Source organism: Arthrobacter sp. ISL-48, from assembly GCF_018613805.1.
Classification (GTDB): domain Bacteria; phylum Actinomycetota; class Actinomycetes; order Actinomycetales; family Micrococcaceae; genus Arthrobacter.
This window is the reverse complement of the sequence record NZ_JAGGPL010000016.1, coordinates 1-56565: the sequence shown is the minus strand read 5'-3', so window position 1 is coordinate 56565 and position 56565 is coordinate 1. Positions and strand designations below refer to the sequence as shown.

Annotated in this window: 54 protein-coding genes and 3 pseudogenes (1 of these 57 only partly in view); 31 read left to right on the top strand and 26 right to left on the bottom strand. The window is 63.4% G+C overall.

Annotation, left to right across the window (positions count from 1 at the left end; all coding sequences use genetic code 11):
* The 3 genes from J7E83_RS14830 to J7E83_RS14820 form a co-directional block, all read right to left on the bottom strand.
* Window positions 1-523, bottom strand: partial view of a carbohydrate ABC transporter permease gene (locus J7E83_RS14830; RefSeq protein ID WP_214963504.1) — the 5' portion only. The gene continues 428 nt to the left of window position 1, outside the view; only the first 523 of its 951 coding nucleotides appear in the window; it begins with the start codon at window positions 521-523; its stop codon lies off the left edge, out of view.
* A gap of 11 nt (window positions 524-534) precedes the next feature.
* Window positions 535-1437: a carbohydrate ABC transporter permease gene (locus tag J7E83_RS14825; RefSeq protein ID WP_214963502.1), complete on the bottom strand. Its 903-nt coding sequence runs from the start codon at window positions 1435-1437 to the stop codon at window positions 535-537.
* Between the two features lie 105 nt (window positions 1438-1542).
* Entirely contained in the window at window positions 1543-2874 is a 1332-nt protein-coding gene (locus tag J7E83_RS14820; RefSeq protein ID WP_214963500.1) for a sugar ABC transporter substrate-binding protein, read from the bottom strand.
* A gap of 310 nt (window positions 2875-3184) precedes the next feature.
* Here J7E83_RS14820 and J7E83_RS14815 point away from each other — a divergent pair, with 310 nt between their 5' ends.
* Window positions 3185-4642, top strand: coding sequence for a glycoside hydrolase family 43 protein (locus J7E83_RS14815; RefSeq protein ID WP_214963498.1), 1458 nt, complete (start codon window positions 3185-3187; stop codon window positions 4640-4642).
* 388 nt (window positions 4643-5030) lie between these two features.
* Here the strand turns inward: J7E83_RS14815 and J7E83_RS14810 are convergent, their stop codons facing one another.
* From J7E83_RS14810 to J7E83_RS14795, 4 genes are all read right to left on the bottom strand, one after another.
* Window positions 5031-5513, bottom strand: a complete 483-nt coding sequence (locus J7E83_RS14810; RefSeq protein ID WP_214963495.1) for a hypothetical protein — start codon at window positions 5511-5513, stop codon at window positions 5031-5033.
* Window positions 5510-7981, bottom strand: coding sequence for a molybdopterin oxidoreductase family protein (locus J7E83_RS14805; RefSeq protein WP_214963490.1), 2472 nt, complete (start codon window positions 7979-7981; stop codon window positions 5510-5512). The genes J7E83_RS14810 and J7E83_RS14805 overlap by 4 nt, the downstream gene beginning before the upstream one ends.
* Before the next feature lie 119 nt (window positions 7982-8100).
* On the bottom strand, window positions 8101-8565 hold the full coding sequence (locus tag J7E83_RS14800; RefSeq protein WP_214963488.1) for a phage tail protein: 465 nt from the start codon (window positions 8563-8565) through the stop codon (window positions 8101-8103).
* A gap of 675 nt (window positions 8566-9240) precedes the next feature.
* A complete protein-coding gene (locus J7E83_RS14795; RefSeq protein ID WP_214963486.1) occupies window positions 9241-10230 on the bottom strand; it encodes a DMT family transporter in 990 nt (329 codons plus the stop codon).
* Between the two features lie 75 nt (window positions 10231-10305).
* On the opposite strand from J7E83_RS14795, the gene J7E83_RS14790 reads away from it, so the two are divergent.
* The 6 genes from J7E83_RS14790 (at window position 10306) to J7E83_RS14765 (ending at window position 15660) form a co-directional block, all read left to right on the top strand.
* Window positions 10306-10629 (top strand): helix-turn-helix transcriptional regulator, encoded by a 324-nt coding sequence (locus J7E83_RS14790; protein ID WP_214963485.1) that lies wholly within the window; start codon window positions 10306-10308, stop codon window positions 10627-10629.
* Window positions 10630-10776: 147 nt separating this feature from the next.
* Window positions 10777-11496 carry a haloacid dehalogenase type II gene (locus J7E83_RS14785; protein WP_214963482.1) on the top strand — a complete coding sequence of 240 codons (720 nt, stop codon included), beginning with the start codon at window positions 10777-10779 and terminating at the stop codon, window positions 11494-11496.
* 61 nt (window positions 11497-11557) lie between these two features.
* Window positions 11558-12067, top strand: a complete 510-nt coding sequence (locus J7E83_RS14780) for an isoprenylcysteine carboxylmethyltransferase family protein (RefSeq protein ID WP_214963479.1) — start codon at window positions 11558-11560, stop codon at window positions 12065-12067.
* A gap of 177 nt (window positions 12068-12244) precedes the next feature.
* Window positions 12245-13057: an MBL fold metallo-hydrolase gene (locus J7E83_RS14775; RefSeq protein WP_214963477.1), complete on the top strand. Its 813-nt coding sequence runs from the start codon at window positions 12245-12247 to the stop codon at window positions 13055-13057.
* A 619-nt stretch (window positions 13058-13676) separates the two neighbouring features.
* On the top strand, window positions 13677-15116 hold the full coding sequence (rox, locus tag J7E83_RS14770) for a rifampin monooxygenase (RefSeq protein ID WP_214963544.1): 1440 nt from the start codon (window positions 13677-13679) through the stop codon (window positions 15114-15116).
* A gap of 238 nt (window positions 15117-15354) precedes the next feature.
* Window positions 15355-15660 carry a hypothetical protein gene (locus tag J7E83_RS14765; RefSeq protein WP_214963475.1) on the top strand — a complete coding sequence of 102 codons (306 nt, stop codon included), beginning with the start codon at window positions 15355-15357 and terminating at the stop codon, window positions 15658-15660.
* A 27-nt stretch (window positions 15661-15687) separates the two neighbouring features.
* Here J7E83_RS14765 and J7E83_RS14760 read toward each other — a convergent pair whose 3' ends face one another.
* The 3 genes from J7E83_RS14760 to J7E83_RS14750 form a co-directional block, all read right to left on the bottom strand.
* Entirely contained in the window at window positions 15688-16065 is a 378-nt protein-coding gene (locus tag J7E83_RS14760) for a VOC family protein (protein WP_214963472.1), read from the bottom strand.
* Window positions 16066-16297: 232 nt separating this feature from the next.
* Window positions 16298-16960 (bottom strand): phosphotransferase, encoded by a 663-nt coding sequence (locus J7E83_RS14755; protein WP_214963469.1) that lies wholly within the window; start codon window positions 16958-16960, stop codon window positions 16298-16300.
* Between the two features lie 194 nt (window positions 16961-17154).
* A complete protein-coding gene (locus J7E83_RS14750) occupies window positions 17155-18084 on the bottom strand; it encodes an AEC family transporter (RefSeq protein WP_214963466.1) in 930 nt (309 codons plus the stop codon).
* A gap of 48 nt (window positions 18085-18132) precedes the next feature.
* Here J7E83_RS14750 and J7E83_RS14745 point away from each other — a divergent pair, with 48 nt between their 5' ends.
* Complete coding sequence (locus J7E83_RS14745; RefSeq protein WP_251043905.1) at window positions 18133-18636, top strand: CGNR zinc finger domain-containing protein; 504 nt, start codon at window positions 18133-18135, stop codon at window positions 18634-18636.
* A 65-nt stretch (window positions 18637-18701) separates the two neighbouring features.
* Here J7E83_RS14745 and J7E83_RS14740 read toward each other — a convergent pair whose 3' ends face one another.
* On the bottom strand, window positions 18702-19334 hold the full coding sequence (locus J7E83_RS14740; protein WP_214963460.1) for an isochorismatase family protein: 633 nt from the start codon (window positions 19332-19334) through the stop codon (window positions 18702-18704).
* Window positions 19335-19460: 126 nt separating this feature from the next.
* Here J7E83_RS14740 and J7E83_RS14735 point away from each other — a divergent pair, with 126 nt between their 5' ends.
* The 4 genes from J7E83_RS14735 to J7E83_RS14725 all read left to right on the top strand — a co-directional run bounded on the left by J7E83_RS14735 (window position 19461) and on the right by J7E83_RS14725 (window position 22056).
* Window positions 19461-20291 (top strand): GlxA family transcriptional regulator, encoded by an 831-nt coding sequence (locus tag J7E83_RS14735; RefSeq protein ID WP_251043904.1) that lies wholly within the window; start codon window positions 19461-19463, stop codon window positions 20289-20291.
* Window position 20292: 1 nt separating this feature from the next.
* Window positions 20293-20517, top strand: coding sequence for a hypothetical protein (locus J7E83_RS21220; RefSeq protein ID WP_251043909.1), 225 nt, complete (start codon window positions 20293-20295; stop codon window positions 20515-20517).
* Window positions 20514-21380, top strand: a complete 867-nt coding sequence (locus tag J7E83_RS14730) for an HNH endonuclease (protein ID WP_214963457.1) — start codon at window positions 20514-20516, stop codon at window positions 21378-21380. Before J7E83_RS21220 ends, J7E83_RS14730 begins: the two co-directional genes overlap by 4 nt.
* A gap of 196 nt (window positions 21381-21576) precedes the next feature.
* Entirely contained in the window at window positions 21577-22056 is a 480-nt protein-coding gene (locus tag J7E83_RS14725; protein WP_214963454.1) for a DUF2809 domain-containing protein, read from the top strand.
* Window positions 22057-22146: 90 nt separating this feature from the next.
* On the opposite strand, the gene J7E83_RS14720 is transcribed toward J7E83_RS14725, so the two are convergent.
* Both J7E83_RS14720 and J7E83_RS14715 read right to left on the bottom strand, forming a co-directional pair.
* Complete coding sequence (locus J7E83_RS14720; RefSeq protein WP_214963451.1) at window positions 22147-22590, bottom strand: carbohydrate ABC transporter permease; 444 nt, start codon at window positions 22588-22590, stop codon at window positions 22147-22149.
* Between the two features lie 236 nt (window positions 22591-22826).
* The gene (locus J7E83_RS14715; RefSeq protein ID WP_214963449.1) at window positions 22827-24098 is read right to left on the bottom strand and encodes an extracellular solute-binding protein; all 1272 of its coding nucleotides are present in this window, start codon (window positions 24096-24098) and stop codon (window positions 22827-22829) included.
* A 295-nt stretch (window positions 24099-24393) separates the two neighbouring features.
* On the opposite strand from J7E83_RS14715, the gene J7E83_RS14710 reads away from it, so the two are divergent.
* Complete coding sequence (locus J7E83_RS14710) at window positions 24394-25395, top strand: LacI family DNA-binding transcriptional regulator (protein WP_214963446.1); 1002 nt, start codon at window positions 24394-24396, stop codon at window positions 25393-25395.
* A gap of 83 nt (window positions 25396-25478) precedes the next feature.
* On the opposite strand, the gene J7E83_RS14705 is transcribed toward J7E83_RS14710, so the two are convergent.
* The gene (locus J7E83_RS14705; RefSeq protein ID WP_214963443.1) at window positions 25479-26480 is read right to left on the bottom strand and encodes a LacI family DNA-binding transcriptional regulator; all 1002 of its coding nucleotides are present in this window, start codon (window positions 26478-26480) and stop codon (window positions 25479-25481) included.
* Window positions 26481-26565: 85 nt separating this feature from the next.
* Here J7E83_RS14705 and J7E83_RS14700 point away from each other — a divergent pair, with 85 nt between their 5' ends.
* The 4 genes from J7E83_RS14700 (at window position 26566) to J7E83_RS14685 (ending at window position 28934) form a co-directional block, all read left to right on the top strand.
* Window positions 26566-26925 (top strand): FCD domain-containing protein, encoded by a 360-nt coding sequence (locus J7E83_RS14700; protein ID WP_214963541.1) that lies wholly within the window; start codon window positions 26566-26568, stop codon window positions 26923-26925.
* 177 nt (window positions 26926-27102) lie between these two features.
* The gene (locus J7E83_RS14695) at window positions 27103-27567 is read left to right on the top strand and encodes a pyridoxamine 5'-phosphate oxidase family protein (RefSeq protein WP_214963440.1); all 465 of its coding nucleotides are present in this window, start codon (window positions 27103-27105) and stop codon (window positions 27565-27567) included.
* A gap of 82 nt (window positions 27568-27649) precedes the next feature.
* Complete coding sequence (locus tag J7E83_RS14690; protein ID WP_214963437.1) at window positions 27650-28132, top strand: pyridoxamine 5'-phosphate oxidase family protein; 483 nt, start codon at window positions 27650-27652, stop codon at window positions 28130-28132.
* 268 nt (window positions 28133-28400) lie between these two features.
* Window positions 28401-28934, top strand: a complete 534-nt coding sequence (locus J7E83_RS14685) for a putative glycolipid-binding domain-containing protein (RefSeq protein ID WP_214963435.1) — start codon at window positions 28401-28403, stop codon at window positions 28932-28934.
* A gap of 66 nt (window positions 28935-29000) precedes the next feature.
* On the opposite strand, the gene J7E83_RS14680 is transcribed toward J7E83_RS14685, so the two are convergent.
* Window positions 29001-29300, bottom strand: a complete 300-nt coding sequence (locus tag J7E83_RS14680) for a hypothetical protein (RefSeq protein WP_251043900.1) — start codon at window positions 29298-29300, stop codon at window positions 29001-29003.
* 331 nt (window positions 29301-29631) lie between these two features.
* On the opposite strand from J7E83_RS14680, the pseudogene J7E83_RS14675 reads away from it, so the two are divergent.
* Window positions 29632-29964 (top strand): annotated as a pseudogene (locus tag J7E83_RS14675) (adenylate kinase family protein); the annotation flags it as partial.
* 68 nt (window positions 29965-30032) lie between these two features.
* Here the strand turns inward: J7E83_RS14675 and J7E83_RS14670 are convergent.
* Complete coding sequence (locus J7E83_RS14670; RefSeq protein ID WP_214963432.1) at window positions 30033-30965, bottom strand: LysR family transcriptional regulator; 933 nt, start codon at window positions 30963-30965, stop codon at window positions 30033-30035.
* A gap of 158 nt (window positions 30966-31123) precedes the next feature.
* Between J7E83_RS14670 and J7E83_RS14665 the strand changes: the two genes are divergently transcribed.
* The 3 genes and pseudogenes from J7E83_RS14665 to J7E83_RS14655 all read left to right on the top strand — a co-directional run.
* Complete coding sequence (locus tag J7E83_RS14665; RefSeq protein WP_214963429.1) at window positions 31124-32428, top strand: SRPBCC family protein; 1305 nt, start codon at window positions 31124-31126, stop codon at window positions 32426-32428.
* Window positions 32425-33840 (top strand): ferredoxin reductase, encoded by a 1416-nt coding sequence (locus tag J7E83_RS14660; RefSeq protein WP_214963426.1) that lies wholly within the window; start codon window positions 32425-32427, stop codon window positions 33838-33840. Before J7E83_RS14665 ends, J7E83_RS14660 begins: the two co-directional genes overlap by 4 nt.
* Window positions 33841-33936: 96 nt before the next feature.
* Window positions 33937-34109, top strand: a pseudogene (locus J7E83_RS14655) (formaldehyde dehydrogenase, glutathione-independent); the annotation flags it as partial.
* Window positions 34110-34294: 185 nt separating this feature from the next.
* Here the strand turns inward: J7E83_RS14655 and J7E83_RS14650 are convergent.
* The 9 genes and pseudogenes from J7E83_RS14650 to J7E83_RS14610 form a co-directional block, all read right to left on the bottom strand.
* Window positions 34295-34516: a hypothetical protein gene (locus J7E83_RS14650; RefSeq protein WP_396020559.1), complete on the bottom strand. Its 222-nt coding sequence runs from the start codon at window positions 34514-34516 to the stop codon at window positions 34295-34297.
* Between the two features lie 12 nt (window positions 34517-34528).
* Window positions 34529-34627: pseudogene (locus tag J7E83_RS21215) on the bottom strand (pyridoxal 5'-phosphate synthase lyase subunit PdxS); the annotation flags it as partial.
* Window positions 34628-34694: 67 nt separating this feature from the next.
* On the bottom strand, window positions 34695-36068 hold the full coding sequence (locus tag J7E83_RS14640; protein ID WP_214963417.1) for an L-serine ammonia-lyase: 1374 nt from the start codon (window positions 36066-36068) through the stop codon (window positions 34695-34697).
* Window positions 36068-36706: a sarcosine oxidase subunit gamma gene (locus J7E83_RS14635; protein WP_214963414.1), complete on the bottom strand. Its 639-nt coding sequence runs from the start codon at window positions 36704-36706 to the stop codon at window positions 36068-36070. The genes J7E83_RS14640 and J7E83_RS14635 overlap by 1 nt, the downstream gene beginning before the upstream one ends.
* Entirely contained in the window at window positions 36699-39641 is a 2943-nt protein-coding gene (locus J7E83_RS14630) for a sarcosine oxidase subunit alpha family protein (RefSeq protein WP_214963411.1), read from the bottom strand. Before J7E83_RS14630 ends, J7E83_RS14635 begins: the two co-directional genes overlap by 8 nt.
* Complete coding sequence (locus tag J7E83_RS14625; protein ID WP_214963408.1) at window positions 39638-40057, bottom strand: sarcosine oxidase subunit delta; 420 nt, start codon at window positions 40055-40057, stop codon at window positions 39638-39640. The genes J7E83_RS14630 and J7E83_RS14625 overlap by 4 nt, the downstream gene beginning before the upstream one ends.
* Window positions 40058-40071: 14 nt before the next feature.
* Entirely contained in the window at window positions 40072-41292 is a 1221-nt protein-coding gene (locus tag J7E83_RS14620; RefSeq protein ID WP_396020557.1) for a sarcosine oxidase subunit beta family protein, read from the bottom strand.
* Window positions 41289-42587: a serine hydroxymethyltransferase gene (glyA, locus tag J7E83_RS14615; RefSeq protein WP_214963405.1), complete on the bottom strand. Its 1299-nt coding sequence runs from the start codon at window positions 42585-42587 to the stop codon at window positions 41289-41291. The genes J7E83_RS14620 and glyA overlap by 4 nt, the downstream gene beginning before the upstream one ends.
* 166 nt (window positions 42588-42753) lie before the next feature.
* Window positions 42754-43431, bottom strand: a complete 678-nt coding sequence (locus tag J7E83_RS14610) for a GntR family transcriptional regulator (protein WP_214963402.1) — start codon at window positions 43429-43431, stop codon at window positions 42754-42756.
* Between the two features lie 137 nt (window positions 43432-43568).
* Between J7E83_RS14610 and purU the strand changes: the two genes are divergently transcribed.
* The 4 genes from purU to J7E83_RS14590 all read left to right on the top strand — a co-directional run bounded on the left by purU (window position 43569) and on the right by J7E83_RS14590 (window position 48653).
* The gene (gene purU / locus J7E83_RS14605; RefSeq protein WP_214963400.1) at window positions 43569-44483 is read left to right on the top strand and encodes a formyltetrahydrofolate deformylase; all 915 of its coding nucleotides are present in this window, start codon (window positions 43569-43571) and stop codon (window positions 44481-44483) included.
* Window positions 44484-44537: 54 nt separating this feature from the next.
* Window positions 44538-47030, top strand: a complete 2493-nt coding sequence (locus tag J7E83_RS14600) for an FAD-dependent oxidoreductase (RefSeq protein WP_214963397.1) — start codon at window positions 44538-44540, stop codon at window positions 47028-47030.
* A 127-nt stretch (window positions 47031-47157) separates the two neighbouring features.
* Window positions 47158-47784, top strand: a complete 627-nt coding sequence (locus tag J7E83_RS14595) for a cyclodeaminase/cyclohydrolase family protein (protein ID WP_214963394.1) — start codon at window positions 47158-47160, stop codon at window positions 47782-47784.
* Window positions 47781-48653: a bifunctional 5,10-methylenetetrahydrofolate dehydrogenase/5,10-methenyltetrahydrofolate cyclohydrolase gene (locus J7E83_RS14590; protein WP_214963378.1), complete on the top strand. Its 873-nt coding sequence runs from the start codon at window positions 47781-47783 to the stop codon at window positions 48651-48653. Before J7E83_RS14595 ends, J7E83_RS14590 begins: the two co-directional genes overlap by 4 nt.
* A 126-nt stretch (window positions 48654-48779) precedes the next feature.
* On the opposite strand, the gene J7E83_RS14585 is transcribed toward J7E83_RS14590, so the two are convergent.
* The gene (locus tag J7E83_RS14585) at window positions 48780-49475 is read right to left on the bottom strand and encodes a GntR family transcriptional regulator (RefSeq protein ID WP_214963375.1); all 696 of its coding nucleotides are present in this window, start codon (window positions 49473-49475) and stop codon (window positions 48780-48782) included.
* A gap of 178 nt (window positions 49476-49653) precedes the next feature.
* Between J7E83_RS14585 and J7E83_RS14580 the strand changes: the two genes are divergently transcribed.
* From J7E83_RS14580 to J7E83_RS21210, 6 genes are all read left to right on the top strand, one after another.
* Window positions 49654-50526, top strand: coding sequence for a methylenetetrahydrofolate reductase (locus tag J7E83_RS14580; protein WP_214963371.1), 873 nt, complete (start codon window positions 49654-49656; stop codon window positions 50524-50526).
* A 12-nt stretch (window positions 50527-50538) separates the two neighbouring features.
* Complete coding sequence (locus J7E83_RS14575; protein WP_214963367.1) at window positions 50539-52866, top strand: FdhF/YdeP family oxidoreductase; 2328 nt, start codon at window positions 50539-50541, stop codon at window positions 52864-52866.
* The gene (folE, locus tag J7E83_RS14570) at window positions 52863-53465 is read left to right on the top strand and encodes a GTP cyclohydrolase I FolE (protein ID WP_214963365.1); all 603 of its coding nucleotides are present in this window, start codon (window positions 52863-52865) and stop codon (window positions 53463-53465) included. Before J7E83_RS14575 ends, folE begins: the two co-directional genes overlap by 4 nt.
* Window positions 53466-53766: 301 nt before the next feature.
* The gene (fdhA, locus tag J7E83_RS14565) at window positions 53767-54984 is read left to right on the top strand and encodes a formaldehyde dehydrogenase, glutathione-independent (RefSeq protein ID WP_214963361.1); all 1218 of its coding nucleotides are present in this window, start codon (window positions 53767-53769) and stop codon (window positions 54982-54984) included.
* Between the two features lie 154 nt (window positions 54985-55138).
* Entirely contained in the window at window positions 55139-56401 is a 1263-nt protein-coding gene (locus J7E83_RS14560; protein ID WP_214963533.1) for a molybdopterin molybdotransferase MoeA, read from the top strand.
* Window positions 56402-56436: 35 nt separating this feature from the next.
* A partial coding sequence (locus J7E83_RS21210; RefSeq protein ID WP_251043907.1) for a catalase occupies window positions 56437-56565 on the top strand: 129 nt, incomplete at its 3' end.

Sequence of the window (56565 nt, the reverse complement as noted above, 5' to 3'; positions counted from 1 at the left end):
CCACCCAGCCGATGCTGGCGAAGATGGTGAACTGCGGAATCATCAGCGTGGGGAACGGGATCATCAGTCCGGAGAGCAGCCCCAGGAACATGACGTTCTTGAAGGGCATCCGCATCTTGGCGAACGCGAAGGCTGCGAGCGCCGAGGTGAGCGATCCGATGATGGTGACCGAGCAGGCCACGATCAGGCTGTTCTGGATGCCGCTGAGCAGTGGGCCGGCCGTCCAGATCCGGGCGTAGTTTTCCCAGACGAACGGGTCTGGAATCCACTGCGGAGGAAGCTCGAACACCCCGTCCTTGGTCTTCAGCGACGTGGAGAAAGTCCACGCCAGCGGGGCAATCATGATGATGGCCCCCACGGACAGAACGAGCGTGGTGAGGATGTTGCCCAGCCTCAGCCCGTCCTTGGCCGACCTCTGGCCTTTGACTCCCCGCGGGCCGCTCTTGTCCTGGCGGCCCGCACCGCCAGGGATCGCTGCGGCGGGTTCCAGAGGAGGGGTGGTGATGACGTTCTGTGCCGACATGGCGTCCTGCCTCAATCGATCGAAAACTGGTTGCGGCGGTTGAGCCGGAACTGGATGAAGGTAATCATGAACACCAGTAGCCCCAGCACCACGGACATGGCCGAGGCGTAGCCCATCTGGAGGTTGTCGAACGCCTTCTGCCAGATGTACCAAACGATGGACGCGGACTCGAACTCCGGGCCGCCGGTGGGGGTCATGATGTTGATCTCCACGAAGATTTGCGAGCCACCGATGATGCTGGTGACGATGAGGAAGAACGTGACCGGCCGGACCATGGGGATGGTGATGTGGCGGAACTGCTGCCAAGCCGTGGCGCCATCCAGGGCGGCGGCCTCATACAGGTATCGGGGCACGGACTGCAGGGCGGCCAGGTAGAGCAGCATGGAATATCCCAGGCCCTTCCACACCGCCATGATGATGAGGGCCGGCTTCACGGTGGCGGTGTCCTGCAGCCAGTTGGGGCCCTCGATCCCGAGCAGGCCAAGGCCTTGATTGATGAGGCCGAAGTCGCCGTTGAAGGCCCACTGCCACAGGATGGCCACCGCGGCGATGGAGGAGATCACCGGCAGGTAGTAGACGGTGCGGAAGAAGGTGGTCCCGCGCATCTTGCGGTTCATGGCAAGGGCCAGGGCCAGCGAAATGACCAAGCCGACCGGAATGCCGATCATCATGTAAATGGTGTTCCACAGCGACTTGAGGAAGTATCTGTCGCCGAACATCTTGATGTAGTTGTCCAGGCCCTTGAACACCGGCGCGGAGATGCCGTTCCAGTTGGTGAAGGACGCGTACACGGAGAAGATCAGGGGGAAAAGCGTAAAGAGGAGGAACCCGATCACCGGTATGGCAACAAAGACAAGGGCGGCCTGGTGTTCCTTCCGGTGAAGCCGCGAGCGGCGGGTGATAGTTGTTGACATCCTTGGATCCTCTTTGATTCGAGATGGTGCGGTGCGGGACAGAAAGACTCTTGGAAAGGTGCTGGGGCTGCACTCCGGTGCAGCCGCAGCACCTGGCTTGTGGGGCTAGCTGCCTGCCTGCTGGTTGGCGGCGTCCAGGAACTCCTGCATCCTGGGCTGCGCCTCCTTGAGGTAGTCCGCGGCGGTCTGCTTCCCGTCCAGGACCGGCTGGATGTTGGTGAAGAGTTCGTCGTACCACTCTGCGTTGAAGGTGTTGCCGCCGGGAAGGGCACGGCCGTAGTCCTTGACGATCTGCAGGAACTCGGCCTTGTTGGCGGGCTTGGTGGTGGTATCCGCGGCCCAGGTCTCGGCCATGTCCTTCAGGTTGGGAATCTGGATCCCGGCATCAACCAGGCTCTGCTGGGCTTCCTTGTTGGCTGTCAGGTACTCCACCAGCTTGACGGCGTCCTCCGGGAGTTTGGTGCTCTCCGAGACGGCGATGCCGAGGGTTCCGGTCCAGGTGGCCGTCTTGCCCGTCTTGCCGGCCGGGTAGGGGATGACGTCCCAGTCAAAGTCCAGCTTCTGGTAGGTGGAGAGGTCCCACGGTGCGATGGGGAAGAAGCCGATCTCGCCCTTCATCCATCGCTGGTAGGTATCCAGGGTCTGCCCCTCGGCCACCGACGGCGTCACGCCGTGGACGTTCTGGAGGTCCGCGAACCACTGCAGGGCCTCGGCGAACTCCGGGGTATCCACGGTGACCTTCGTGCGGTCCTTGTTAAGCCAGTCGCCACCGTTGGACCAGACGAACGGCTGCAGGTTCCACTGAACGTTCAGGCCTGTGCCCCACTGGTCCAGGGTGCCGTCCCCGTTGGTGTCCGCAGTGAGTTTTTTAGCTGCGGCCACGAATTCATCGAACGTGTAGGGCTTGTCCTTGTCGGGCAACGGGATGCCGGCCTTTTCCAGCATGGTCTTGTTGTAGCCGAAGGAGAACGGTCCAACGTCCTTGGGAAGGGCATAAATGGCACCTTCGCCCACGCGCTTGCCGTCGTACCGGTAGCTGTCAACGCCGTATTCCCAGATGTTGTTCAGGTCGATGGTGTCGGACTTTTCCACGTATTGGGTGATGTCCTTGACGATGCCGTTCTGTACGTAGGCCTGGACGTCGCCGGGGCCGATGTAGAAAACGTCCGGAACCTGCTTGCCGGCGATGGCGGCCTTCAGCTTGGTGGCGTACTGGTCTGCGGTGGTGACGATGATATCCACGTCCACGTTGTTGTCCGTTTCAAACTGGGCAACAGCTTTTTCGTAGGCCTTCTTCTCGTCCTCACCCCCACGGAACATAAAGGTCAGCTTCTTTTCGCCGGTGTCCCCACCGGTGGGGGCGGAGCATCCGCCGAGCATCAGGCCTGCGGCGGTGAGGAGCGCCAAGGTAACGGCCATAGGACGTGACTTCTTCATCACGTGGTCCTTCCGGGTTGGGTGGAGTGGTCAAGTTTGATTGATGGGGGTGCGATGGTGAGCCCCACTGTCCGCGGTGGCGGACCGGCATCCAGAGCTCTTCGTTTGCAACGTTGTAAGAACCTTCACACAGCTGGTCTGCGATCGTCAAGGGCGATGCCCAAAATTGTTTTGAGCCGTCCCGCTCTGCCCTTGACGCGGCCGGGACTCCGTGCCATATTCATCGTTACAACGTTGCAATAGTCGCGCGCCGGGCGCATCCCTCCGCCGTCGAATCAATTCCCCAATCACCTTTCGGAAGGACCACGTGATGACGAAGTCACGTTCATGGGCAGCGCGCGCCGCAGGACTGGCAGCGGTTTTCAGCATCGCCCTGACGGCGGCGGCACTGCCGCCCACCACAGCCCACGCGCCGGCAGGAGCCACGGCAAGCACAGTGGCACCGGCCAGTGCCCAGAAAAAATCGGAGCAGAAGCTGCAACCAGACCTGCCGGGAGGCAAGACCGTGGTGGGCCAGACCTCCCCCATCCACGATCCCGCCCTGATCATCGCCGACGACGGCACCTGGTACGTCTATTCCACCGGGCTGCTGAACCGTGAAAACGGCGGCACCATCCAGATCTGGTCCTCCTCCGACCAGGGCACAACGTGGGAATACAGCGGCACTGTCTGGGATCGGATTCCGGCTTGGATCGATGAGCATTTCTCCGACGGCGAGCTGCCCGGCAACCTCTGGGCGCCGGAAATCACCGAACACGACGGAACCTACTATCTGTACTACTCGGCGTCGCGCTTTGGCGGCAACAACTCCCTGACGGCGCTGGCCACCAACACCACGCTGGATCCCAACGATCCGGATTATGAGTGGGTGGACCAGGGCCTGGTGGTCTCCTCCCCCGCGACGGGCCTTGATCCCAACAACCCGGGCAAGACGTTCAACGCGATCGACGCCGGCATCATCGAGGATGCCGATGGCACCCCGTACATGGCCATCGGATCGTTCTGGTACGGGATCTTCCTGGTGCCCATCGAATGGCCAACCGGCAAGCCTGTGGCGGACTGGCAGTCCAAGACCGTGAATATCGCGGACCGCTTTATGCCGGGCAACCCCATCGAAGCGCCCTACATCACTGAACATGACGGCTACTACTACCTGTTCGTCTCCTTTGATTCCTGCTGCCGCGGCGCGGACTCCACCTACAAAGTCGCAGTGGGCCGCTCCACGTCCGTGAAGGGTCCCTACCTGGACAAGGACGGCCGGGACATGTTCGGCGGCGGCGGATCCGTGGTGCTCGATTCCCATGGTGCCATCACCGGGCCCGGCGGCCAGTCGGTCTTCGGCGACTACCTGGCCTTCCACTACTACGACGGCTCCAATGAGGAGCTCCCCTATTTCCCAACCCTTGGCCTGCAAAAGATCCAGTGGGTGGACGGCTGGCCAACCTTTGACCAGACCGTGGAACTTCCGGCGGTGCTGAAGCAGCCGAAGGCCCAGGTCGTTGCCGCCGGCAAGACGGCCGCGTTCAGTGCCACGGCCACGGGGACTCCCGGCCCGGTGGCGGTTTGGGAGACATCGGCCGACGGCGGCGCCACCTGGCAAAAGGCGGTTACACAGCCCGTCACTAAACGGACGGACGAGGGCACCTACCGCTCCACCCTGGATTTCCCGGCCGCGACCGCCCGGCAGGACGGGTTGCTGGTACGCACAGTGTTCAGAAACGCACACGGGAAGGTGACGTCCGCCGCCGTCGAACTCGCCGTCAAGTAATCCAGGCCGCGCGCTGGCTTTGAGGATCCAATGGCGGCCCGGTTACGGGATTTACTGACTGGGGAACTTCTTGCCCGATACGCACGGGCGAGGAACCCAACCTGCCTGCGTCCGCGAGAACCGCCGTAAGCGTCCTGCTGAAGATTTCACTGTTGGTGTATTGGTTGTCTGGCGTCAGGCGATGCTAGGGCACGGTGCCTTGCGTCGACTGGCGGCTGAGTGGGAAGTCAAGCGTGTCATCGTTGAGCCAGCGGCACGCGGGCTCGGTGCGAGGGCGAGGGGAACCTGAAGCTGGCGGCGCTGCTTGCCGACGTCGGAATTGCGGAAACCGGGTCTCACAGCGGGTGTGAGAGACGGGAGAGCCGCGAGGCCTGGACAGCGATGATGTTCAGCTGACGAGGATTTGGGTGGAGGATTCCTTGAGCTTGCCGTTCGCCCACTTTATCTGGCGAAGGGTCTGGGCGTGGCAGCGCTGTGCGACGTCGAGCAGGTCCCGATGCTTGATGCCCTGAGCTGCCTGCGCCAGCATTTCCCAGTCGGCTGAGACTCCGGATGCCTTCACGTAAACCTCCCGAAGGTCCCGCAACAACAGCAGGCCGGCTTCGCCCTGCCGCCCCATCATTTCGCTGCCCTTTTCCCTGATCTTCTCCATCAGCGAGCTCTCGCCGGGGGGCCCGGGGTCCAGGTCCTTGCCATACTGTTTGCCGATGGCAGCGATCTCGCGGACGTGCTGTCGAGACCATCCGGCAAGGTCGCGGGCGAGATGGTAAATTTCGTGGTCGACCTTGTGCCGCTCGGAGACCATGAACAGCTCATGCACCAGCTCGTTCTCAGACCGATGAAGTCCTTCCAAGACAAGCCCGATTTTCATAACGCTTCCCCCGTCCGGGTGGTGCCTGTAGCTTCGTCGACCCTGGCCGAGGGGATTCCGGAGGTCCTGGCCTCCGCTGGAAATTCCGCAACGGGTGCGGATGCTGTGTTGGTCGGGGCAGGGGAAGGGCCGTTGCCGGCGCCGATGCGCGCGAGGCGGGCTGCAGCGGTCTTGAAAATGGGCTGCTTCGAGGCTGCGTCCCAGTCGGTGATAGTCAGTTCGTTCGCTGCCCGGCCCGCGCCGTCTGGCTCATGCCCGCCGTCGGTGTCCCAGTAGCCGTAATGGAAGGGCAGGAACAGCACGCCTTCACGGATGCCACTCACCCGGACCCGTGCCCTGACTGAACCGCGGGGAGTCCCCACCTCTGCAAGGTCGCCCTCGGCAATCCCATAAGCGCCGGCGTCGGCCGCTGAAATCTCCACCCAGACGTCCGGTGCCGCCGCCTGCAGTTCCGGTGCCCTGGCGGTTTTGGTCCGGGTATGGAAGTGGAAGAGCGTACGCCCGGTGATGAGCTGGAAAGGGAATTTCTGGCTGGGCAGCTCATGCGGCGGTACATACTCCGCGGCCTTGATAACGGCTTTCCCCTCGGGATTCAGCGCCTTGTACTCGTGTGCTTCCACCGGCGCTCCCGTTATGAGGTCACGCCCGTAGCTTTCGCAGTATTCGGGTTGGGCCCAGAAGTTCCCGTCGGCATAGAGCCGTTCCGCTCCGTCCGGGTTCTCCTCGTTGCATGGCCACTGGACGCCGGAACCGCCGCGGAGCTTGTCATAGCTAATGCCCGAGTAGTCACAGGGCCGTCCCCGGCTACACTCCTTCCATGCTTCAAAGGCGGACTCAGCATCCTGCCACTTGATCAGGGGCCCTCCATCCTTGTCCTTCAGCTCCATCCTGCGTGCATAGTCCATGAAGATTTCGAGGTCCGGGCGGGCGTCGCCGGGAGGTTCTACGGCCTTTTCTGACAGGTGCACCGTGCGGTCGGCGTTAGTGAATGTCCCGGTTTTCTCACCCCAGGTGGCTGCCGGCAGGACAACATCCGCCAGTTGCGCCGTCTCCGAAAGGAAAATGTCCTGCACCACCAGGAACAGCCGCTCCTGCTGAAGGATGGACCGGATCCTGGCGAGTTCGGGCAGGGACACAGCAGGGTTAGTGCCGTTGACCCAGAGCATCCGGATGGACCCCTCCTCCACATACCGCATCATCTGCATCAAGTGGGTGGGCGGTGAATAGTGCGGGATGGCCATCGGGTCAACGTTCCATACCTTCGCCAGGTCCTTGACGTGAGCGTCGTTGGACCAGTTGCGGAACCCGGCGAGATCACCGTCCGCTCCGCACTCCCGGGTGTTCTGCGCCGTCGGCTGGCCGTTCATCTGCAGGACGCCGCACCCCGGTTTTCCGAGCATGCCGCGGATGATGTTGACGTTGTTCACCTGCACGGCAGCAGCGGTAGCCTGGTTGGACTGGTAGAAACCCTGCAGGACCGTGGACAGCAGCCGCTCGGCATGACCGATGACGCTGGCTGCCTCCCGGATCTTTTCCGCCGGAACGCCGCAGATCTCGGCCACCAGCGCCGGAGGGTACTTCTTGACCTCGTTCTGCAGCTGCTCGTACCCGACCGTATGGGCCTCGATGTAGCCCATGTCCACCCAGCCGTTGGCGATGATCTCGTGAAGGATGCCGTTCATGAGTGCCACGTTCGTTCCGGGCCGCGGAGCCAAATGGACTCCGGCGGCCCGGGCAACTGGAGTGAGCCGCGGGTCGACGCAAATGATTTTGGGAGGATTCGGCCCCGCCAGCCGGTCCAAGACGCGCGTCCACAGGACGGTCTGCGTCTCGGCCATGTTGTGACCGTACAGAGCGATGACGTCGGCGTGATCCACATCCGTATAGGAGCCCGGCTGGCCGTCGCAACCGAAGGATTCCTTCAGCGCCTCGGCGGCAGTCGCCGTGCACAGCCGGGTGTTTCCGTCGACGTGATTCGTGCCCAGTCCGCCATGTGCCAGCACACCCAGCGTGTAGTACTCCTCGGCGAACAGCTGGCCCGTGGTGTAAAACCCGATGGCGCTGGGGCCCTGCTCCGCCAGCAGCCCTTTGGACCGAGCCACCACCCTGCCCATCGCCGTGTCCCAGTCCGTCTCCACCAACTTTCCGCTTTCACGGATCAGTGGCCTGGTCAGCCTGTCCGGGGAGGCGTTTGCCTGCCACCCGTAGAGGTCCTTGGGACCGAGGCGTCCGTGGTTGACCCGGTCTCCGGAGCGCCCCCGCACTCCCACTATCCGGTTGTCCTTGACAGCGATGTCCATGGCATCACCGTTCGAATGCAGGACGGAAGCTGTCTGCACCCACTTGTCCACTTCTTCGGGGACCATGCCTTGGGCCAGATGCGAATCCACCCTGACTGGCCACTCACTGCCGCTGCCGTACGGCGTCCGCGTCCCCCAGGGTTCGGCGATACGGTCTATCCGAGCCATGTCCATCTCCCGTTCTGGATTGGCGCCGGCAACGCTGTCGGTCGCTAACTCGAACGTACCCACTTTGGACCTGCGAAAACAGTGCCCGACAAGCCTGTTGGCTGCGGAACGTCAGCAGATCAGTACTCACCCTTGATCACGAAGTACGAGCCGCGGATAACGCCTGCCAGCTTTGATTTCTGGCGGGCGAACTTAAAACGTGATGTCAATTCCTCGGGAATCTCCATGCCTTCGGCCAGTTTGAACCCCACCGCTCGCTTCCCGCCGTTCTCGATGCTGTACATGACGTTGACCGCCAGCCCCGACTCGTAGAACACGTAATCCATCCGGAAACCCTCGACTTCGAAGGCTGTTGCTTCGAGCGGTGGGGAGCCGATGATGATGTCGCGCTCCTCCCTCAGGATGCGGCTCACCCGCTCGACCACCTCCGGAACATCATCTGCAGGGCTAACGGTGAAGACGTGGTCGTACTTATTGCGGTAGTAGCGACCCTCGTTGGCGCGTAACCCGGCGAGCGCCTCGGCGACCGGAGACGACTCCAGGCCAGAAGTAGAAACGTTCTCGAAGTCAACAACGTACGGCATACGCCCTCCTCATTGGATGTGTTCGACCAACGATAACGTGACGACATGCTCCCGCCGGCGTCCAAACGCTCGTGGGCCGCCCCGGGGCCCTCAGCGACGGGTGCAAAGGGCGGCCTTTCGCCGTCTTGGTTGTTTGTATATACAAGGTGCCAGGGCGTTTCAAGCTAGACCCTTTCCTCGCCGAAAACTTCACGGCCGCTGCGGAAAACCACGGGCATTCTTGATTCAGCGGCGGCATGGTTAACCCAGCAGCTCACCATCGGTACCAACCGCTGGCGCAGAGGGACAAGGGAAACGCGCGGAAGCAGGAAATACGATGAATCAAGCACCAGGCTTGGAGGAAGTGTCGTTCGCAGGCGGACGCATCACGGGCCAAGGCAGGTCCTTGGTATGAAGCGCATATCAGCCGACCATGCGGGCGGGCCCTCTCGTTGGGGCACGGAGGCCACAGCGTTAGGCGGAGTCAAATGTTCGGCCAGCGGATGGTGGACTGCATCCGCCAGTCAAGGGCTTCCCGTACCTACCGGCAACTGCATTGAAGACGGAGACCGCCAACTCTGGCCCGACTGCCGGGACTGAAGCCGACAACGCCGCAGGACGGATCGTGGCATCTTCATCGGTTCTGGCGCTACTGATGAATCAGTTCTTGGGCATTTAGAAAGTCTAGGTTGACACCTACTGCCGCACCACGAGCACGGTCTTGCCGCTCGCGCTGCGTTCATCGAGGGCTGCCATGGCTTCGGGTGCGTCGACCGGCGGGGTGCCTTTCCCCGTACGGCGCGCAACCAGGTTCACGGCCAAAAGCGCCGCGAGTGTGAGGGCCACTCCGGCGATTTCGCCGCCCGTGGGCTGGTGCCCTCGGATTGCTTCGATGGTGAAGGCCGTGATGGGGACAAGGTTGATGAACAGCACCCCATTTGAGGCCCCCAATATAGCGACGGCCTGATTCCACGTGAGCACTGCCAGCACCGTGGCCGGCAGCGCCATGTAGAGGATCTGCCAGATCACGGCAACAACGTCCCCAACAGTTACGGGCGGCTCGTTCCACGTCAGCACGCTGGTGAGGGCGATGATGGAAAGTGTTCCCAGCAGGCAAGTGTGCGCGGTGAACCGAAGCATGCTCAACTCTGCGAAACCGCTTCGGCTGGTCGTGTAGATGACCCACGCGACCACGCCGGCGAAGGTCAGCGGGACGCCTTGACCGAGACCACCCTGCAGGACCGCGGCCGGGTTCCCGTTCCCCAGAACCATGGCGACACCTACCAGTGCGACGGCGGAGAACAAGAACACCAGCCCGCCCGGGCGCTTCCTGGTGCGCGCCCACAGGACAAACAGCGTGACCATCGGCAGGGTTGCCATGACCAAGGAAATGGTCTGTGGCGCCGAGTAGGCCAGGCCTGCGTACATGAGCATGTTGAATCCTGTGAATCCAATGGTTCCCAGCAGCCACAAGGCGCCGGCCCTCCGGCCAGGGATGAGGGCGCGTGGCCCCTCTTTGAGTGCGAGGATGGCCATGAAGACGACCGTTGCCACGATGAATCTGGCGGCCGTCAGCTGGAACGGCCCCAGATGGGAAAATGCTGTTTTGGCGATGGTGAACATGCCTCCCCAGGCCATGGCTGTGGCCAGGCCGCCGATGGCGGCAAGTGAAGTACTGCGGTTCATGGAGGCTCCCAGGTGTTCGTTAGTTGACGAATACACGAACACTGTACATGATGGTGAGGCGAAAGGAAGGCCCGAATGAAACCCCTATTTCACCCGCGGGTGGAGGACTTGGACCTGTCCACCATCTTGCACGCCTGCGCCGATCCCACCAGGCTCCGGCTGCTTGCCGACATCAATGCAGAGCCCGGAAAGACCTGCGGAACCTTTAAAACCGAACTTTCGAAATCAACGCTTTCGGCACACTTCAAAGTGCTGCGGGAGTCAGGCCTCATCCGCCAGGACCTTGGCCCAGGGAACAGTCGCCTCAATTGGCCGAGGACGGCAGAAGTCCACTCCCGATTTCCGGACGTCATCAGCGCCATACTCAAGTCCACCACTCGAGGCTCGGGCTGGAGCTAAATGGCGTTGCTTCGACCGATAGATCCAGCCCTCTGAGCACGAGATCATTGACCTCCAGCGCACTCCCCCGTATTGTCGACAATCGACAAACTCGACAAACTCGGCAAAATCGTCGACATCGCCGAACCACCGGCATATGGAGGACTCATGGCATTCGAAACCAAACCCAAGTTCGTTACATTCGACATGAACGGCACGCTGATCAAGTTCCGCATCAACGACGCGATTCGTGAGGTTCTGGGCGAGAGGCTGCCGGCCGAGATCGCTGCGGATTTCCTGCAGACCTGCAAGGCGTACCGGATCGACGAATGCATGGGCGAGTACAAATCGTTCGAGCACGTTGTCGGTGATTCCATGGAGCGCGCCATGCGCAAGTTCGGGCTCAAGTACGGTGAGGGCGACGCACGGGCGGTCTACGACCACATCCCCACCTGGGGCCCGTACCCCGGAGTCACCGAGGCACTGGGGAGCCTGGCGGAGGAAGTCCCGCTGGTAATCATCACGAACAGCGACACCTCGCATGCTGCGCGCCTGGTGGAGAACCTCCGGACCCCATTCGAAGTGGTGATAACTGCCGAGCAAATGGGCGTCTACAAGCCACGGCTTCGTGCCTTTGAGTACATGTTCGACAAGCTCGGTGTGGAACCCGACGAGATCGTGCACGTTTCTGCGAGCCCCATGTACGACCTGCGACCTGCGGCCGCGATGGGCATCAAGAACAAGGTGTACGTGGACCGGGGCTTCGAAGCGGACGAGCACTGGCTCGGCTACGAGCTGATCACCGACATCGCGGACCTCCCCGTCCTCTTCGGCCTGCCGCGTCCTGCTCCGGGCCCTCGGTCTGGGCCGTCCGAGCCTGGCGGGTAACCCGAACTTTTGAAAGCCGGGCCTCTCGCGCGTTTGGTGGAATCGGGCTAACCTGACGCGCATGGCCCAGAAAGCTTCGCCCGCCCGCGCGTGGATCGGGACGATCGTCTTCCTCCTCCTCGCGCCCGGCGTCGTCGCGGGCTTCATCCCGTGGCTCATCTCCGGCTGGCGGTGGTACGACTGGGGCGGCGGGGCACGGGTGGTCGTGCCAATCGCGTGGATCGCGATCGCTATCGGGGTAGCTTTCCTCCTGCACGCCTTCGCACTGTTCGCCCTGCACCGGGGAACGCCCGCTCCGGTCGCTCCGACGGAGGCGCTCGTCGTGACGGGGGTCTACCGATTCGTGCGCAATCCGATGTACCTCGCGGTGCTTACGATCATCCTCGGCCAGGCACTGCTGTTCGGCAACGCGTGGCTCGTGCTCTATGCCCTGATCGCCGTCGCCGCGGTTGTCGCGTTCGTGAAGGGTTATGAGGAACCGACCCTCACCCGTACCTACGGCGAGGAATACCTCAACTACCGGCGCAACGTCCCTGGGTGGTTGCCGCGGCTCACGCCATGGCGGGCGTGACGGCAGCGACCGGGCTGAATTCGGGGGTGCAGGCTTTCCCTATTCCGCATCGCTGCCACAGGCCCAAGGATCACTCTTCCTACGGACTTTTGCATGCAATAGTCTGGGCACGCCAGCCTGCGGCCGAAGGTGCGGAAGACGGGATGCAGGACACAAGGCGCTTAGAAGGGACCAACCATGCTGATCTGCGCAACCTGCGCCGTCGAACGCGACGAACCTACCCCTGGGCTCTGCCCAATCTGCACCGATGAGCGGCAGTATGTGCCCGAGGACGGACAGGAGTGGCTCACCCTGGGTGGGCTGGCGCAGGCGGGCCAGCAGACAGTATTGAGGGAGAACGAGCCGGGGCTTATCGGGATCAAGACGGAGCCAAGGGTCGGGATCGGCCAGACAGCTCAGCTTGTGGTGACACCCGAAGGTTCGCTGCTGTGGGATCCGGTCGGGTATGTCGATGACAATGCGGTGAAGGCAGCGCTCGAGCGAGGCCCGGTCCTGGCTATTGCCGCCAGCCATCCACACATGTTCGGCGTGCAGGTCGAGTGGTCGCATCGGCTCGGCGGCGTCCCCGTACTTGTGGCGGACGCAGACCGCCGATGGCTGGGGCGCAATGCTCCGATCATCGAATTTTGGTCCGGCAGCCGGACTATTGCAGAAGGGCTGACGCTACACCAGACCGGCGGCCACTTCCCCGGCAGCGCCGTGGTGCACTGGGCTGCAGGAGCGGGCGGCAGAGGAGTTCTGCTGACCGGCGACAGCGTATATCCGAATCCAGACCGTCGCTCCGTCGCCTTCATGCGCAGCTACCCGAATCATTTGCCGCTATCCGGCGCCGTGGCGTTGAGAATCGCCGCGCAACTGGGAGAGCTCAAATTCGACCGGATCTATGGCAACTTCAACAACGTCATCGCGTCCGAAGCCAAAGCCATTCTGCACGATTCCGCCCAACGGCACGCTGCTTGGGCACGAGGAGACTTCGACCAGTTGACCTGAAACCCCCATTTCCACTTACGGACTGGGAGAGGGTAGGAGTTCATTGTCAGTCGACGACTACTCCGGTAGCCTTCCGTTCGGGTGCGGGACCGTCATCACAGTCTGAGAGATTCTGCGTGTCTGCTGCACGCTCCCACGCCGTACTCGTATCGTCAAGACATGCCACGAGGAAGAATAGAGACTAGGCCGGGCGCTTCTCACCTTTTGGCAGGCCAGACGTCGATCGATGAAGTCTTCAAGGAGCGGTACGATCTGACTCCGCATCTCCCTCTGAATTGGGCCGCCTTCGAGACGACTCCCCCAAGCCGGCGTGGCGACGGCGCAGACTCGGAACTCACGCCGTGGTCAGGTCCGTCTGTGCGCCGCTAGTAGGAGTCGGCACCGGCAATTTGTCCCGACCCTGCTGGGCAAGCGGGTCCATCCCGCACATGGGAAAGGCAAGGAGTATGAATCCCCTTGCCACTTTCAGAATATAGCTGGCTGGGGGGCTTGCCGCAAGACCCCCATCTTGGACCAGAATGGTGGGCCGCGGCAGAAATACCCGAGGAAATGGGGATCGCTCCGGGCAATTCCGTACTCGGGGCCGCGGACCGATGGCAAGTAGTGGATGGGGTTTCGGATGTTTGACGTGATCATTAGCGGCGGCGGGCCGACGGGCATGATGCTGGCCAGCGAGTTGCGGCTGCACGACGTGGACGTCCTCGTGCTGGAGAAGGAGGCAGAGCCGACCCAAGCGGTCCGCACGCTCGGCCTGCACCCGCGCAGCATCGAGATCCTGGACCAGCGGGGGCTGCTGGACCGGTTCCTCGCGCACGGGCAGCAGTACCCCGGCGTCGGCGGCTTCGCCGGGATCGACAAACCCAGGCTGACGAACCTGGACACCGCACACGGGTACGTCCTCGGCATCCCCCAGCCCGTCACCGATCGCCTGCTGGAAGAGCGCGCCGGAGAACTCGGCGCGCAGATCCGCCGAGGCTGCGAGGTGACAGGTGTCGAGCAGGACGAGGACGGGGTAAACGTCGAGCTAGCGGACGGCACATCGCTTCGTTCGCGCTGGCTGGTCGGCTGCGACGGCGGACGCAGCCTGGTGCGCAGACTTCTCGGCATCGCCTTTCCCGGCGAGCCCGCCTCGACCGAGTGGCTCCTCGGCGAGGTGAAGGTGACCGCGCCGCCGGACGAGCTGGCCGAAGTGGCGGACGCGGTTCGCAAAACCCACAAGGGGTTCGGCATTGGCCCAGCCGGAAACGGCCTGCACCGTGCCGTGGTGCCCGCGGCGACCGTGGCCGAGGATCGCTCGATCCCGCCGACCCTGCAGGAATTCCGGACGCAGCTGCGGGCGTACGCGGGCACAGATTTCGGCGTCCACTCACCGCGCTCCCTGACCCGATTCAGCGACGCCACTCGGCTTGCCGAACGATACCGAGCCGGCCGGGTTCTCCTCGCCGGCGACGCGGCACACGTCCACCCGCCGCTGGGAGGGCAGGGTTTGAACCTAGGCATTCAGGACGCCTTCAACCTCGGCTGGAAGCTCGCCGCCGAGGTCAACGGATGGGCACCGGACGGGCTGCTGGACAGCTATCACGCCGAGCGTCACCCTGTCGCCGAAGACGTCCTGACCATCACCCGTGCCCAGAGCGAATTGCTCTCCCCCGAGCCCGGTCCGCAGGCCGTGCGCCGGCTGCTGACCGAGCTAATGGACTTCGAGGACGTCAGCCGTTTCCTGGCCGAGAGGATCACCGCGATCGGGGTCCGCTACGACTTCGGAGTGGGTCCCGAGTTGCTCGGCAGACGACTGCGCGACATCCCGATATCTCGCGGCCGCCTCTACGAGCTCACTCACCAAGGCCGCGGACTCCTGCTGGACCAGACCGGCGAACTCTCCGCGACAGGATGGACTGATCGGATCGACTACGTCGCGGACGTTAGCGGGGAACTGGAACTGGACGCGCCTGCGGTCCTGCTCCGACCGGACGGACATGTCGCCTGGATCGGCGAAGACCAGAACGAATTGCTCCGCCACCTGCCGACATGGTTCGGAGCGGCCTCAGGAGCACCGTAGGCGAGGCCAGCCCCGCACACCTGGTCGGCGCATCGCGGCACCTCCAGCAGCGGCTGGCGAACGTGAGCGAACAGATTCTTCCCGGCCAGAACCACTTCGCGCACGTCATGGACCCCGAAAGCGTCGCAGAGGCCATCAACGCCTTTCTGGCGACTTAGCGCAGCAGCCCGGGGCCCCTATCCGGATGACGCTGGGCGGCCTATCGTGGTGCTGAGACACCACGAGGGAAGGGACGAAGATGTTTACCCTGCAAATAGGCTACCCGGTCCGGGACTACGGGGAATGGAAGAAGGTCTTCGACAGTGATCCCGCAGGCCGTGCCGCGTCGGGCGCCCGGTCTGTCCGGGTGTTCAGGGATGCAGATGACCAGAACAACGTGGCCGTGCTCCTCGACTTCGACACCAGGGACGCTGCGACCAGCTTTCTGGAACGGCTGCGCAGCGACGTGTGGGGTAACCCGGACGTGATGGGGCAGATGATGTCGGCATCGCCGACCGCCAGGATTTTGGAGGAGGTGGCCCGCGAAGGTCTGGCCGCGGGCTGACAGCGTCGAATTTTGTGGGCGGTCGCGTCAGCCGCCGTAGGGACGGGTGAGGATCTCAAGGTTGTGCCCATCCGGATCGGACCAGTAGACGCCGCGGCCGCCGTCGTTGGTGTTGATTTTGCCTGGCACGTGGTGCCAGGGATCTGCCCAGTAGCCGAGCTTGCGCTGCCTGATCCGTTCGATAATCTCATCGAACTCCTCCTCGGAGACGAGGAACGCGTAGTGCTGGGACGAGATGTCAGGCCGCACCTCAAGGAAGTCGAGCGAGACGCCGTTTCGCAGGGACAGGACCATAAAGTGGCCGTACGGCTCGGCGTCGGGGAGCCCGAGTATTTCGGAGTAGAAGCGTGCCGAGGCCATCTTGTCCTGGACATGGACGATGGTGTGGTTCAGGGTGACGGTCATGATGTTTCTCCAGAACGGGCACAACGGCCCTCAACGAATGTTTGGCGCCAATCCGGGCAAGAAGCGCCAAGGACGAACAGAACCTTGGCTACGTCGGTAACTCCTAAAGCAGAGCAACGAACATTCCACCGCGGTGGCGGATGCGACCCTTGACGATGAACGCATCGCGATGATGTCACACGCTTGATGTCCGTTGATCGATCCTCCTCCTGACGTGTCCGGGCGAGCGTAGTCATTGCCCGGGCGTCCATCCACGCGTGATAGCGATGCGCCTCCGCCACGTTTCCTCCGCATCGGGCGACGACCAGCGACGGCAGAAGTCCTCGAGCTCGGCGCAGCGATTCAGCATCGCTGCCTGCCGTTCGCCCCACTCGGGGCGCGAGCCGTAAGCTTCCCAGAATGCGCGCAGGGCGGGGATCGCGGCGGGGTGGTGCATTCTAACGATCCACTCGCACCAGGCCAGATCGTCGATCGGTGCGCCGACCCCGGAGAACTCCCAGTCGAGGAGCGCGACCGGCTCGTCCCGCTCCGTGGCGATGAGTACGTTGTTCGGCCCGAAGTCGCCATGGCGGATCACGGTGCCGGACAGATGCGGTCCGGGCTGTAGGATCCCGGGATCGAGCTGGTGCAGATCCCGCAAGAGCCTCCCGCACGCCGCCAGGGTCTCCTCGGCGCGGCCAGACTCGATGAGGTCTTGGCCGTGCTCGCCCGGCACGAAGGCTGTTGTCAGCGTGAGCACGCCGGCGTCGATGACTGCCGGGACCGGGATCCGCCCGACGAGCCGAGTCAGGGCAAGGAGCTCGGCGGCGGCCCTGGCTTCGGCATCGGGGCCTTGGTACCGCTTCCCGACGCCGAGTCCCTGCCGCTTGGTTTCGTTCGTGTACCCGTGCCGCATAACAGAAGTCTCTCCCTGATTAGGGGGAAGGGAAAACCGACACGCGCTCTGGCCGCTGGCGGGACCGCCAGTCTGGACCGCTAACTCAGGCCCGTCCCGTGCCCACGGCGTCGCCCTTCGGCGACTCCTACGCCGTCGGGAGCAGGAGAGGAAGAAACTACTTGGCTCCTCGCCCTCTCCCCCAAGTCCGCTTATTACGTGGCGAAATGATCGGTGAGGGCGAGGATGGCCGGCAGCGTCGCGATGGCGAGAATGGTCTGGGTTCCGGTGATCGATGCCATGAGGCGCGTGTCGCCACCCATCCTGCTTGCAAGGACATAGGCCGATGGGGCGGTTGGGACGGCGCAGATGAGGACGATGCTTGCAAGAGTGACTCCGGTTACGCCCAAGGGGACGGCGATCGCCGCGGCAGCGAGGGGCAGGACGATGAGCTTGAGAACGGTGGCAACGCCGATATCGAGGGTGTCGCGTTTGCGGAACGTGAGGTGCAGGGCGGCGCCGGCGATGAGCGTGCCGCATGCAAGGGCGGGCGCGGCGAGCATCCCGAGGGTGGCCGACAGGAAATCTGGCAGCGGCAGGCCGGTGAGGTTAAGGGCGAGCCCGATCGCGCAGCCCTGGATCAGCGGGTTCTCTAGGAATTCGCGCCATACCGGGAGTCGCCGCTGAGCGGCCGTCTTGTCTCCATATGCGGCAAGGGTACTGACGCAGATGACGTTGACAAGCGGGACCACGATTGTGCTGGCGAGGGCGAATGTTGCAACACCTCCCTGGCCGTGCAGAGCGGACGCGAAGATCAGGCCGATATAGGTGTTGATTCGAATGGCACCTTGGACCATTGAGGTCAATTGGGGTCCGTTCGCGCGAAGAGCGCGCCGTAGCGCGATCACCAGGCCTGCGACCGCGATGATCGGTGCCGCAAGGCTGAGGAGGAGCGGACCGAATGGAACGACAGTGAGATCCGTGCCAGCGATGGATGTGATGAACAGGGCGGGCGTGAAGACACGGTAGCTCATCCACTCCAGTCCGCGCCAGAAGCCAGAGTCGGAAAGGAACCTGTAGCGCAGTAACGCCCCGGCTGCGAGCAGAAGAATGATCGGCACGATAGCCGTGGTTACGAGGGTCATGATCCCCAATTGTGTTGTAATAGGTTTGTGCAGTTCAACCATGACAACATGACAGGCCCGCTGCTCGCCTCACAGCTCGTCAATCTTGCCGCTGACGGCCGATGGACGGCCGAATCGGCGCAGGTAGTTCTCGTTGAGCATCAAATCCGCAGGGCAGCTTTGACCGAGACTGCAGCTGAGCTGTTGCAAGCGTGGGCGGTCAGGTTACGGTCTGCGTTCGATGCGGCCAATGTTGAATCCCGGTGCGCTGCGATCAACGAGCTCCTCATCGAAGGAACCACTCGCGCGTATCTGACAACGCATGACCAGCTACGGCCACACCTTCATTTCTCGCCAGAGGAGGACGACGTCGTCGCCCGGGTGAAGGCGGTAACGGCCGGAGGGTTGGCGATTTTCGCCGTCGAGTCTGAGGGCGGCCGACTGGGCGTGTGCGCTCGAGCCTCTTGCGGGATCGCGTTCGTCGACACCAGCAGGAACGGTCTGCGGGCGTATTGCTCGGCCAGGTGCGGAAACAATGACGCGGTGCGGCGATACCGGGAGCAGAGCGGATAGCACTCGGTGGCCGCCCGGTCCAGGGATGAGGGCTCGTCCCATCAGACCGCCGAGGACGCTCACATCTAGGAAACGTGCTGGAAGCCAGCTGACGCGGAGCTCCCCAGGTCACTCTTGTCCAAAGCCTGGTGTGCGCGGAGAGCATTGGTCCAAGTATCAGTGGTGGCGACGGCTGCCCAGTTCGAGTTCAGGAGGGTTAGGAGGGTTGTGTGCACGGTCTTTGCGTCTGCGAACCCTGCTTCGTTGGCGAGGTTGATAGCCCCGGTGGCGTCTGAGAGGACTTCGGTGGTGAAGCCAAGCACTTCTGCTTCCACAGCTGAGGCGAGTACGCAGTTATTGGTCATGTAGCCGACGAGGGTGACCGTGTCGGCGCCGTTCTGGCGCAGCCACTCGGAAAGGTCAGTCTGGGCATAAACGGATCCGTACTTCTTAATGATCGTCTTCCATGCGTCAGTTTTGCGGCGTGCGATCTCGGGATGCAGGTCATATTCAGGTGTGCCAGGTACAAAAACCGGTGCGCCTTCTCCTGCCGTGTGCTGAATGACCGCGATCGGAATGCCCGCAGCGGTCGCAGCGTCAATTGCCCGTGCGATCATCGGCAGGGACTCCTGGTGAGGCGGGTACTGGATTTCGAAGGGCCCACTAAAGTACTGCTGCTGCACGTCAATGAGGACGAGGGCGCGGCGAGGGTTGCTCATGTATGTGTTCTCCCAAGAATGGTTCGGTGGCCGCCGAGTGGCAACAACACAAGTCTTCGCTGCGCCGGTGACAACTGCCAGTGGCATGAAGGCGCATATACGATGGATTCGGGCCAAACATAGGAGATGACCGGAATGCGAGTGGCGATCTACGCTTTCGACGGTGTGACGATGTTTCACCTCGCCGTACCGCAGATGGTTTTTGACGAGGTCACCCGGCAGAATCTCGCCGAATGGAAAACTGTCCTGTTCTCCGATCAAGAAGGAGAGATTCGAACCGCCGAGGGCTACAGACTGGGTGAGGTCAAAGGACCGGAGGCCAGTGACGACGCAGACGTCGTCGTAGTGCCCTCATGGTTCGACGACGGGCGTCCACCTAACGACGCACTGGGCCGAACACTCCAAGAAGCACACCGGCGCGGTGTAACAATCTTGGGACTGTGCCTCGGTGCGATTCCCGTGGCGGATGCTGGATTACTCGCCGGGCGTCGTGCGGTGACACATTGGCAAGCTTTCGACTCCCTCGCCAAACGTCACCCGGACGTCTCCCTCGACAAATCCGTGCTGTACATCGATCACGGAGACGTCCTGACCTCCGCAGGAACCGCCTCCGCACTGGACGCCTGCCTGCACGTCGTCCGCGCCCGGCTGGGAGCCGACGCGGCGAACCGCGTAGCACGCAGCCTCGTCATCGCGCCGCACCGAGAAGGCGGACAGGCACAATACGTTGAACACCCGGTCCCATCGTGCTCTACCGACGACCCCATTACCCGGTTACTCGAATGGGCACTGGGCCACCTCGGCCAGCCCCTCGGCATCGACAGGCTCGCCGCCCAAGCGCACCTAAGCCGCCGCACTTTCATCCGCGCGTTCCGGTCAACAACAGGAACAACACCGGCCGCTTGGATCCGCTCCCCGCCGCCTCGACGCTGCCCGCCAGCTACTCGAGACCACTGACCTGTCGATAGACCAGATCGCAGCGGACTGCGGCTTCGGCAACGCCGTTACCCTCCGACAAAACTTCGCAACTGAGTTCTCCACGACACCAACGGAATACAGACGTCGTTTCACCGTCCGCCCCGCAGCGTTTGCACAAGCAGAACGGCGGCTGGGCAACTCGATGTGGGTCAGCGGCCCAGCCGAGCAGTACAGCACCGCTGGCCATGGTGGGATAGAAGCATGACAGCCATCATTCTCGGGTGGAACCCCGGTCGTTGGAACAGATGGGCCTACGACGCGGTGATCGAACAGATAGCTGAGACGGGACAAGTCCTGGACCGGTGCAGCGTCGGCCGGCGCCGGAAAATCACGCCCGGCACCGAGGCCTGGCTACTCCTGCAGGGGCAAAACCAGCACGGCCGCGGTCTCATCGGACACGGCATTGTCACCTCAGAAAGCTACGAGGCGCCACACTACTCCGACCCATCCGCCACGCTGAGGTACGTCAGCGTGACATTCGATGCGCTGCTTCCCCTGGGCTCACAGATACCCCTGGAAGTCCTGGCAGAAACCGTATCCGGCGTTCGCTGGAGCAGCCTCCGCGAATCCGGAAGGTCCATTCCTCCCGGCGCAGAGGTGGAAATTCGGCGCCTATGGCAGGATCTCGGTCCCGGGCCGGGAACCGATCCGACCACCCTTACCCCCGGGACCTATCCCCAGGGGTCTGTCGCCCGCGTTGAAGTGAACAGGTACGAGCGCAGCCCGGAGGCCAAACGGTTATGTCTTGCCTTCCACGGAACTTCCTGCGCTGCCTGCGGGTTTTCCTTTGAGGCGGGCTACGGGGAGGTTGCCAGGGATTTCGTCCAGGTTCACCACATCGTGCCTGCCTCCCAGCTGGGACCCGGATACCAACTGGACCCGATAGCGGATCTCGTACCGCTGTGCGCCAACTGCCACAACGTGGCCCACCTTCGCGTCAGTACACCACGGTCCGTCCCAGAGCTTCGCGCCCTGATCACTTCTGCAGGACACATGAGCGGCCAGGTGCTCGACCAAGAGACTTTGGAAGCACAGGCCGGCGCGAGAAGAATCCTCGAGCAGCAGTAAGTTGATGCCGCCTGTTGAGAAATGCGGGCGCCAACTCCGCACACCCCTGCCGTCCGGGGCTGAGCAGCCGCAGCCGCAGAAAACCTACAGCCCTGCAGGTCTGGCGGACTCCCCCACCATCGGGCAGTTTGCCGACCTATAACACAGCGCTGAGCTAGGCTGAGCGCGAAGATTCTCGTGGGACGGCCTCGGGAAGATGTGCAGCTTCGGCAATGAGGGCTTAGGCAATGATCTTTGGGAACAGCGGCGGTACTGGGCTGTGAGCTGTTCTGTCGAACCCGGTCGTTTGCGAATCAGACGGGCCTTGCTGTGCATCGCCGGGCTGATCACCGTTGTACTCGGATTGAGCATTCGCACGCTCAGCGATGCTGCATGGACCGGCCCTGCCGGTGATGGTCTCTACGCGGTTCTGGTCTATGTTCTCGTGGGTATCCTAATTCCGTCGAAGTCCAAGACACTGATTGCAGCCGCAGCCGTTACGGTTTGTGTTTTGATCGAGCTGTTCCAGCTCACTGGTCTTCCTGCCGAACTCGGAAAATCCTGGCCACCCATTCGGCTGGTCCTTGGAACCACCTTCGGCACCGCTGATTTGTTCGCCTACGCCGGTGGTGCTGCCGTCGCTTATGCGGTGGATTGGACGACGGGAACGGTGGTGAATTGCGCTCGCCATCACTAGGTGCCGTACATCTGCTCCCCGGGAAAGTCGTACCGCCAAGGACGTTCGCTCCAGCCACGGGTGAGTTGGCCAGGCCCATTGGCGGTTGCATCAGCCCTTGAACGCCCCGTCCATGATCCCTGAAACCATGCGTCGGCCGACGAAGAAGAAGACGATCAGCAGCGGCAGAGTCGCCAGGAACGATCCGCCCATGGCGAGCGCAACATCGACTGACCGGTTCGCCTGCAGTTGCTTAAGTGCGATCTGCACAGTGAAGAGCTCGGGAGACTTGAGGACGATGAATGGCCACATGAAGTCGTTCCACACCGCGGTGAATGAGATCAGCCCGAGTACGAACGCTGCAGGCCGGACAACCGGGAACGCTATGCTCCAGAACAGCTGCCAGGAGTTGGCACCGTCGATGCGCGCGGCTTGAATGAGTTCGTCGCTGACCGTTGTTGCCATGTGCTGGCGCATCCAGAAGATTCCAAACGCGCTGGCGAGACCAGGGACGATGATCGCCTGCAGGGTGTCGACCCAGCCGAGCGATGACACGATCAAGTACTGGGAGTGGAAAGAGCCCGAACACCGTGAAGATGATGAAGAAGGGGGCGATGTACGCGTATGGAGCGATGCGGTCCGCGAGCGATTCACGGATGCGGATGGCCTTGTTGGCCGGGGCGTTGCGCTGCTTAAGCGGGGCTGCGGTTGTCGCCGTAGACATGAGTGGTCCTAACGTCGATGGGTGGCCCGGTACTCCCGGCACCGGGCGACCCGGATTGATGGGACGATCAGCCGCCGATGGCCGTCTTTGCATTGTTGACGGCGGTTTGCCACGCCTGGTCGGATTTGACGTTGCCCGTTTCCACCTCGACGAGGGTATTGAGCAGCGCGGAACCAATGGCGCTCGTGTCGGGACCGTTGTAGAACGGCGGGAATTTCTGCACGGAATCGGAGATGACCTTTCCGATCTTCGACTCACCGTAGAACGGGTCGGTGTAGCTGAGGACCGACGTGCTCGCGAGAGCAGCTGTCGAGGCAGGGAATGTACCCGTCTTGGTGAAGTGCTCCTCTTGGCCCTCCGGCGACATCATCGTCTTGATGAACTGCCATGCTGCGGCTTTGTGAGCCGCGCGGGCCGGGATAGCAATCACGCTGCCTCCCCAGTTTCCGCCGACGCCCGGCACAGACGCAATGCGCCACAGACCCGACGTGCCGGGGGCATCGGTTTTGATGCCCTTCAGCATCCAGGACGGAGCCGTGGTCACGGCAAAGGCACCATTGGCCTTGCCAGGAGCCCACCCCGATGAGAACGCCGCGATGCCCGCGCTGATGCCGGCGTCGTGCGTTTTCACGGCCACGTCGAAGGCGCCCTTCACCTGCGGGTTCGTGTCGTAGACGAGCTTCCCGTCCGGAGAGTAGTACTTCTCCGTGACTTGGTTGACAGTGGAGAAGAAGATGCTCGTTTCGATGTTGTCGACGAACGGCTGGCCGGTCGCCGCCGTGTATTTCTTGCCCATCGCGATGAAGTCATCCCAAGTGCTCCACATCTTGGCAACCTCACCGGGCTCCGTCGGGAGCCCTGCCTTCTCGAAGAGGTCGGCACGGTAGGCGAAGCCGAGTCCGCCGACGTCGGTGGGAATGCCGACGATTGAGCCGTCCTTCGCCGTTGCGGCCTCGGTGGCCCAGCCAAGGTAGCTGCTGCCGACGTCATCGCCGCCCAGCGTACGCAGGTCGACGAAGTTGGCGCTGTTCTCGACGAACCTTGGCAGGTCGTCGCCTTGGATCATCACCAGATCCGGCACCTTGCCACCTGCCAGGGCGGCGGTAAGGGCCGTTGCGGTCTCGGTCGTGCTGCCGACCTCGGTGAGCTTAACCTTCGCCGCCGGGACCTTGTTCAGGTACTCGCTGACATGGTCCTTGGCTGCAATTCCGGTGAAGGACCAGAAATCGGCTTCCGCGTTGGGGTCCTCTTTGGCGCCTCCCCCTCCGGAGGCGCACCCGGCCAGGGTGACAACGAGCACTGCTGCTGCGGCAACTGCGGCCGCCAACGGTCTTTTCACGATATTTCCTCTTCTTCGGGGAGTCGCAGGGATTACACCGGAGCCCACCGCTCCAGCTGAGAGAACGATCTCTTGGGCGCAACCGTAGCCTTCTTCTTGGCCCCGCGCAAGGGCTACATGTGAACGCTAACGTTGACTGAGATATCGATCTCCCTTGGGGTCCCCCATCCTCTGCGAGCGCCCCCCATGCGATCATGACGTTCTCGTGAGACCCTAGAGACGAGATCTGGTTTACGATCCTCCTAGGGCGGTGGGGTACCAGGCCGGTCTCCCCTTCAAGCTCAAAGGATGCAACATGACCCGACCCACGCTGGTAGACGTCGCGCGGGCGGCAGGCGTATCGCGTGCTACCGCTGCCCGGGTACTCGCGGGCGGCGCAAACGTCAATGTGCAGATGTCCGCCGCGGTCGAACATGCAGCCAAAACACTGGGCTACGAAACCAACAGCGCTGCCCGCGTCCTCCGCGGCGGGCGGGCGGGGGCTATCGCCCTGATCATCGCCTTCAACGAGCTGGACAGCCTCGCAGGGACCTTCTTCACCTCGGTGCTCAAGGGCGCTGCAGACGCTCTTTATGCCAGCGAGATCCAGCCTGTCCTGCTGCCCGCCGATCACGACGACAGCGACCGAATCCCCCGCTTCCTACGGTCGCGTGCCGTCGACGGAGCCATCGTCATTCTCCAACATGAGATTACGCACCTCGCCGAGACGCTGGCCACGTCTCCCGTACCTATCGCCTGGGTTGGACGCCCCCGAATCGCCCTCGCGCCCGATGCGATTGTCGTCGACTCCGACAACTATGGAGGCGGCGCGCTGGCCGCCCGCGCGCTCGCCGACATCGGACGCCGTCGACTGGGCATCATCGCAGGACCGCACGATATGGAGCCTGCCCGCGACCGTGTCCGTGGCTGGCGCGACGAACTCGCACGCCTCGGAATCGACAGCAGTTCGACGGTGCACGGCGAGTTCACCATGGAGAGCGGCTCGGCTGCCATGGCGCGCCTCCTCCAACGGCACCCAGACCTCGACGGAGTCTTCGCCTCATCCGACCTGATGGCAAGCGGGGCCCTACGGGTTCTCCAAGCCTCCGGGAGACGAGTCCCATCGGACGTCTCGGTCATCGGATTTGACGACGTAGTCGTCGCTGCCACCTCGGATCCGCCCCTGACGACGATCAGGCAGCCCCTTGAGGATATGGGGCGCGTCGCAGCTGAAACGGTCCTCGCCGTCATACAAGGACGCCAGGTCGACCGGCAGCCGATCCTCGCGACGACCGTCGTTCAACGCGAATCCACATGAACGGGCGGATCCCCGGCGGTCGCATCGGCTAATCAGCCTGATCAAGGCAGGCCTTTACGTCGTTACGATGTATCACCCTACGATCAGGTTTCCGCCGACGCTCGAGCAACAACCACTGGCGCGGGCGAGGAGACACGGACCACCTGGGGATCCCCGCCAGCAATGCGATCCGCCAGTACTGCGACAGCCGCACGGCCGACCTCGTAAAGAGGCGTGCGGACACATGTAAGCGCTGGCGCCGTGTAGGCGGCGGGCCAGGAGTCATGGATCGCGACGACGGCGACGGACTGCGGCACAGCGACCCCCAGCCTCGCGGCTTCCGCGAGGGCGCCGAAGCCGGCGTTGACATTGGCGACCACGACGGCGTCCGGTCGTTCGTCGGATTTCAGCAGCTGCCCCATCGCCTCGCGCCCATTTTCAGGGCCGTACCCCAGCCGTGTGATCCACTGCTCGTGCAGCGGCACTCCGCGCGCCGCAAGCGCGGACCGGAAGCCTGCTTCGCGGCGGCGCGCACTGGACGATGCCTCGATTCCGCCAATCAGCGCAATGCGCTGCCGTCCGTGCGCCACCAGATGATCGACAGCTGCGATCGCAGCCGCCGCATCGTCGAGAAGCACCGCACTCGCGCCGGCAATCTCATCATGGACGATGACGACGGGCACTCCGGCCCCCGCCAGCGGCAACAGCTCCTGCGGGTCGGTCCCATCGCGGGGCTGGAGAATCACACCGTCGACGCGCCCCTCGGCCAGGAGACGGTCGGCGAGGACCAGAGCCGTGGCGGTGTCATCGCCACGACCCAGGATCACCGTGAGTCCGCGCGCAACAGCCTCAGCATCCGCTCCTCGGGTGAGCTCCGCGAACAGTGCGTTGGTTACATCCGGGACGATCAGTGCGATGACGTCAGTCCGTGCTCGTCGAAGTGACCGCCCCGCGTGATTGGGGCGGTAACCGAGCTCAGCGGCCGCTTCGCGGACTCGCCGGCGGGTGGTCTCACTCAGCCGCGCCCCAGGATCACCAGAAAGGGCGCGAGATGCGACCGACACGGAAATGCCTGCCCGTGCGGCTACATCACTCAGGCTCACCATGTCTCCATTATGAACTATGTTGCGAGCACAATCGATTGCGCTATAGTGTGCGGACGAAGGAAAACGATATCCCCGATCGCCCTTCCTGACGACGTCGACGGCGGAACGCGACGTACGGCAGGACCTGGTCGCCCATGATTCCAGATTCCACGCATTGATCCTCTCCGGTGCCGGTAACCCGGTCATCGGACAGGCCTACGCCCAAACCCATTGCCACCTGCACATATTCCGTCTCTACCCAAAAGACATCGACAGCGCCGGAACGGTGGCGGAGCACCGCACGATCGCGGAAGCCATCGCCAACGCAGATCCAGAATCCGCGGAGAAAGCGATGTCCGATCACATCAAGAACTCCTTCAAGCGCTTCGCAAGAGCCTTCGAAGCCGGCGCTCGTTCGGCACCACTCGCGGGCCTGACATCTCTGCCCCTCCGACTAGCCGCCTGAACGGCACGTGGCCCACACCAAACCCGTGGCGATCCCCGAAGTTGCCCATCAGGACACGATTCACAGCGCGCTCTTCGCGTCCCCGGAACCATGCCCAGTGGTGCCGGGGCCTGGAAAGTCGACCAGGGCTTTCCGTTCTTGATGCCTCTCCGTCGTGCAGGGCTTAGGATCTGTATCATGGACAGCTCCCCGGCAGGGTCTCGAGTGGAAATTCTGGGAGCTCACGAGTGCTGGTCGTATCTTCAGTCTTCCTATATCGGACGGTTGGCGGTAATAAACGGCGCCAGCCCGGAGATCTTTCCCGTGAATTACGTCGTCATGGGACAAACGTTGCTCTTCCGGACGGCTCCTGGCACGAAGCTGCGCGCCCTGCTGACCGGCGCCGTTGCTGCGCTGGAGACGGATGGCCTTAATGCGTACTCCACGGAAGTCTGGAGCGTCGTCGCCAAGGGGTTCCCCGAACCTTTCGACGAAAACAAGGACACCACAGTCATTGAAGATGCCAACCGCGAGCCTTGGGAGCCCGGAATCAAGGAGCATCTGATTTGCATCAGACCCACTGAGATCAGCGGACGCCGGTTTGCGGTCCGGTCCAGAACGCGATGGTGGCCTCCGGTAGATTTTTCGGCCGACTGGCTATAGACGACCATCCAGGCCGGTCGCTGGGATGGCCACAAACCGTTAGCCCTGTCCACCTCCAAGAACGGCGCGTAGGCTCTGGGACATGACACACGAGCCCTCATCTGCAGAACGACAGGAACCGGTGGAAAATCTCGACTCCGGCCAGTGCTGGGAACTGCTGCGGCAGGTCTCCGTCGGCAGGCTCGCCGTCTGGATTGAGGACCACCCGGACATTTTTCCACTCAACTACGCCGTGGATCATGGGACCCTCGTATTCCGGACCGGGGAGGGAACCAAACTTGGCGGCGCCATAGATGACACCCCGGTCGCGCTGGAGGCCGACGGCGTGGATGCCATGACCGGGATGGCATGGAGCGTGGTGGTCAAAGGCAAGGCGGCGGCAATCACCGGGATAGAAGGCGTCCTTGACACTGCTTCGCTGTATCTCTTCCCCTGGCAGGCGGGGAAGAAGGATCACTTTGTCCGAATCACCCCGGATTTAGTCACCGGGAGGCGCTTCAAGGTAGCTCCGCCGTTGACCTGGTGGACTCAACTAAGCGGCGCTGTGAAGACCCCGCCAGAGTAGGCCCGCCAAGGCCAACAGGGCCCGCCGGATGCCGAGGCAATCACGGAAGTGATTTCAGGAACGACGGACGGCCCCACGGACCTGAACCTTCACAGCGCCGCAGACCTCGACTGGGACCACCGCGAAACTCAACGACCGGCCAAGCAAACGACCACTAGAGTTCAGAAAACCGATCGAACTGATCGAAGAACTCCTGTTGCAATGACCGCCTGAATCAGCCAATACCCTTTTGCAGACAATTGTTGTTACAACAGAAGCGAAGGGTCGGATGATGAACTACACCTGGTATGGCCTGCAGAGGCCGAGCGTTGAACGCCTTCAATTCACGACGGGTGAGACACATCGAGCTCGATCAATCCTCACGGATAGTGATGGGCGCTACGACTACGAGGTGACCCTTGATCACGATTGGGTCTTCCGCGAATTTTCGGTTTATTCGCCCGACGATCGGCGACTTGAGGTCCATCGCAGCACTGGCGGGACGTGGAGGGTCAATGACGAGCTCCGCCCTGATCTGATGAGCGCAATTGACATCGACTTGGCGTTCAGCCCCTTCACCAACACCCTGCCGATTCGACGACTCAACCTCGCGATCGGGTCGAGGGCCGAGATCACCACAGCCTATATCGATGTCCATGCCATCCGAGTGATCCCCGACCCGCAGCGATATACCAGAACCGCCGTCAATCGATACCTCTACGAGTCACTGGACAGCGACTTCAGCCGCCAAATCACCGTCGATCCTGACGGCTTCGTCATCGACTATCCGGGCCTGTACTCACAGTATCCACACGCCGGCTAACCCCCAATGCTCACGCCGCTAAGCGGCCCTAACGGCGCGGCATCCGCACCAAAGGAGTTCAACTACTCACTGAGGAAAGGCGAAGAAGCTCGTCTGGTCGTTGGCGCCGAGCAGGTTGTGATGGAAAACGATGGCATTCACAGGCCGGATGTCCACGAACAGTACGGCGACCGTCCGGGAGTGAACCACGGTATAGCGGACGGGCCCGTCGAGCCAGGAGTGGATGCCGGTGTACTCCTCGACGAAGAACCCGTCACCGATCAGGCCCCGCTCCGTGAGCAGGTCGTAGACCTCGGAAACGTGCACGGCGGGCTGGCCCGCACGCTCCCCGCCGCGGCGACAAGCACGCTGCTCATCTTCACCCACCAACCGGGCGCCCTGACATGAAGACTGATACGGGTACCGATGTTGCGCTGACGGCGGCCGCTCAGGATCGCGCCTTGTCCCCGGCCACACCTTCGGGAATGCCGGCTTTGGGCCGCTTCGGCATTCCCTTGGGGCTTGCCGGTCTCGGCGGCGGCTGGTCGGCCGCGAGGAGCTCTCTCGGATCCCCGATGTGGCCGGAGGAGATTCTTTACGGAGCAGCGGGCTCTCTGTGGCTGGTCCTGACCGCCGTCTACGTGTTCCGTGGCCTTCGCATTAGAGGAGCATTCCGGGCCGACCTGAGACATGAACTGGCGGGGCCCTTTGACCAACAGTCCGGGACCGTCTCGGCAAGGACGCGGGCGAAGGCGGCTTCCTCTTGGACGGCTACCCCCGCACCACAGCACAGGTGGACTACCTCGCTGAAATCCTCGCCCAGGTCGAGCAGAAGCTCGACGTCGTCCTGCAGCTGAGCGCCGACGACGGGGAACTGGTGACGCGCCTCCTTTGCCGCGCCGAGGTAACCGGCCGAAGCGATGACAACGAAGCCGTCATCCGCCACCGGCTGGACCTCTACCACGAGCAGACCGAGGCGGTTGTGGCCAAGTATGCCGAGTTCGGCATACTGACCCGGGTTGACGGCTTCGGCGCCATCGGTGAAGTCACCGCCGCGCGGACCTGTCGCCACCATCAGGACCTGCCGGCCTGTCGGCAACGAATCGCGGCCATCCGGCCTCAGAGATCGTCTTCAAGCCGGGCGGTGAGTATCCTATTGGCGCTGACCTGCAGAATGCCGAGCGACTCCTGGATCAGTGGCGATGCGATGCTGCCCCTGCGCACCGCAGCGACAATACGGCGCGCGGGCTTCCCCTTGCCAGTAATGCGCAGTCGAACCACGTTTTCGGCACTACGCAGGGGCGCCAGTCGCGGCAGCAGGCCCACGCCCAGCCCCGCACCAACGAAGGCGATCTGGGTTTCCCATTCAACGGCCTCATGGGCAATCCGCGGTGTCACCCCGACTGCCGTGAACGCCGCGATGAATAGGGAATGGTAGGTCGAACCGGCCGTCTCGGTGATCCAGGGTTCCGATGCCAGCTCTTCGAGCGTCACCGTTTCCCGCGATGCCAACGGATGGTCGGAGGGGATGATCACGTCCAGGGGATCGTCGAGCAGAACGGTCTGCTCGAAGCGCGGATCGTCCTCTACAGAGGTGTCGGACTGCATCGCTACGATGACTGCGAGGTCGATTCGCTCGGCAACTAACAAGTCGAAGCAGCGGGCCGGGTTGGCCTCGAGTACCTGCACCTCCAACAGGGGGCGTGCCGAGCGCAGGGTGGCGGCCAGCGGCGCGAGTAACTGGGCCGCCGCAGTGGAAAATCCGCCGAGCCCAAAATGGGACTGCACCTGGTCGCCGGCCTCCATAGCCGCGGCGCGCAGGCGCTCCCATTCCGTAATGAGCGCGTCCGAGCCCGCTACGAGGTAGCGGCCTGTGGCGGTCAGCCGCACCCCACGGCCGTCCTTCGTCAGCAGCTGCATTCCAAGCACGCGCTGGAGCTCCCGCAACTGCGCGGAGACGGCGGAGGGAGAATAACCCGTGAGCTCCGCGGTCGCCCCAACGGTGCCGCACCGGGCGAACACCCGAAGTGTGATTAGCCGTGGATCGATCATGCACTAATTATGCAGGGTTATCTCCTAAATCTTGCGCTTTTGTTGCAGATCAATCGTCCCTAATCTCTTGATTACAAGGTTTCGATAGCGCTAGTTGCCCTCACCGACTCCGTGGTCACCAGAATCCCACACTTACCAGCCCTCCCGGGAGGAAATACATGACTGCTCCAGTCAACGTGTCCCTAAGTTCACGCGGAAAACTCGTTTCCTCTTTGCCTGCAGAGCAGCTGGCGGAAGTCACCGAATTGTTCCGGTTCCGGCGCGCCGGATATTCCCTCGATGCGCCCTTCTACACCGACCCGACGATTTTCAACATCGACATGCAGGCCATCTTTGGCCAGCACTGGATCTTTGCCGCCAGCATCGCCGAGCTGCCGGAGCCGGGCGATTACGTCACCGTCGACTACGGGCCCTACTCCCTGATCGTGCTGCGCGACGACGACGGCGGCGTGAACGTCCTGCACAACGTGTGCCGCCACCGCGGCGCCCGCGTCCTGACCGAACCCGCCGGGACAACGGGAAACCTCGTATGCGGCTATCACTCATGGACCTACTCCCCCAAAGGCGACTTGATCCATGCCTCGGCACCGGGGGAAACGAAGTTCGACAAGGGCTGCTTTGGCCTCAAGCGCGCCCACAGCCGGGTGTTCGCCGGACTCATCTTCGTCTGCATTGCGGACGAACCGCCGACGGATTTCGACGAAACCGGAAAGATCTTCGAGCCTTACCTCGCGCCCCACGATCTGTCGAAGACAAAAATTGCCTACCAGCAGAACATCATCGAGGAGGGCAACTGGAAGCTCGTCATGGAGAACAACCGTGAGTGCTACCACTGCGACGGCCACCCGGAGCTGGCGTGTTCCCTTTTTCCCACCTGGGGCCTGACGGAGGGCCTGGTCCCGGCCCATCTCGAGGAAGTGTGGGACCGCAACAAGGAAGCACAATCCTCGCTTGAGGAACGTTGCCGCCGCTATGGCCTTCCTTATGAGGTCGTCGAGGAGCTTGACACGCGCATAGCGGGAATCCGCATCTCACGGGAATCTCTCGACGGAGAAGGCGAATCGTTCTCGCCCGATGGGCGCAGGCTCTCCAAGAAGCTGCTTGGTGACTTGCGGGACTTCCGCCTTGGCCGCTGCTCGATGCACCTGCAGCCGAACAGCTGGTTCCATTTCCAAGGGGACCACGTCATCACCTTCGGCGTCTTCCCCGTCAACGAGCACCAGACATTGGTACGCACCACCTGGCTGGTGGCTGACGACGCCGAGGAAGGTGTCGATTACGATCTGGAGAAACTCACCTACACCTGGAAGCAGACAAATCTGCAGGATAAGGCGTTCGTGGAGCTGTGCCAGAAGGGCGCCAGCAGCCCCGCCTACGAGCCCGGCCCGTATATGAAGAGCGAATACCAGGTCGAGGCGTTCATCAACTGGTATGTGCAGCGGGTGCAGGAGCACTTGGCATGATTGAACTCCTCACTGAGACGGCAATCCTGGAACCACAGCGTATCCGCGGTCTTGAGATGCCGTGGAACAGGGTAATGGGCACCACCGAGGGACCCGCCGGTGCCGCCCGCGCGTTGGGTCCCTGGCATCCGCAGGAGTTCATGGCCGAATGTGTCGAGACCGTGCCCGAGGCGGGCGGCATGATGACCTTCGTGTTCCGCCGCTGCGATGGTGCGCCCCTGGCGTTCCGTGCGGGCCAGTATGTGAATGTTGCCTTTCCCGTTAACGGCGAGGACCAGGATCCGGTGGACCGCAGCTACTCGCTTTCCAGTTCGCCCACAGAGCCGTGGACCTTCAATATCACAGTCAAATGCGACCCCACGGGACTGGTCTCACCGTGGGTGCACGAGAACGTCAAACCGGGCACCGTCCTCGAAATGCTCGGACCGGTCGGGGCATTCCACCTGCCCGATGCCGACCGGCGGGCACGGTACCTCTTGCTGGCTGCCGGCGCAGGCATCACCCCCATTATGTCGATGGTGCGGACCATCCACTCCCTGCCCGGACAGGCCGATGTGGTGGTGCTGTACCACGGAGCGGAGGCCGGAGGTTTTGCCTTCCACCGGGAGTTGGCCTATATCGCCTCCGTGGACTCGCGCGTCAAGGTCTTCTACTCCCTGGGCGACCGCAGCATACCCGAGGGGTGGGACGGGCTCAGCGGAAGGCTGACGGCGGCCATGCTCGACGAGGTGGCCCCCGATGCCAATGGCCGCCAGGTCTATACCTGCGGCCCCGAGGGTTACCTGAACACCGCCACCGAGCTCCTCAAGAAGGTCGGCGTCGACGACACCTCCATTTACATGGAATTCTTCTCGGGAGATCGCCAGACGCTCCTTGAATACCAGGTGGAGCTCGCGCATGCAGCGGACATTGCAGAGGAAATCGCCGAGGAAATCGCCGATTCCGCCGAGGACTACTACGAAAGCCAGCCCACCGCGTTCGGGCTCTACGAGCCCGGCTACGATGCCGGGGGAACCCTGGAGGCCACGGGGCTGCCGCTGGAAACCGTCGACCCGTACGCGCCCTCCTCCGAAGCCCCCGACGGCAGTCCAAAGGTGGGGCCGGAGGCCGCGTCCCCCGATGCCTCGAGCTTCGACACGGTCGGTACGGGAAGCCTCACCCTGTCCTTCATGCGCACCGGCATCAATGTGCGCATCGACCCCACCGAACACATCCTCGGGGTGGCCCAGCGTGCGGGCGTCAGGATCGGCGCGAACTGCAAGGAAGGCATGTGCGGCTCCTGCAAGATCGTCAAGCTTTCCGGGGAGGTAGAGATGAACCATCAGGGCGGAATCCGGGCACGGGAAATCGATGCAGGCAAGTTCCTGCCCTGCTGCTCTACCGCGCGCAGCGATTTGGTGATCGATGCCTAGCCGCCTCCAGCTGCTCTAGGCCGGACAGCATCCGGGCTTGTTTCCACGGCAAGAATACAAGCGCGAAACTGCCACGCGTGGCGCTTCGCTTGCCAAGTGAAGTACAACCGTCAGCTGATGATGGCGATCCTGCATGACAGGATCCAGATCGCCAAGGCGGTCAACGCCACGGCCATTTCACTCCAGGATGCCCCGCGGTCTACGCGGAATTCGATGCCGGAGCCGCCACGAAGTATGTCCTGAACCCTAACGGCTACCCCAGCAACTAGTCCAAGGTAAGGGAGGGGGTTCCCTGCAGGCAGGCTAATGCGGTCGTTGCGCCACCCAGACGATGTGGGTGGCGCAACGACCGCGTCGTCTTTGATGACGCAGCAGTTGGCACGGAGACCTGAAACCGCTCTTCGGCCCGACGGAGACTCCACCCGAGTTTTCGCCCAACCGGCAAACCAGGCGCCTACACCCAGACCTTGAAACCGGTGGATTTGTCGAAGAGCCTCCGCGTAAAAGCTCCTGACCCTGCTATCCAGAGCACAGAATCATCGTTAGCGGCTTGCTCGACCACGCCGGTGATGACGTGCTCGCCCCTAAGCCACACTTCCACCGTGTGGCCCGTCAGCCGGGACCAGTCGCTGCGCAGCCCACGTACGCTGGTGGTCCGGGCTGGGCCTGTCGCCACAGACGTCATGGTCTACCAGCCCCGCTCGGCGAGGCGGTGGGGGTGCGGGATCTCGTCCACGGTGATGCCCACCATGGCTTCGCCCAGGCCGCGGGAGGCCGCGGCGATCACGGCACGGGCGCCGGCGTCTTCGGCGACGCGGGGCTGTTCGACGTTGACGACGTCCATGATGAACGGCTCAGCACTCGATGACGTTGACGGCGAGGCCTCCGCGGGAGGTTTCCTTGTACTTGGTTTTCATGTCGGCTCCTGTTTCGCGCATCGTTTTGATGGCTTTGTCGAGGGATACCTTGTGGCTGCCGTCGCCGTGCAGGGCTAGGCGGGCGGCGTTGATGGCTTTGACGCTGGCGATGGCGTTGCGCTCGATGCAGGGGATCTGTACCAGTCCGCCCACCGGGTCGCAGGTCAGGCCGAGGTTGTGTTCGATGCCTACCTCGGCGGCGTTTTCGACCTGGGCAGGTGTACCGCCGAGGACTTCGCAGAGCCCGGCGGCGGCCATGGAGCAGGCGGAGCCCACTTCACCCTGGCAGCCAACCTCGGCGCCGGAGATGGAGGCATTCATTTTAAAGAGGATTCCGACGGCGGCCGCGGCCAGCAGGAAGCGGACCACGCCGTCGTCGTTGGCGCCGGGGACGAACTTCACGTAGTAATGCAGCACCGCGGGGACGATGCCGGCCGCACCGTTGGTGGGCGCTGTGACAATCCGCCCGCCGGCGGCGTTCTCCTCGTTAACGGCCAGCGCGAACAGGTTCACCCATTCCATGGCCCGCAGCGGGTCGGTCACCCCAGTGTCCGCGGTCAAGGTCTGGAATAACGACGGCGCGCGGCGGCGGACGCTGAGCCCGCCGGGAAGGATCCCTTCCGCGGCGCAGCCGTTGTCCACGCATTTGCGCATGACCGCCCAGAGCGCCAGCAGCTTTTTCCGCAGTTCTTCTTCGGTCCGCCACACGAGTTCGTTGGCGAGCATGATGTCGGAGACGGACATGCCTTCGCGCCTGCAGATTTCCAGCAGCTCGTCGGCGGTGTTGAAGGGGTAGGGCAGGTCGGTGGAGTCGGCTACCACGCGGTCCTGCGCGTCGGCGTCGCCGTCCACCACGAAGCCCCCGCCAATCGAGTAGAAGCTCCGTTCGGTGAGGACGGCCCCGGTGTAGTCCAGCGCGCGGAACGTCATGCCGTTGGGGTGGGCAGGGAGGGCCTTGCGCCGGTGGAGGACCACGTCCTCGTCCCAGTTGAAATCCACCCGGTGAACCCCGCTGATCCACAGCTCGCCGTCGAGGGCGGCGGCGGCCACCTGGTCATCGGCGGTGGTGGTGTCCACGGTTTCAGGGTCCAGGCCCTTGAAGCCCAGAACCACGGCCTTGTCCGAGCCGTGGCCCCGCCCGGTGGCGCCGAGGGAGCCGAACAGCTCGGCCTGAACCCGCTTGGTGGAGCTCAAGTGTCCTGCGCTTTTGAGCCCGTCGGCGAACAGCTTCGCTGCCCGCATCGGGCCCACCGTGTGTGACGACGACGGCCCGATGCCAACGGAAAACAGGTCAAGGACACTGAGGGCCATTAGGGGACCTCAGGAGAGGCGTACTCCCGCATGGCATCGAGGAGCCAGCGGCCCAGGAAATCGGCGAAGGAGGCGCGAGGGAAGATCCGGTAGCTGTCGTCACGGGTCTTCCAGAGGATGGCGGGGATGTTGCCGATCTCAGTGGACAATGCGGTGCCGGCCTTGAACACGCGGGGGTGCAGGTCCAAGGAACAGCCCTTTTCCAGGACGGCCCGGGCCCGCGGTCCGGTGAGCTCGAAAGTGGTCCGGTTTGCGGAGAGGTCCACCACCTGGCCTTCGCCGCCGGCGAGGGCTTCCTTGAGCGCCTGGATGAGGTCCCCGCCGAGGGACTCGTGGGCTTCCATGGGTGCGACTACCAGGAATTCGGCGGGTCCTAGCCAGAGCACAGTGGTGTCGCCGGAGCCGCTGACGCCGCCGCATGCTGCGGGCAGGCCGCCGGTAACGGAGGCAATGCGCTGTCCTGCGTCGCTGTTTCGGTCGACCCGGAGGCCCACCATGGTCAGGAAGGACACTTCGGCCAGTTCCACCACGCCCCGGAGAGAGCCGGTTTCAAAGGCTGACCGGAGCTGGGCAGCGGGGCTAACGCGTGCGGAGAGGTCCTTCTGGCGGGTGGTTGCGGGTGCTGCTGTTTCAGCCATCTTTGCGGGTCCCTTCGGGGTCAAAAAGTACGGTTTCGGCGACGACGACGTCCACCAGCTGGTCGCCCGCGGCTGCCGTCAGGGTTTCGCCGATGCGGTTGCGGCCGTTCTTGATCAGTGCCAGGCCGAACGACCTGCCCAGTGCTGCGCTGTGGTAGCTGGAGGTGACGAAGCCTTCCATCGGGACCGGTCCGTATGCGGGATTGGTGGAGCGGCCCTTTTCCACGAGCTGGGTGCCTTCCGGCAACCGGATGCTGCCGTCAATGGGCAGGACGCTGACCAGGTGCTTGCGGTCCATGCGCTGCGCATCGGCCCGGGAGTAGGAGCGCTTGCCGATGAATTCCTTCGCCTTGGAGACGATCCATTCCATCCCGGCGTCCTGCGGGGTGACGGTGCCGTCCGTGTCCTGGCCGACGATCGGGTATCCCTTCTCGGCGCGGAGCACGTGCATGGTTTCGGTGCCGTACGGAGTGATGTTGAATTCGGCCCCGGCGGCTGCCACTGCCTCCCACGTGTTCAGCCCGTACCAGGACGGGACGTTGATCTCGTAGGCCAGTTCGCCGGAGAAGGAGATGCGGCAGACCCGGGCGCGGACGCCGGAGGCGAGGGTGGTTTCACGGAACGTCATGAACGGGAAGGCCTCGGCCTCCAGCCCGCCGTTGGCCGCGAGTTCCGGCGCCACCGTGGCGAGGACTGCACGGGATTTGGGTCCGACGACGGCAATGGTGGTCCACTGTTCAGTCACCGAGGTGCAGTGCACGTCCAGCTCCGGCCATTCGGTCTGCAGCCATTCCTCCAGCCAGTCCAGCACCTTCGCGGCGCCGCCGGTGGTGGTAGTCATGAAGTAGCGGTCCTCGTCGAGGCGGAGGGTCACGCCGTCATCGAAGATCATGCCGTCGGCCATGCACATCACGCCATAGCGGGCCGAACCGGGCGCGAGCTTCTTGAACGCGTTAGTGTAGATCCGGTTCAGGAACTCACCTGCGTCCTTGCCTCGGATCTCGATCTTGCCCAGTGTGGTGGCGTCCATAAAGCCCACGGATTCACGAACGGCGGCGCATTCACGCAGCACGGCCGCATCCATGTCCTCCCCGCCCTGCGGGTAGTACCAGGGCCGCTTCCACTGTCCAACGTCCTCGAACAGGGCGCCCTTGGCGACGTGCCAGGGGTGGATCGAGGTGACGCGGGCCGGGTCGAACAGCTCCCCGCGCTGGCGGCCGGCGAGAGCCGCGAACGCCACGGGGGTGAACGGTGCGCGGTAGGTGGTGGTGCCGATTTCGCCGATGCCGCGCGATGCTTCGCCGGCTGTCCGGAGCGCGGCGGCGATGACGCCGATCGCGTTCACGCCGGAGGTCTTGCCCTGATCGTTGGCGGTGCTGATGGAGGTGTAGCGCTTGATGTGCTCCACCGACCGCATTCCGGCTCCGGTGGAGCGGAGCACGTCGGCTACTGACTGGTCACGCTGGAAGTCCACGAAGTGGTGGTGCCAATCATCCGGTGTGCCGTTCTCCCCCGGCACCAGCCACAGCTGGCGGGTCGGAGCGGAGGCCTTCGGCTCGCCGAGCGGAGACGGTTCGACGGCCGGTACGAAACCGGCCGCGCCGGCTGCCGCCGCTCCGGCAGAGACGCCTTCTGCGAGGCAGTCCGCGAGGTTGAAACTGCCGCGGCCGGAGCCCACAATCTGCTGGCCCGGAACCACAGTGCTCGGCACGAAGGCCGCCAGGTCGTCGTGCCAGCGCAGCTTTCCCTGCCGCTGCGAGTGCAGGTGCACCAGCGGGCTCCAGCCGCCGGAGACAGCCAGCAGGTCGCAGGCGATCTGTTCGATGCCCGAGGTGAGTTCGCCGTCGTCGTTGATGCTGCGGACGGTGACGCCGTCCAGGCGGCCGCCGGAGTCAGCGGTGGTGTTCGCCACTGCGCTGCCGATCAGCACCCGGGTGCCGGCCTCGATGGCGGCAGCAGCCACCTCGGTGAGGCGGGGACGGGCATCCACGACGGCGGCAACCTTGACGCCGGCGGCGCGCAGGTCCGCGGCCAGGGCGTAGGCGCTGTCATTGGTCGTGCTGATGACTACGCGCTGCCCGGCCGCCACGGCGTAACGGTTGAGATAGCTGCGGACAGCTGAGGCGAGCATGATGCCGGGCCGGTCATTGTTCTCAAAGACCAACGGGCGTTCGTGGGCGCCAGGAGCCAGCACCACCTGGTTGGCGCGGATGTGCCAAATACGCTGCCGCGATACCCCGGAAGCGGCCGGACTGGACAGGTGGTCGGTGCGGTTCTGGACGGCGATGACGTAGTTGGCGTCGTAGGCACCGAAGGCTGTGGTGCGGTTTAGGACGGTGGATTCAGAGCCGGAAACAAGCTCGGCTTCAACATCTGCCACCCATTCCAGAGCCGGTTTGCCTTCGATGGTCGCGGCCAGTGCAGGTGCCGTTGACGCGGAAAGGAGGGATCCGCCGAGTTCGGGCTGGTCATCCACAAGCATGACACGGGCGCCAGTACGGACCGCTTCCCGGGCCGCGGCCAGGCCGGCCGGACCTCCACCGATCACCAGTACGTCGGTGTGGACATACTTCTTGTCGTACTCGGCATGGTCCTCCTCCGGGTCCAGGCGGCCCAGTCCGTTGAGAAGTTCAGCCTTCAGGCCATCCACCAGCGTCACAGTGGTGGCGGGAAGCATGGACTCAGCCACGTGGCCGGGGAAACGCGGCTGCACCTTGACCATTGCGTTGGATTCCTCCACGCCGGCGGACATGATGCCCCGGGGACGGTCCTCATAAAGCGAGTTGCCGGCGCCAATGCGGCCGTTGGCCAGCAGGGCCGAGGCCAGCGTGTCGCCGGGGTGGCCGGTGAACTCCTCGCCGTCCACGGTGAAACGCCAGGCGATGGTGCGGTCGATGCGTCCGCCGGCTGCGAGGCGGGCGTTCTGGGAAGTCACTTGGTTGCTCCTTCCGGGGCGGTGGTGCTGGCGGGGGCTGAGCTTGTGGCAATGCTGGTGGCAGCGATGCTGGGAGCAGCGGTCCCGGTGGTGGTGCTGTCCGGGGCGGTGCTCGCAGTGCCGGACTCAGGTGCCGGGGGGGCTGCGTCGGGCCGGGCGGTACCCATGGGGTAAATCGCCTGGATCTCGTAGGTGACCGTGTCGCGGAGCATGTTGAACCACTGGCGGCAGCCGGTGCTGTGCAACCACCGCTCAGCAAAGGCACCCTTGGTGTTGTCCCGGTAGAACAGGAACTCGGCCCACTCGCGGTCGTTCAGCGCGTTCGGGTTTTCCGGGTACGCCACGTGGGCCTGGCCGCCGTAGTGGAACTCGGTCTCGTCGCGCGAGCCGCAGTTGGGGCATGAAATGAGGAGCATGTCCGGACTCTCTTCTAGTGGGCCACGGCGGCGGCGCCGTGTTCATCGATCAGGGCGCCGGTTTCGAACCGCTCCAGCGCAAACGGCTTGTTCAGTTCGTGCGGGGTCCCCGTGGCGATGGTGTGCGCGAAGGTGAGCCCCGCGGCCGGGGTGCCCTTGAAGCCGCCGGTGCCCCAGCCGCAGTTCACGAACATGTTCTCCACCGGCGTGGTGCCCACGATCGGGGAGGCATCCAGGGTGGTGTCCACGATGCCGCCCCAGGTCCGCAGCACGTGCGCCCGGGCAAAAATTGGGAAGAGCTCGACGGCGGCAGCCATCTGGTGCTCGATCACATGGAACGAGCCGCGCTGGCCGTAACCGTTGTAGGAATCCACCCCGGCACCCATCACCAGTTCGCCCTTGTGCGCCTGGGAAACGTAGACGTGCACGTGGTTGGACATCACCACCGTCGGGTGCACCGGTTCGTGCAGTTCGGAAACCAAGGCCTGGAGCGGATGGGACTGGATGGGCAGCCGGAAGCCGGCCATTTCCGCCAGGACCGAGCTATGCCCGGCCGCGCACAGGCCCACCTTTTCGGTATTGATGGTGCCCTGGTTGGTCTTGACGCCCACCACGCGGTTGCCGTCCTTGACGAAGCCGGTGACTTCGCAGTTCTGGATGATGTCCACGCCCAGCTCGTCACACTTGCGGGCGAACGCCCAGGCCACGTGGTCGTGCTTCGCGATACCGGCCCGCGGCTGGTAAGTGGCGCCCATGACCGGGTAGCGGATGTTGTCGCTGATGTTCAGGATGGGACAGAGTTCCTTGACCTGCTGGGGATCAAGCCATTCCGCGTCCACGCCGTTGAGCTTGTTCGCGCCCACGCGCCGCATGCTTTCACGGACATCGCCCAGCGTGTGGGCAAGGTTCATCACGCCGCGCTGGCTGAAGAGGAAGTCGTACTCGAGCTCCTCCGGCAGGACTTCCCAGAGCTTCAGGGCGTGCTCATAGATGGCCGCGCTCTCGTCCCAGAGGTAGTTGGAGCGGATGATGGTGGTGTTCCGGGCCATGTTGCCGCCGGCCAGCCAGCCCTTTTCCAGGACGGCGATGTTGGTCATTCCGTGGTTCTTGGCCAGGAAGTACGCCGTGGCCAGGCCATGCCCGCCGCCGCCAACAATCACGGCGTCGTAGGAGGATTTTGGCTCCGGGTTTCGCCAGAGGAAATCCGGGTGCTCCGGAAGCAGATCGGCCATCATGCCACCTCGTTCGCGTCAGAGGAGAGGTTGGGGTAGAGCGGGAATTTTCCGGCCAGGATTTCAACGCGCTGCCGGAGTTCCGCCACGGTCTCGTCGCTGAACTCGCGCTTGAGTGCTGCGGCGATAATGTCCGCGACCTCGGTGAATTCTGCCTTACCGAACCCACGCGTGGCGAGTGCCGGTGTGCCGATACGAAGACCGGAAGAGACCATCGGCGGACGCGGGTCAAAGGGCACGGCGTTGCGGTTGACCGTGATGCCGATCCGGTGCAGGCGGTCTTCGCCCTGCTGGCCGTCCAGTTCCGAATTGCGCAGATCCACCAGGACCAGGTGCACGTCGGTGCCACCGCTGACTACGGTCACGCCGGACTCTGCAACGTCGGCACAAAGCATGCGTTCTGCGATGATGCGGGCGCCTTCCAGGGTGCGTTCCTGGCGGTCGCGGAACGCCGGCTCAGCTGCGAGCTTGAACGCCACAGCCTTAGCGGCAATAACGTGCTCCAGCGGGCCACCCTGCTGTCCGGGGAACACCGCGGAGTTGACCTTCTTGGCGATGTCGGCGTTGTTGGTCAGGATCACACCACCGCGCGGGCCGCCGAGGGTCTTGTGGGTGGTGCTCGTGACGATGTGCGCGTGAGGCACGGGGTTGGGGTGAAGCCCTGCGGCAACAAGGCCTGCGAAATGGGCCATGTCCACCATCAGGTAGGCGCCCACCAGGTCCGCGATACGGCGGAATTCGGCGAAGTCCAGCTGTCGGGAGTAAGCGGACCAGCCGGCGACGATCAGCTTCGGCTTGCCCTCAACCGCCAGGCGTTCGACTTCAGCCATGTCAATCAGCATGGTGTCCTCGCTGACTCCGTACGGGACCACTTTGTAGAGCTTGCCCGAGAAGTTGATTCGCATGCCGTGCGTGAGGTGGCCGCCGTGGGCCAGGTTCAACCCCAGGATGGTGTCGCCCGGCTGGATTAGGGCGAACATCGCCGCTGCGTTGGCCTGGGCGCCGGAGTGGGGCTGCACATTGGCGAATTCGGAGCCGAACAATGACTTGAGACGGTCGATGGCCAGCTGCTCGACCACGTCAACGTGTTCACAGCCGCCGTAATACCGCTTGCCCGGGTAGCCTTCGGCGTACTTGTTCGTCAGGACCGAGCCCTGCGCCTCCATGACGGCAGTCGGCGCGAAGTTTTCGGAGGCGATCATCTCCAGTGTGCCCTGCTGGCGCATCAGCTCCTGCTGAACGGCTGCGTGGATCGCAGGATCGGTCTCTGCGAGCGTACGGGTCAGAACGTCGACCATCTTTTCTCCTCTGCTGTCTAATATCCTGTTGATATATTAGTTTCGTGATTCAAGTATGCTATCCACACCTGTGGGTGTCAACGAATTTTTTAGGCCGCTCAGAGGGGCCAATAGGGCGGCTGGAAGGGCCGCGCTTCTGCTAGCACATGGAGGGGTGAGGCTCAGATCAGGTGAAGAGCGCCCGGCGGACGGCATCCTCAAACCCGCTGACATGGCTCCTCGCGAGGTCAGCCGCCCGTGCCTCATCACCGTCAATCACGGCGCCGAGCAGGTCCAGATGCTCGTGCACGTGGCGGGAGAGGTCCGGAAGGCGGTCCAGCACCATGCACCAGATCCGGGTGGCGAGATTGTCATAGCGGATCAGGACATCTTCAAGGTGGGGATTGGCTGCCGCCGCGTAGATGCCTTGGTGTACGCGTGCATCCAACCGGAGGGTTTCGACTACGGAGGCCGTATGTGTCTCGAAGGATTCAACAGCCCGCATCACAGCGCGCAACCGCTCCCGCTGCTGCTCCGTAGCCACTCGGGCAGCCCGGGACGCCGCGAGCGGTTCAAGCTGGGTCCGGATTTCGGAGATGGACGCAAGATCGGTGACCTCCACCCGCGTGGCAAAAGTGCCCCTGCGAGGGTACGAAACTACCAGCCGGTCGAGCTCAAGGCGCTTCAAGGCTTCCCGCACCGGAGTGCGGCCAATGCCAAGGTCTCTGGCGAGGTGGTCGTCGTTGAGGAGATCGCCAGGTTTGATGTCCAGCATCAGCAGCCGGTCGCGGATGCGTTCGTACGCCACGTCCGCCAGCGACTTCTTGACGTTATCCTCCATGATTGCCAGGACTTCAACTGCCATGACTGGACCCCTTTCCATTTGAGTCAAATACGCTATTGACCGCGCCCACTGACCAGTATACGCTGATTGCCACACCTAATATATCAGTTCTTGGCGTTGGAATATATCTAATTGCCATATATCCAAAAGGAGGAGATATGACCCTCGTGGCAACAGACTCATCAACCAGCACCCTGGCTCAGACTAAGCCCCGCGTGGAAGAGAAGGCCCAGAAGTTCGTGCTCACGCTGTCGTGCGTCGAACGTGCCGGGATTGTCCAGGCGGTCACCACTTTTCTCTTCGAACGCGGCTTTAACATCGACGAGCACCAGCAGTTCGACGACGGGCTCCGCGAGACGCTGCACCTTCGCACCGCATTCTCGGGTCCCCCTGAGTACACTCCGGAAAGGCTCCAGGACGAGTTCAGCGCGATCGCCGACCGCTTCGAGATGAAGTTCAGCTTCCATGACCAAACCAAGCAACGCATCCTGGTCATGGTGTCCAAGTTCGGCCACTGCCTCAATGACCTGATCTTCCGCTGGCGCGGCGGCAGCCTCGGCGGCGATATTGTCCTGATCGTTTCCAATCATGAAACCCACCGGGCCATGGCTGATGCAGCCGGCCTCCCCTTCCTCTACGTCCCGGTGAGACCGGAAACGAAGGCAGACGCCGAACAGCGCCTGCTGGATCTGATCGACGAATATGACATCGACCTCGTGGTGCTTGCCCGGTACATGCAGGTCCTGTCCGACGACCTCTGCCGCTCCCTTGAGGGCCGCGCCATCAACATCCACCACTCCTTCCTGCCCGGATTCAAGGGAGCGCGCCCGTACCACCAGGCGTACGACCGTGGCGTCAAACTGGTAGGTGCCACTGCCCACTACGTGACTGCTGAACTCGATGAAGGGCCAATCATCGAGCAGGAAGTCATCCGGGTGGACCACAGCTACGGTCCCACCGCACTGTCAACAGTCGGGCAGGACGCGGAAGCGCTGGCATTGTCCCGCGCCGTGCGATGGCACTGCGAGCACCGTGTGCTGTTGGATCAAACCAGCACTGTCGTGTTCCGGTAACCACGACCACGTAATTAGCAGAGACCACACACGAAAATCAGCAGGAGAAACCACATGGCTTCGACGCCAAGCATCGTCATTATTGGAGCAGGAATCGTCGGCACGAACCTGGCCGATGAACTAGTCACGCGGGGTTGGAACAACATCACTGTCCTGGACCAGGGCCCCCTGAACATGCCGGGAGGCTCCACATCCCACGCCCCGGGCCTCGTTTTTCAGACAAACCCATCAAAGACAATGGCAACCTTCGCCAAGTACACGGTTGAGAAGCTCTTGTCCCTGACCGAGGACGGCGTCAGCTGTTTCAACCAGGTCGGCGGCCTGGAAGTCGCCACCACCGAGACCCGCCTTACGGATCTGAAGCGGAAGCTCGGCTATGCCGCCGCGTGGGGTATCGAGGGCAGGATCCTCACCCGTGCCGAGTGCAAGGAGCTTTACCCGCTCCTGAACGAGGAAGACATACTTGGCGGCCTCCACGTTCCCAGCGACGGCCTGGCCCGTGCTGCCCGTGCAGTCCAGCTGCTGATCAAGCGGACGGAAGGCGCAGGCGTCAAGTACCTGGGCAACACCACGGTGACAGGCATTGAACAGTCCGGCCGCCGGGTCACCGGTGTCCAGACGTCCGAAGGCACCATCCCTGCCGATATCGTGGTCTCCTGCGCCGGTTTCTGGGGCGCCAAGATCGGCGAAATGATCGGGATGTCCGTCCCGCTGCTGCCATTGGCCCACCAGTATGTGAAGACTACTCCGGTGCCGGCCCAGAAGGGCCGCAACGAACTGCCCGACGACGCATCCCTGCCGATCCTGCGGCACCAGGACCAGGACCTCTACTATCGCGAGCACGGTGACCGCTACGGCATCGGTTCCTACGCGCACCGCCCCATGCCCGTGGACCTTGACGAACTGGGCTCCTACGACCCCAACAGCATCAGCGAACACAACATGCCCTCGCGCCTCGACTTCACCCTGAAGGACTTCCTCCCCGCATGGGAAGCCACCAAGCAGCTGCTGCCTGCCCTGCGCGAAAGCGAAATCGAGGACGGCTTCAACGGCATCTTCTCCTTCACACCGGACGGCGGACCCCTGGTGGGCGAATCCAAGGAGCTCGATGGCTTCTTCGTTGCCGAGGCCGTCTGGGTGACCCACTCGGCCGGTGTGGCCCGTGCTGTCGCCGAACTCCTGACCACCGGCAAGTCGCAGATTGACCTCGGAGAATGCGACATCCATCGCTTCGAAGAGGTCCAGCTGACCCCCGAATACGTCAGCGAAACCTCCCAGCAGAACTTCGTGGAGATCTACGACGTCCTGCACCCGCTGCAGCCCAAGCTCTCTCCGAGGAACCTGCGCGTCAGCCCCTTCCACGCCCGCCACAAGCAGCTGGGCGGCTTCTTTTTGGAGGGCGCCGGCTGGGAGCGCCCCTACTGGTTCGAAGCCAACGCGGATCTCCTGAAGGACATGCCCGCGGAATGGCAGCCGCCGGCACGCGACGCCTGGTCCGGGATGTTCAGCTCACCCATCGCCGCCGCCGAAGCGTGGAAGACCCGCACTGCGGTGGCCATGTACGACATGACTCCGCTCAAGCGCCTTGAGGTCTCCGGTCCCGGAGCCATGAAGCTGCTGCAGGAGCTGACTACGGCCGACATGTCCAAGAAGCCCGGCGCCGTCACCTACACCCTCCTGCTGGACCACGCCGGCGGCATTCGAAGCGACATCACCGTGGCCCGCCTGAGCGAAGACACCTTCCAGCTCGGAGCCAACGGAAACATCGACACTGCCTACTTTGAGCGGGCTGCACGCCACCAGACGGAAAACGGAACCGCCAGCGACTGGGTCCAGGTCCGCGACACCACCGGCGGGACCTGCTGCATCGGCTTGTGGGGGCCCCTCGCCCGAGACCTCATCAGCACTGTCAGCAGCGACGACTTCTCCAACGACGGCCTGCGCTACTTCCGGGCCAAGAAGGTCGTCATCGGCGGCGTCACCGTCACCGCGATGCGGCTGTCCTACGTCGGCGAGCTGGGCTGGGAACTGTACACCAGCGCAGATAACGGCCAGCGCCTGTGGGACGCACTCTGGAAGGCAGGACAGCCGTTCGGCGTGATCGCTGCGGGCCGGGCCGCATTCAGCTCGCTGCGTCTTGAAAAGGGCTACCGCTCGTGGGGCACCGATATGACCACCGAGCACGACCCGCTGGAAGCCGGACTTGGTTTCGCCGTCAAGATGACAAAGGAAAACTTCGTCGGCAAGGCAGCGCTGGAGGGCCGGACCGAGGAAAACGCTGCCCGGCGGCTGCGCTGCCTGACGGTCGACGACGGCCGCAGCATCGTGCTGGGCAAGGAACCTGTCTTCTACAAGGACCAGGCAGTCGGCTACGTCACGAGCGCCGCTTACGGCTACACCGTTGCCAAGCCGATCGCCTATTCGTACCTGCCGGCTGCCGTCTCCGTGGGCGACTCGGTCGAAATCGAATACTTTGGCCGCCGCATCCAGGCCACGGTCACGGCGGATCCGCTCTACGACCCCACCATGACCAGGCTCCGCGGCTAACAGCCGCCCGCCATCCAAGGGCACGCGGCCCGGACTCATTTCCTCGCAATGGGAGTCCGGGCCGCTGCTTTTCCATCGCCCCTCCCACGCCCTAGCAGTCGACTCGAGCTTCAGCAAAGGAAGACACATGATCAGTTCAGAAACAATAAACGACTACCTTGCCAGGCTTGCCTCGCGCGAACCCACCCCGGGGGGCGGCGCAGCCGCGGCGCTCCACGCCGCCCAGGGGGCGGCCCTTGTCGCCATGGTGGCCAGGTACACCACCGGCACGAAATACGAGCAGCACGCCGAACTTGTCACAAGGATCATCAGCGCAGCCGACGGACTGGTGATCCAGGCCCTGCACCTCGCGGACGCCGACCAGCATGCCTTCCAAGGCGTCATCGATGCGTACAAGCTGCCGGCCGGTACTGACGACCTGAAGGCTGCACGAACAGCATCCATCCAGGCCGCGCTCATCGTGGCCGCGCAAACACCGGCACAACTGGTCCTCCTTGCCGGCGCCGTCGTGGACCTTGCCGCTGAACTGTTCGAGGTGGCCAATGCCAACGTGATCAGTGACGTCGCGGCCGCCGCCGACGCAGCCCGGGCAGCGGCCACTACTGCACGGGTGAACATCGACATCAATGTGGTGGCCATCAAGGACACCGCAGCCCGTGCCCGGCTGGCGGACCAGACCGACGGCCTTGAGGACAAGGTCGTCCTGGCAGCCGACTCGCTCGTGAAGCGCGTGCGCGAAAGGATCCTCGGTTGAGCACCACACTCTCCGGACGAACACTGGCAAGGCTCATTCAGCAGAAGGCTCACGACGAAGCCCGGGACCTCGAAACTGAGGGCCTGCGCCCCACCCTTGCAGTGGTTGTCGCCACCGACGACGGCTCCACGCACTGGTATGTGCGGTCCATCGAACGGGCTGCAGAAAGCGCCGGCATCAGCTGCCGGATCGTGGACCTGGGCCACGATGCGACAGAACAGGTATTGGCCTCGGTCCTGAAAGACCTCAGTGCCGAGTCGTCGGTCAACGGCATTATCCTGCAGACGCCGTTGCCATCCCGCGTCGATGCAGATGCGCTGGTTGGGCACATCGCCCCCGAGAAGGACGTCGACGGCGCGAATCCCCTGAGCCTCGGCCGCCTGGCTGTGGGCCAGCCCTCGTTCGCACCTGCAACCGCCCGGGCCGTGATCGAGATCCTTGACCACTTCGACATCCCGGTGGCGGGCCGGAACGTCGTCGTGATTGGTCGTTCCGCCGTCGTCGGCAAACCGCTGTCCCTGCTGCTGCTGGAACGCGACGCCGCGGTCACCGTCTGCCACTCCAGGTCGGGGCCGCTGGAGAAACACACCAAGACGGCCGACGTCGTGGTTGTCGCCGCCGGGCGCACCGGCCTGCTGAACGGCGGCCATATTTCCTCCGGGGCCGTGGTGATCGACGTCGGCACCAACGTCCTTCCGGACGGCTCCCTCGTGGGGGATGTGGAACAAGCCAGCGTCCGGGGCATCGCGGCGGCATTGACACCCGTTCCGGGCGGTGTCGGCTCGGTCACGACGTCACTGCTTCTGCTGCACACCACCGAGGCCGCACGGGAGCAGTCGCGCGCCTTGGTCCGGGGAACAGCCGGGTGATCCGCCGCAGGCCCGCCTGGCTCACATAGTGCCTGTTGCCCTAGCCGCGCCGTGCAGATCCTGAATGCGTTCTGCACGGCGCGGACCCAAACCGATCCACGGGCCGTTCCCTAACCTGCCCGGGGGCTACAAGACGGCCCTGATCAGGTTCTCGAAGTCTGACACGTGCTTGGTGGTCAGCCGCGCAGCAGCTTCGGAATCCCCCTCAGCGATGCATTCGAGCAGCTCAATGTGCTGGGCAATATGCTCGGACACGGGAGGAAGCTTCTCGAGCACAAGGCTCCAGATCCGCGTCGCCAGGTTGTCGTACCGGATCAGGACATCTTCAAGATGCCGGCTGCCGGTGGCCCGGTAGATCATCCGGTGTACCCGCATGTCCAGGCGCATGAGGTCCCGCTGGGAGTGCGTTCTTGGCAGGAGCTCCCCGACTTCCCTGGCGAATTCCTTGATTTCCTGTCGGAGCTGCGGCGACGCCATCCGGGCAGCCCGTGCTGCGGCTGCAGGCTCCAAGAGCTGCCGGATTTCGGAGATTTCAGCAAGATCCGTGATGTCTACCCCTGCGGCGAATGTTCCCCGGCGGGGGTATGCCACCACCAGATGGTCGCTTTCAAGGCGCTTCATGGCCTCCCGGATGGGTGTTCTTCCCACTCCGAGCCGCCTGGAGATCACCTCGTCGTTCAATGGTTCGCCAGGCTTGATGTCCAAGACGATCAATTCATCGCAGAGCACCCTGTAGGCGAAGTCAGCGAAGGACTCGTCCTCCTGCCTCACAGGCAGGTACGAGCTCCCTACATCCGACGGTAGTTCTCCACCGCTTGCCATTTTCAAGTCTCCTCCCGATGCCCGGCCGAGCCTTGACGAGAAGGCCTCGTGTACATAGTATTCCTAGAACTGATATATCAATATGTCATCAAAAAAATGTCAACCCTGGTGTTGGCCCCCGTTGGAGAACATCCGCTCTGGCAGGCAGCGTTGCGGTGGTGTCGACGATCGGAGAGTAATGAGCAAGGAAGCTATTGCAAGGGTTCGGCTGGAAGTAGTTCCGTCTGCCGATCTTCTCACGCAGCTCCCCACGGCTCTTGGCACCACGGGATCCGTCAGTGTGACGTGCCTTCCGCACCACGGGCCAGCACGGACTGTGGAGGCGTCCGTCAACCTGGCGCACCTGGGTTACCACGTAGTTCCGCACCTCGCGGCCCGCAGCATTACAGGCCAGGCAGAACTCCATTCGCTGCTGCAGCCTCTGCAGGACGCAGGTATCTCGGAGCTCTTTCTCGTCGCCGGTGACCGGCGCGTAGCGGCAGGCCCATACACCTGGAGCGGACAACTCCTTGAAGCGGTCAAAGCATATTCACCCGACTTCTCCATAGGCATTGCCGGCTATCCGGAAGGCCACCCGCAGCTTAGCCAGGAACAACTCAGCACCAGCCTCCTCATGAAGGCGCCCTTGGCGTCCTCCATGGTCACGCAGATGTGCTTTTCCGTCGAGGCGATCAGCCGGTACCTTCGGACAATCCGCAAGAGCGGCATACACATACCGGTGTGGGTTGGAGTCCCCGGTCCGGTCTCCGTCCGGAAGCTGGTGTCTCTGGGTGCACGCCTCGGGGTCGGCCGCTCCCTCAAGCTCGCCCGCGGGACTGGGATGGCAGGAGCCCTGTTGCGGGACGACTTCCTGAGCTATGACAGCGGACGCCTGATTCGCGAGGTTCACCAGGAACTGGCGGGCGATCCGCTCTTTGCCGGGTTCCATGTCTACACGTTTAACGACTTCGGCCGCCTGCCCGGCCTCCTGGATGGGCTGCAGGGGCTGCGGCCAACCATCCCGTTGGCCGCAGGCGGCACTTCCAATCCATTGTTTCCTGCCACGATCTGAAGGGAAGATCACATGGCTTCCAAAGCCCCCAAGCAGAATATCGACGAGTCACAACTGAGCCTGACGAAGCCCAAAACAACTGCCGTCGGCCTTCCGGCTGTTGCGAACGCGTTGAAAATTTCCCTTGAGCAGATGGGTCCGCTGCGCAGCATCCAGACGCTCCTGGCAGTCAACCAGGTTGACGGCTTTGACTGCATGGGCTGCGCCTGGCCCGAACACGAAAAGCGCAATGCTGCGGAATTCTGCGAGAACGGCGCCAAGGCGGTGGCTGAAGAAGCCACGCGCCGCCGCGTCACCCCTGAATTCTTCGCGAAGCACTCCATTGCCGACCTGAAGACGCGCGACGACTACTGGCTGGGTCAACAAGGCCGGCTAACGCATCCGATGCTCCTCGACGAAGGCGCAACCCACTACAAGCCCATCGAGTGGGACGACGCTTATGAGCTGATCGCCCAGGAGATCAGGGACATGGAGCACCCCGACCAGTCAGTCTTCTACACTTCCGGGCGGACATCGAACGAGGCAGCCTTTGCCTACCAGCTCCTCGTTCGGGGCATCGGGACGAACAACTTGCCCGACTGCTCCAATATGTGCCACGAATCGTCCGGCTCGGCCCTGGTGGAAACGATCGGCATCGGCAAAGGCTCCGTCAGCCTCACGGACCTGGAAACGGCGTCGCTGATTTTCGTGGCGGGTCAAAATCCAGGCACCAACCACCCGCGCATGCTCAGCGCGCTGGAGAAGGCGAAAAAGAACGGCGCCGTCATCATCTCCGTGAATCCGCTTCCCGAGGCCGGGCTCCTTCGGTTTGAGAATCCGCAGAACATTTCCGGCATGGTTGTGGGCACGCAACTCACCGACGACTTCCTCCAAATCCGCGCCGGCGGCGACCAGGCCCTCTTCCAGGGGCTAGGCAAGTACCTCCTCGAAGCCGAAGCCCAGGGCCGCAATACCCCTGGCCTGCCCACTGTGCTGGACCATGAATTCATCAGGGACCACACCGTTGGCATCGACGAATACCTGCGGTACATCGAAAAGGCGGAATGGGACGACATCGTCGAAGCCACGGGATTGACTCTGGAACAGATCAAGTCCACTGGCGAACGCCTCCTGGCCTCGAGCGCCACCATCGTCTGCTGGGCCATGGGCCTGACCCAGCACAAGCACTCGGTACCCACCCTCCGCGACGTGGTCAACGTCCTGCTCCTCCAGGGCAACATCGGCAAGCCCGGAGCCGGCGTCTGCCCCGTCCGCGGCCACTCCAACGTCCAGGGTGACCGGACCATGGGCATCTTCGAGAAGATGCCGGAGAGCTTCCACGACCGGCTTGACCACGAGTTCCAGTTCCTCTCCCCCCGGGCGCACGGCTTCGACACCGTGGCCGCCATCCGCGCCATGCGGGACGGCAAAGTACGCGTCTTCATCGGCATGGGCGGAAACTTCGTGCGGGCGGCACCGGATTCCGAGGTCACCGAACAGGCGTTGGCCAACGCTCGCCTGACAGTGCAGATCTCCACGAAACTGAACCATTCCCACGTGTCGACGGGCCGTCGTGCGCTGATTCTGCCGACGCTCGGACGTACCGAGAAGGATACCCAGCGCACGGGCGACCAGAGGGTGACCGTGGAAGATTCCATGAGTGCGGTCCACGCCTCCCGCGGACGCCTTAAGCCCGCCAGCGAGCACCTGCAGTCCGAGGTGGCCATTGTGTGCAACATCGCCCACAAAGTCTTGACCGGCGGCGATAACCTCCCGCTCCCCAACTCCCCCAAAGCGGACTGGCTCGCCATGAGGGACGACTACTCCGTCATCAGGAAACACATCGAGGCGGTCCTCAGCGGCTTCGAGAACTTCGAGGAACGTATCCAGAACCCTGGCGGGTTCGTCCTTCCCCACCCGCCCCGGGACGCCCGGAAGTTCGATACCGCGTCGGGCAAGGCCCATTTCACAGGCAATGAACTGGAATTCATCAGGGTCCCCGCGGGACGGCTCGTCCTTCAGACCCTGCGCTCCCATGACCAGTACAACACCACCATCTACGGCAAGGATGATCGCTACCGCGGCATCCACGGCGGGCGCCGCGTCGTCCTGATCAACGCCGACGACATTACTGAGCTGGGTTTCACGGACGGGGACATTGTTCACCTCGTCTCCGAGTTCCGGGGGACTGAACGCCGGGCCGAGAACTTCCGCATCATGTCATACTCGACCCCCAAAGGTTGTGCGGCGGCCTACTACCCGGAAACCAACGTCCTCGTGCCGCTTGACTCCGTAGCCGACACCAGCGGCACGCCGACCTCCAAGTCCGTTATTGTGCGGCTTGAGCGGGCCGAAGCATGAGCGTTGCCCTGACGACTGAAACCACTGTTTCCACGGGTGTGGACGGGCCAAGGGTGGAACGGGCTGTCCGCGAGTACCTTCTGGCCATCGGGGAGGACCCGGAAAGGCCCGGACTGGCGGACACTCCTAGCCGTGTGGCCCGTGCCGCCACGGAAATGTTTGGCGGGCTCCATGAAGATCCCCTCGCGGTATTGGAGAGGACCTTCGACCTCGGCCACGGTGAAATGGTCATCGTCAAGGACATTCCGTTCTATTCCACGTGCGAACATCACTTGGTGCCGTTCCATGGCGTGGCACACGTAGGCTACATCCCCTCTGCCGAGGGACTGGTGACAGGCCTCAGCAAACTGGCCAGGCTGGTGGATGTCTTTGCGCGGAGGCCGCAGGTGCAGGAGAGGCTGACCACCCAGGTGGTGGACGCCCTGGTGGCATCGCTGCGGCCACTGGGCGCGATTGTGGTGATCGAGTGCGAGCATTTGTGCATGTCCATGCGGGGCGTGCGTAAGCCGGGGGCAAGGACCATCACGTCTGCAGTCCGCGGTGAACTGCGGCTGCCGGCCGCCCGAGCCGAAGCGCTGAGCCTGATCCACGGCCGCTAAAAACATTTCTGGACATGCCCCCGCGGCTACCCGTAGGATGTATCTGATATATCTCTACTGCACAATAAAAATATCAATCTACGCTTTGGCCGAGATCAACGCCACCACCAAGGGAGATGAGCTGTCCCGTTTCCGTGAATGGTGCTTCGGTGGCCTGAAACCTGGGGAGGTATCCTCATCGAAGCACCGCTTTGGGCAACGGGGCAGCGCCAGCAACTTACCGCACCAATGCCAGGCCATCCGACACGACAGGCCTGGCACCAAATCCCAGCACCAACCCGAGCAGCTAAAAGGAGTCTCCATGTCAGGAAACAGAGCCGTCGCCTACAAGGAACCCGGTGTCGTCGAAATCATCAATACCGACTACCCGACGTTCGAACTCAAAGACGGGCCTGGCGTCAATCCGGCCAACGTGGGCCGGAAAGTATCCCACGGTGCAATCCTGCGCACGGTGACAACCAACATCTGCGGCTCGGACCAGCACATGGTACGCGGCCGCACCACCGCTCCCCAGGACCTCGTCCTCGGCCATGAAATCACCGGTGAGGTGGTGGAAGTCGGACCGGATGTGGAGTTCATCAAGGTGGGAGACATCGTCTCGGTCCCCTTCAATATTTCCTGCGGGCGCTGCCGGAACTGCAAGGAACGCAAAACCGGCATCTGCCTGAATGTGAACCCCGACCGCCCGGGCAGCGCCTACGGCTATGTCGACATGGGCGGCTGGGTCGGCGGGCAGGCGGAGTTCGTCCTGGTCCCCTACGCTGACTGGAACCTGCTCCGGTTCCCGGACCGGGACCAGGCCCTGGAAAAGATCATGGACCTGACCATGCTCTCCGACATCTTCCCCACCGGGTTCCACGGCGCTGTCACGGCCGGAGTCGGCGTCGGGTCTACCGTCTATATTGCAGGCGCAGGCCCGGTCGGCCTTGCGGCCGCCGCCGGTGCACAGCTGCTTGGTGCCGCCGTCGTGATTGTCGGTGACATGAACGAGGACCGTCTGGCGCAGGCCCGCTCCTTCGGGTGCGAAACAGTGAACGTCTCTAACGGAGATCCGAAGGATCAGATCGAGCAGATCCTCGGAGTGCCCGAGGTGGATTGCGGCGTCGACGCCGTGGGGTTCGAAGCCCGCGGGCACGGCAAGGACGCATCCCACGAAGCCCCCGCCACCGTGCTGAATTCCCTCATGGACATCACCGCCGCAGGTGGGGCCCTTGGCATCCCCGGTTTGTACGTCACCGGCGACCCCGGTGGAATCGACGAGGCCGCCAAGCACGGTTCCCTATCCCTGTCCTTGGGCACCGGATGGGCGAAGTCCCTTTCCTTCACCACCGGCCAGTGCCCTGTCATGTCATACAACCGTCAGCTGATGATGGCCATCCTGCATGACAAGGTCCAGATCGCCAAGGCAGTGAACGCCACAGCGATCCCGCTTGAGGACGCACCGCGCGGCTACGCCGAATTCGACGCCGGCTCGGCAACAAAGTTCGTGCTGAACCCGAACGGATACGTCAAGGCATAGCACCCCGGCTGACGGGGCCGGGGACTGTGAGGCAGGCACCACGTGGTGCAGTCCTTAAGGTCCCCGGCCCCGCACGTTTCAGTGCATCACTACCTTCAGAAAGGGGGCGCCGTTGCTCGCCCAAGAAACCGCCACGAGCGGCGGCACGTCGGAGTTGCACTGTGAATTGCGACCTTCCAGACACCCCTCCCCCACTTGGCCCGAAGCCCGGCAGCTGGCTTTTGATTGCGCGGTCCCGCTCGCGCCCGTGGATGTCCCGCTCCGATTGGCAGCAGGCCACACCCTGACCCGCGACGTCGCCGCCCTGCAAAAACTCCCCCATTATGATTCCTCAGCCATGGACGGCTGGGCCATCAACGGCGATGGTCCATGGCGCCTTACAAATCACGAACCCTTTTTGTACCCCGGGAGTGCCAGCGTCATAGCTACCGGCGGACAGGTACCTTCCGGTGCCCAGTCGATACTCCGCAAGGAAAGCGGCAGGATCCATCAAAACGCTGGCGGCGGCCTTCTCCTGCGGCTCAATGACAGCGCGAAGGAAGGCGAACCGGGCCCGGGCCAGCACATTCGTCCTGCAGGCGAAGAAGCTGCCGCCGGTGAGGTGCTGATCCGCGCAGGCACAATACTGAACCCGGGCCACATTGCCCTCGCCGCCGTGGCTGGCCACGACAGTCTTCAGGTGCAGCCCAGGCCTGTGGTCGGAATCGTACTGACCGGTTCCGAAGTGGTCACTGCGGGCGTTCCGGATCCCGGCCAGGTCAGGGACACCTTTGGCCCGCAGCTGGGCACGGTCATTGCCATGCTGGGAGGCACGCCCGCCGGTCCTGTGCGCATCGGGGATACCTACACCGAATGGCTGACGGCACTTGGCGGTTCAAAAGCATTCCCCGGCGGGACGCCGGACGTCACCATCACCACCGGGGGAACCGGCCGTTCCGAAACCGACCACTTTCGCGCCGCCGTCGCCGCCCTCGGCGGACGGTTGCTGCTGGACGGCATCGCGATGCGGCCCGGCCACCCGGCAGTCCTGGCCGCGCTCCCGGACGGCCGCTTCGTCGTCGGACTGCCCGGTAATCCGTTGGCAGCAATGATGGCCCTCACCACTATCGGTGCACCGCTGCTGGAGGCACTCGGAGGCAGGCAACTGAGCGCCGTTGGGCAGTCGACGTCCGCTGCTGACATTGATCCGTGTCCAGGCCGTACGCGGCTGATTCCTTGCAGGTTCATCGAGGGGCTGGCCTTCCCTGCTTCCCATACCGGGCCCGGCATGATGCGTGGACTGGCTCGGGCCGATGGCGTCATGGCTGTTCCCCCTGGCGGAGTCCAGTCTGGCGAGCCGGTTCCTGTGCTCCCCCTCCCCTGGACCCAGTCCAACGAGACGATCGTGGTCGGCGCTGTCCCAAAGACTTCCTTCTGAACATCATTCACAAGTAATCGAGAAATAGGAGAATAATGACTGCGAACATCTCTGTATCGACCACCCAGTCCGGTGCCCCCGTCCCGTCCGACGCGCACTCCAAGGCTGTCGGTGCTGACGGCGCCATCATCCTGACCGACCACTATCTGGTGGAAAAGCTCGCC

Coding starts and splice junctions, on each gene's coding strand:
- J7E83_RS14825 (WP_214963502.1), bottom strand. CDS start 1,437: ATGTCAACAACTATCACCCGCCGCTCGCGGCTTCACCGGAAGGAACAC.
- J7E83_RS14820 (WP_214963500.1), bottom strand. CDS start 2,874: ATGAAGAAGTCACGTCCTATGGCCGTTACCTTGGCGCTCCTCACCGCC.
- J7E83_RS14815 (WP_214963498.1), top strand. CDS start 3,185: ATGACGAAGTCACGTTCATGGGCAGCGCGCGCCGCAGGACTGGCAGCG.
- J7E83_RS14810 (WP_214963495.1), bottom strand. CDS start 5,513: ATGAAAATCGGGCTTGTCTTGGAAGGACTTCATCGGTCTGAGAACGAG.
- J7E83_RS14805 (WP_214963490.1), bottom strand. CDS start 7,981: ATGGCTCGGATAGACCGTATCGCCGAACCCTGGGGGACGCGGACGCCG.
- J7E83_RS14800 (WP_214963488.1), bottom strand. CDS start 8,565: ATGCCGTACGTTGTTGACTTCGAGAACGTTTCTACTTCTGGCCTGGAG.
- J7E83_RS14795 (WP_214963486.1), bottom strand. CDS start 10,230: ATGAACCGCAGTACTTCACTTGCCGCCATCGGCGGCCTGGCCACAGCC.
- J7E83_RS14790 (WP_214963485.1), top strand. CDS start 10,306: ATGAAACCCCTATTTCACCCGCGGGTGGAGGACTTGGACCTGTCCACC.
- J7E83_RS14785 (WP_214963482.1), top strand. CDS start 10,777: ATGGCATTCGAAACCAAACCCAAGTTCGTTACATTCGACATGAACGGC.
- J7E83_RS14780 (WP_214963479.1), top strand. CDS start 11,558: ATGGCCCAGAAAGCTTCGCCCGCCCGCGCGTGGATCGGGACGATCGTC.
- J7E83_RS14775 (WP_214963477.1), top strand. CDS start 12,245: ATGCTGATCTGCGCAACCTGCGCCGTCGAACGCGACGAACCTACCCCT.
- rox (WP_214963544.1), top strand. CDS start 13,677: ATGTTTGACGTGATCATTAGCGGCGGCGGGCCGACGGGCATGATGCTG.
- J7E83_RS14765 (WP_214963475.1), top strand. CDS start 15,355: ATGTTTACCCTGCAAATAGGCTACCCGGTCCGGGACTACGGGGAATGG.
- J7E83_RS14760 (WP_214963472.1), bottom strand. CDS start 16,065: ATGACCGTCACCCTGAACCACACCATCGTCCATGTCCAGGACAAGATG.
- J7E83_RS14755 (WP_214963469.1), bottom strand. CDS start 16,960: ATGCGGCACGGGTACACGAACGAAACCAAGCGGCAGGGACTCGGCGTC.
- J7E83_RS14750 (WP_214963466.1), bottom strand. CDS start 18,084: ATGACCCTCGTAACCACGGCTATCGTGCCGATCATTCTTCTGCTCGCA.
- J7E83_RS14745 (WP_251043905.1), top strand. CDS start 18,133: ATGACAGGCCCGCTGCTCGCCTCACAGCTCGTCAATCTTGCCGCTGAC.
- J7E83_RS14740 (WP_214963460.1), bottom strand. CDS start 19,334: ATGAGCAACCCTCGCCGCGCCCTCGTCCTCATTGACGTGCAGCAGCAG.
- J7E83_RS14735 (WP_251043904.1), top strand. CDS start 19,461: ATGACCGGAATGCGAGTGGCGATCTACGCTTTCGACGGTGTGACGATG.
- J7E83_RS14730 (WP_214963457.1), top strand. CDS start 20,514: ATGACAGCCATCATTCTCGGGTGGAACCCCGGTCGTTGGAACAGATGG.
- J7E83_RS14725 (WP_214963454.1), top strand. CDS start 21,577: ATGTGCAGCTTCGGCAATGAGGGCTTAGGCAATGATCTTTGGGAACAG.
- J7E83_RS14710 (WP_214963446.1), top strand. CDS start 24,394: ATGACCCGACCCACGCTGGTAGACGTCGCGCGGGCGGCAGGCGTATCG.
- J7E83_RS14705 (WP_214963443.1), bottom strand. CDS start 26,480: ATGGTGAGCCTGAGTGATGTAGCCGCACGGGCAGGCATTTCCGTGTCG.
- J7E83_RS14695 (WP_214963440.1), top strand. CDS start 27,103: ATGGACAGCTCCCCGGCAGGGTCTCGAGTGGAAATTCTGGGAGCTCAC.
- J7E83_RS14690 (WP_214963437.1), top strand. CDS start 27,650: ATGACACACGAGCCCTCATCTGCAGAACGACAGGAACCGGTGGAAAAT.
- J7E83_RS14685 (WP_214963435.1), top strand. CDS start 28,401: ATGATGAACTACACCTGGTATGGCCTGCAGAGGCCGAGCGTTGAACGC.
- J7E83_RS14670 (WP_214963432.1), bottom strand. CDS start 30,965: ATGATCGATCCACGGCTAATCACACTTCGGGTGTTCGCCCGGTGCGGC.
- J7E83_RS14665 (WP_214963429.1), top strand. CDS start 31,124: ATGACTGCTCCAGTCAACGTGTCCCTAAGTTCACGCGGAAAACTCGTT.
- J7E83_RS14660 (WP_214963426.1), top strand. CDS start 32,425: ATGATTGAACTCCTCACTGAGACGGCAATCCTGGAACCACAGCGTATC.
- J7E83_RS14640 (WP_214963417.1), bottom strand. CDS start 36,068: ATGGCCCTCAGTGTCCTTGACCTGTTTTCCGTTGGCATCGGGCCGTCG.
- J7E83_RS14635 (WP_214963414.1), bottom strand. CDS start 36,706: ATGGCTGAAACAGCAGCACCCGCAACCACCCGCCAGAAGGACCTCTCC.
- J7E83_RS14625 (WP_214963408.1), bottom strand. CDS start 40,057: ATGCTCCTCATTTCATGCCCCAACTGCGGCTCGCGCGACGAGACCGAG.
- J7E83_RS14620 (WP_396020557.1), bottom strand. CDS start 41,292: ATGATGGCCGATCTGCTTCCGGAGCACCCGGATTTCCTCTGGCGAAAC.
- glyA (WP_214963405.1), bottom strand. CDS start 42,587: ATGGTCGACGTTCTGACCCGTACGCTCGCAGAGACCGATCCTGCGATC.
- J7E83_RS14610 (WP_214963402.1), bottom strand. CDS start 43,431: ATGGCAGTTGAAGTCCTGGCAATCATGGAGGATAACGTCAAGAAGTCG.
- purU (WP_214963400.1), top strand. CDS start 43,569: ATGACCCTCGTGGCAACAGACTCATCAACCAGCACCCTGGCTCAGACT.
- J7E83_RS14600 (WP_214963397.1), top strand. CDS start 44,538: ATGGCTTCGACGCCAAGCATCGTCATTATTGGAGCAGGAATCGTCGGC.
- J7E83_RS14595 (WP_214963394.1), top strand. CDS start 47,158: ATGATCAGTTCAGAAACAATAAACGACTACCTTGCCAGGCTTGCCTCG.
- J7E83_RS14585 (WP_214963375.1), bottom strand. CDS start 49,475: ATGGCAAGCGGTGGAGAACTACCGTCGGATGTAGGGAGCTCGTACCTG.
- J7E83_RS14580 (WP_214963371.1), top strand. CDS start 49,654: ATGAGCAAGGAAGCTATTGCAAGGGTTCGGCTGGAAGTAGTTCCGTCT.
- J7E83_RS14575 (WP_214963367.1), top strand. CDS start 50,539: ATGGCTTCCAAAGCCCCCAAGCAGAATATCGACGAGTCACAACTGAGC.
- folE (WP_214963365.1), top strand. CDS start 52,863: ATGAGCGTTGCCCTGACGACTGAAACCACTGTTTCCACGGGTGTGGAC.
- fdhA (WP_214963361.1), top strand. CDS start 53,767: ATGTCAGGAAACAGAGCCGTCGCCTACAAGGAACCCGGTGTCGTCGAA.